This window comes from Cupriavidus sp. C3SS-1, assembly GCF_057073755.1.
Genome location: NZ_CP172700.1, coordinates 907,254 through 963,750, shown reverse-complemented (window position 1 = coordinate 963,750; position 56,497 = coordinate 907,254). Strand labels below are relative to the sequence as shown.

Here is a 56,497-nt window from a genome sequence, read left to right as displayed (position 1 = left end):
GCCGAAATGCCGCTGTGCCGCCTGGTAGCGAAACGCCTCGGCGATCTCATGCAGCGGAAACTGGCGGTCGATGACAGGCCGGATGCCCGTGGCGTTCAGCGCCCGCACCATGTCGAGCTGGTGGCGGCGGCTGCCGACAAGCAGGCCCGTGATCCGCAACTGCTTGCGCAGGATCATCCTGACGTTGAACGGCGAATCCGCGCCCGACAGGACGCCGATGATGGCCACGTGCCCGCCCGTACGTACCGCGGCGACCGACTGTTCCAGAGTCGCAGCACCACCCACTTCAATGACGTGGTCCACGCCGGCGCCGCCGGTCAGCGCACGTACCGTCTCGCCCCACGCGGGGTCGTCGCGGTAGTTGATCACATGGTCGGCGCCAAGACTGCGCAGGCGTGCAAGCTTGTCGTCCGAGCCGGAGGTCGCAATCACGCAGGCACCTGCGGCCTTGGCAAACTGGAGCGCGAAGATCGACACGCCACCGGTACCGAGGACCAGCACGGTTTCTCCGGGCTTGAGCGCGCCGTCAACGAACAGTGCGCGCCAGGCAGTCAGTCCCGCAGTCGTCAGCGTCGCAGCCTCGGCATGGCTATAGCCAGCGGGCGCATGCGTGAAAGCGGTTGCGGGCAACGTCACGATGTCCCGTGCAAAGCCGTCGATGCCATCACCGGGAACGGTGGCAAAGTCGGACAGGGAAGGCTCACCATCGAGCCATGTCGGGAAGAACGTGCTGACCACGCGGTCGCCCGTCGAGAACCCCTTCACGCCTGCGCCCACTTCCGTGATGACCCCTGCGCCATCCGACATCGGAATGCGCCGCACGTCCCCGACTCCGCGGCTGACGACGCCAAAGTCGTGATAGTTCAGCGAGCTTGCGTGAATACGCACCGTGACTTCGCCAGTTCCAGGCGGCTGCGCTGCGGCGGTTCCCAGGACCAGGCGGTCAAGCCCTCCAGGTGGATCGAGGTAAACGGCTTTCATGACGGTCAACGTTGTTTCCTCCGCAGGCTTTCACAACGGAACCTGCTTGCTCGTAACGGCTCATGAGTATGGGCGAAGATGCGGCTCGCCGTTTGACAACTCGGGACCGCCGCTTGATGCGTTGGGACACCCCAGGGGAAACCCCGACACCGAGGCTTCTGGCGCACCGGCCCGTCAACTCAGTGAAAATCACGACTCCCCACCATCAACCGCCCCAGCATCGGACTCAGATCGATCAGCTCCTGCGCCACCAGATGACGCACCTCGCCCTGCCGCTGCCAGATGCCGACCACGCCCAGCAGCGTCGCCCCAAGCACTTCCTTGCGCTGCCGCTCGATCAGGTCGGGCCAGTAGATCAGGTTGACGGTGCCGGTTTCATCCTCGATGGTGGCGAAGATGGTGCCGCTGGCCGTGGCGGGCCGCTGCCGCACGGTGACGATGCCGCAGGCGCGCACACGCCGGCCATTGCGGCAGTGGGACAGCTGCTCGGCCGTGGCGTAGTCCATGGCATCGAGCTTCGCTCGCAGCAGCGCAAGCGGATGGGACTTGAGCGACAGCCCCGTGGTGGCATAGTCGGCGGCCACCTCTTCACCGAGCCGGGGCGCCGGCAGCGACAACTGCTGCTCGATCAGCGGCGCTTCATGGAGCAAGTCCCGATGCGCCACCTGCAGCGCCGCGGCGCTGGCCTGCCAGCGGGCCTGGCGCCGGTTGCCGGCCAGTGCCGAGAGCGCGTCGGAGGCAGCGAGGACATCGATATCGTGCCGGTCCAGCCGGGCGCGCAGGGCTAGGTCTTCTACGCTGTCGAACCGGCGTTGCGCACGCGCGGCCTCGATGCGCAGCGCGGCGTCTTCGCGCATGCCCTTGACGCGGCTCATGCCCAGGCGCACCGGCGGCTTGCCGGCGCCGGTCTGGCCGGGCGCGGGTTCCAGCGTGCTGTCCCAGTTGCTGACCGTGACATCGACCGGCAATGCCACCACGCCATGACGCGCGGCATCCTGCACGAGTTGCGACGGCGAATAGAAGCCCATTGGCTGGCTGTTCAGCAGCGCGCACAGGAACGCCGACGGATGGTGGCGCTTGAGCCACGCGCTGATATAGACCAGCTTGGCGAAACTTGCCGCATGGCTTTCCGGAAAGCCGTATTCGCCAAACCCCTCGATCTGCTTGCAGATGCCCAGTGCGAAGGACATCGGGTAGCCGTGCCCGGTCAGGCCCTTGATCAGCGCCTCCTGATGACGGCCCAGGTCGCCGCGGCGGCGCCAGGCAGCCATCGAACGGCGCAGCTGGTCGGCCTCACCAGGCGTGAAACCCGCCCCGTCGATGGCCAGCTGCATCACCTGTTCCTGGAAGATCGGAATGCCCAGCGTGCGGCCCAGCACCTTCTCGATCACGTCGTCATAGTAGGCCGGCGGCTTCTTCGTGCGGCGAAACGCTTCACGCCGCTTCAGGTACGGATGAACCATGCCGCCCTGGATCGGGCCCGGACGCACGATGGCCACCTCCACCACCAGGTCGTAATAGGTGCGCGGCTGCAGGCGCGGCAGCATCGATTGCTGGGCGCGCGATTCGATCTGGAACACGCCGACGGTGTCGGCGCGGCAGATCATCTCGTAGGTGGCCTTGTCTTCCTTCGGGATATCTTCCATCCGCGCCGGCACGCCGGCGCGGGCCAGGTTTTCGTCCGGATTCGGAATCATGGCCAGCCCGCGGCGGATGGCCGACAGCATGCCCAGCGCGAGCACGTCCACCTTGAGCAGGCCCAGCGATTCCAGGTCGTCCTTGTCCCACTGGATCACGCTGCGCTCGGCCATGGCCGCGTTCTCGATCGGCACCAGCCGGGACAGCTTGTCGCGCGCCATCACGAAGCCGCCCACGTGCTGCGACAGGTGGCGCGGAAAGCCATGCAGTTGCGTCGTCAGGCTGGCCCACTGCTGCACCGCCGGCGATTCGCGATCCAGCCCATAGCGGCCGATCCGATCCAGGAAGCCCTGCCCGCTTTCCCACCACGCCTGGCCCTTGACCACCTGCTCCACCACGCTGGCATCGATGCCCAGCGCGCGCCCGACGTCGCGCAGCGCGCTGCGCGAGCGGTAGGTGATCAGCGACGCGGCCAGCGCGGTGCGGTCGCGGCCGTACTTGCCGTAGATGTACTGGATGATCTCTTCGCGCCGCTGGTGCTCGAAGTCGACGTCGATATCGGGCGGCTCGTCACGTTCGCGCGAAAGAAAGCGGCCGAACAGCAGGTTGGCCTGCTCGGGGCTGACCTCGGTGATGTAAAGGCAGTAGCAGACCAGTGAATTCGCCGCGGAGCCGCGGCCCTGGCACAGGATGCCCAGCCTGCGCGCCTCGCGCACGATGTCATGCACGGTGAGGAAGAAATGCTCATATTTCATTTCCTCGATCAGCTTCAGTTCGTTTTCGAGCTGTTCCTCCCACTCCGGCTTCAGCCCGTTGGGGAAGCGCACGCGCTTGCCGGCCTCCACTTCCTTGCGCAGGTAGCTGATCGGCGTCTCGCCTTCGGGCACCAGTTCCTGAGGGTACTCATAGCGCAGCGAATCGAGCGAGAAATCGCACAGCGCGGCAAGCTTCAGCGTCTGCGCCAGCGCCTCGCGCGGATACAGGCGCGACAGCACCTGGCGCATGCGCAGATGCTGCTCCGCATTGGGCGCGAGCGCCATGCCGCATTCGGGCAGCGGCTTGCCCAGCCGGATCGCGGTCAGCACATCGGACAGCGGCTTGCGCGAACGCACGTGCATGGTCACCGCGCCCGATGCCACCAGAGGCACGCCGGACTGCGCGGAAGCCGCCTCGATGCGGCTGCGATGGAGCGCATCGGCATGGCCTTGCAGCTGCTCCAGCGCGATCCATGCGCGCTCGCCAAAGACCTCGCGGCACCATTGCGCCTGCGCCAGCAAATGCGTCGGATCGGGGCAGTAGTCGGGCAGCAGCACGGCCAGGCAACCCGGCATGCCGCGCAGGTGCTCCAGCTTTTCGCCTGGCGCGGACAGGTCTTCCGGATGCAGCCGGTAGCTGCCCTTCTGCGCGCGCATGCGGCCCAGCGTGATCAGCTCGCACAGGTTGCCGAAGCCTTCGCGATGCTGCGCAATCAGGACCAGCCGCAGCGGCGGCCGTTCGTCCGCGCCCAATGGCGCGGTCAGGCTGAAGCGGCTGCCGATCAGCAACCGGAAGGCATTGGCGGCGGCGGCGTGTTCCTTCAGCGCGTTGAGTTCGCCGTCGTCCTGCGCGTCGCCGGCGGCCTCGCAACGTTCGACTGCTTCGTGCAGTTGCTTGCGCAGTGTCTTGATGGCGTCATGCGCACGCGCGGTGCCGGCCACCGAGCATTCGTCGGTCAGCGCGATGCCGCGGTAGCCGAGCTGGAAGGCGCGCTCGACCAGTTCGACCGGATGCGACGCGCCGCTGAGGAACGTGAAATTGGAGATGCAGTGCAGTTCCGCGTAATCGGGCAGCGTGGGCAGCCATGTGGACAGCTCGGGTACGCTCATGCGAACAACCCATGCAGGAACCAGCGGTACTCGCCGCCATCCTCCTGGCCGTCGCGTCCCGGATGGCCGGGGCGCTCGCGATAGACCCAGCAACGCAGGCCGTCGGCGCGCTCGGCGATGAAATAGTCGCGCGTGGCCAGCGCGCCGTCCCACCAGCCGGCTTCGATGCGCTCCGGCCGGGTCAGCATGGATAGCGGCCCGCCGTGGTTCGGACGGTGGTTGCGCACCGGCAGCGGCTGCGGTTGCGGCAACAGCCACAGCGGGCGCTCCGGCCATGGCGGCAGCGGCGCGTCCGCCGGCTTGCCGGCGGCCTCGTCGAGCGGGCGCCAGCGGTTGGCGCACTCGGGCCGGTGGTCGGCCAGTGGCTGCGGCTGCAGCACGTTGTCGCGGCCCAGGCGGGCCACCAGCGTGTCGAGCACGCGGCCGAGTTCGGCCGGCGTGCCGCCGGGCTCGGGGAACAGCGCGTCGCTTTGCGGCAGGTACTCGGCCATGGCTTCCACGCGCAGCGCCAGGCCTGTTACCGGGGCATGGAAATTCAGCTTGTCGAGCTTTTCGCGCAGCAGGCGCGACAGGTGCGCCGGATCGCGGCTGGGCTGGGCCAGGCCCACCATCACGGGCGTGCCCACGGTATCGGCGCCGAGCCGGTAGCGCTCATGTTCGAGCACCAGCACGCAGCGCGTCACGCCGGCCTGCTGCACCGCCAGCCAGCCGGCCAGCGCCAGCAGCAGGCGCTGCGCGCCGGCCAGCACGCCTTCGGCCGATTCGATGCGCCCCGGCAGGTCCATGCGCTGCGCGAACGCGGGCGGCGCGGCGAACCAGGTGAAGCTGGCCGTGGCGTCGCCATAGGCCTGGTCCAGCCGGGCCAGCAATTGCGGGCCCAGCCGGCGTGACAAGCCGGCGCGCGGCAGGCGCCGCACCTCGCCCAGCGTGCGGCAGCCGATGCCGTCGAGCCAGGCCGGATCCGCCAGCAGGCGCAGCGCCTCGACCGGCAAGCGATCCAGCAGGCGCCCCATGCGCGCGGCCTGCACTGCCCGCCGCGCCGGCCGCACGATGCCGCGTCGGGTGCGGCGCATGGGCTGGCGCGCGAGCCATGCCGCGCCATGGGCCGTGGCCCCGCTGCCCACCTGCGCGAACGTGCCGAGCTGCCGCACGCACGCGCGCACCGCCCGGCACAGCGCGCGGTGGCCGCCGAACAGGCGCAGGCTGGCGCTGACGTCGAGCATCAGCGTGGCCGCTTCCGGGTCTTCATCGAACGTGACGAGCGGCGTGAAATGCAGCAGCGCCAGCGCCGCCGCGTGCAGCAGCCCGGCTTCGGCGGCCGGGTTGCGCTCCAGTTGCACCACCTCGGCCGAGAGCGCCTGCACGCCGCCGCGCCGCATGCCGAAACTCACGCCCAGCGCCATGGCCGGGGCGTTGGCCAGCATCACGCGCTCGCGCTCCATCACCACCACCGGCAGGGCATGGTGCAGCGTGCCGAGGGGGGAGGAAGGCGTGGAGGAAGGCGCCGTGGCCAACTCAGGCCAGCTCGGCTGCAGCGCGTCCAGCGACAGGCGCGGCAGATGCACCGCGATCCAGTACGACATGGGCGGAACCTCCCGCAACAACAGGTGAAACATTTGGGGCCGGCGTGGCATGGCCGCCGCGGCGGGCGCCCTCCAGGCCATCCAGCCGCAAGCGCAGCGGTGCTTCGCGCACCGGGCCGCGCCGCTTGTGGAAAACGATGGACAGTTCGTTGCCCGGCAACGGCGACAGCAGCAAGCGCAGCACGGCCGGCGACGACTCGCGCAGTGCCGCGGCCGGGCGCATGGCCCACACCGCGGCGTCGCCGGCCTGTGCCAGCACTTGCAGGCGGCGCATCGCCTCGGGCCGCGCGGCCGGCAGCCACACCAGCACTGCGCCGAACGCCTGGCTGCGCAGCATCTGTTCGGCTGCCCACAGCACATCGGCCTGCTGCGCGTGCTTGCCGGCGCCAGCGGCCGGGCGCACCCAGTAGAGCTGGCGTGCCGGCAAACCCGCCGCGGCCAGCCCCAATGCATTGGGCAGGTAAGGCGGCCCCACCAGCCCGATGCGCCGCCCCGCCGCCGCCAGTGCCCGCAGCGCCGGCAGGAGCAGCCGCAACTCGCCCGACCCGCCCTGCGTGGTCAGCAACTCCGTCACCCCGCCCACCGGCCAGCCGCCGCCGGGCAGTTCCGCCGCCAGCCCGGCATAGCCGGCCGGCCACACCGGCTGGCTGCCGGCGCGGCCAAGCTGGCCGGCGCGCCACAAGCTGGGGTAACGATGCTCGAGCGCCGCCATGGCCTCCTCCCGGCTTGGCGGGGGCTGCTGGTCAGGCGAAGGGAAAGCGGGAGCCTCCGCGGCGGGGGCTGCGGGTGCGGTCATGGGGATGTTTGGGTTTCGCCTGGAGGGGCGGTGGTGATTTTTACGATAACTGTATATTTATACAGTATTCGCAGGAACGCAAGGGGCTCCGTGGAATGTGACGGGATCGGACTTTGGGGGGCGTCGGCGGGGGCTTCTGGTTATGACGGGGTCGTCGCTCTTGACGCCGGCGTAGCCGGCGAAACAGCAGTGCCTGCCAAGAGCGACGCCCCAGTCATAACCAGAGAACCTCCCCCCTTCTCACTTCTCCGGCATCGCCGAAGAATGATGACTCGTAATCAGCCACTGCGATCCGTCCCAGCGATAGGTATAGGTATATCGCGCCTTAACAACAGCCCCCGTCCGCGCAAACGTAAACGTATAAAGCCCCGCATCCACCGCCGAATTGCACCCCAGCTCGATCCGCCGGAAATCGATCCTCCCCGAAGGCCGGTCCTGCAGGAAATGCTGGAAGTAATCTTCCCGCTCCGCCACCGTCAGCCGGGGCTTGTTGGATACCGTCGCCAGCAGAATCGACCGTTCCGCATAATTGGCCGCGACCTTGCGCGGATCCCCCGTCTGCAGCGACTGGTTCCACCGGTCGAACAACGCCGCGATCTCCTGTTCCGAGGTCGCCTTGCAGCTTGCCGCAGGCGCTCCCTGCGCGTTGCCCTGCGTACCCTGATTCATGGCGCACCCTGCGAGCGCGGCCGCCAGCACTGCAATGGGAATCAGCTTCATGGCAACGTCCTCCGTTTGGTATCCGGCGCCTGACCCAGGCTCACCGCATCAAAAGTATGGAATATCCCGCCAGCAAGTGTTAGGCCTGTCCGGCGAGCACCATCGCCGCGCCGGATGCCCCGCCACCCTCAACGGTCCCCTGCGCTGTTGTATCCTCCCGGCACTGTTTCCGGAAATGGCATGTCCGACCCCAACACCCCCTCTTCGTCCAGCCCGGCCGACAAGCCGCGCCGCCTCACCATCCACGATGTCGCACGCGCGGCCGGCGTTTCCCTGACCACCGTTTCGCACGCGCTCAATGACCGTGGCGTGGTGGACCCGGAAACGCGCGCACGCGTCAAGCGCATCGCGGCCGAGCTTGGCTACCGGCCCAGCGTGCGCGCGCGGCGCCTGCAGTCGGGCCGCGCGAACTGCATCGCGCTGCTGTCGTCGATGCCGTTCGCCGTGGCCGGCGGCACGTCGCGCCTGGGCTTCATGATGGAAGTCGCGGCCATCGCCGCGGAAGCGGCCATGGCACGCGGGCTGGGCGTCGTACTGGTGCCGCCGCTGGAAGGCGCCGGCGGCTTGCTGGAAACGCTCGACATCGACGGCGCGGTGGTGATCGAGCCCGTGGCCGGCGACCCGCATATCGCACGCCTGCGCGAACGCGGCGTGAGCATCGTGTCGATCGGCCGCGAACCGCTGACCGATCATCCGGTGCCGTATGTGGACCTGCAATCGGCGCAGACGGCACGCCTGCTGCTGGAACATCTCCATGCGCATGGCCGCAGAAGAATCGGACTGATGATCGGCGAGACCGCGCGGCAGTCCTACGTGGAAACCGAACGCGTCTACCGCGAATTCACGCGCGACATGGATCTGCCGTGCGAACTGGTCAAGGCGCCCGAGGCGCTCGGCGAGGCCGCCGGCGCCGAGGCTTGCGCGCAGTTGCTGGCGCGCATGCCAGGACTGGATGCGCTGTGCGCGCCCGTGGATGCGTTCGCCGTGGGCGCCATGGGCCATCTCCATGCAATAGGCAAGCGCATTCCGGAAGACGTGCAGGTGGTGACGCGCTACGACGGCATCCGCGCGCGCACCGCACAACCACCGCTCACCGCCGTCGACCTGCACCTTGAACGCGTCGCCGCGCTGGCCGTGGAACTGCTGTTCGCGCACCTGTCGGGAAATCGCAGCCAGCATGCCATTGCCGCGCCGGCACCTGAGTTGATGGTGCGCGCGTCGTCGGCAACGGCCTAGCCGCGCAGCAGCACCACCGCGCCCGATACCAGCGCAAACACCAGCACGCCCACGCGCAGCATGCGCTGGTTGATGCGCCGGTGGACCAGGTGGCTGGCCACCATGCCCGCCGCCAGCACGGGCAGCAGTTCCATCGCATAGACCACTTGCTCCATGCCGAGACGGCCGCCGACGGCCAGCACCACGAGCGAAAGCGTCTCGCCCACCAGGAAGCACAGCGCCACCGTGGCACGCAGCGTCGCCACGGGCGCGTGCTGGTAAGCCAGCGCCAGCGGCGGCCCGCCGACACCGGTGGCGGTTTCGGTCACACCCGTGATCAGCCCGGTGGAGGCGAAGGTCAGCCGGCCCGGCGTGAACGCCGGCGCCAGCAACGACACGAGCGCGGCGGCAATGGTGCTGCCGCCCACGATCATGTTGAGCCAGGCCATCGGCATCGCCACCAGCACCCACAGCCCGCCAAACGTGCCGGCCACGCGCCCCGCACTGATCCACCCCGCGCCGCCGAGGTCGATGGCGTGACGCTCGCGCCAGGCCACGTAGGCGTTGAGCGGCAGCATGGCGAGCAGCAGCGCGCCGGGCAGCATGTCCGGCGCCGCCAGCGCCAGCACCGGCACGACGATCAGCGCGAAGCCCATGCCGGTCGCGCCCTGGATCAGCGCGCCGGAGAACACCGCGACGCAGACACTGAACAACGTCATATCCATGGTCATGCTCCCGCCTGGCCAAAACGCGGCGTTTGCGCGTGGCGCGCGCGGTGCGCATCGGCGGGCTCGTGCAGCTTGCGGATCGGCGCGCCGGCAATGGTGTCGCCGGCCATCGCGCGGATATCGCGCATCAGCGCGCGCGCGTCCCAGTCCACCGGCCAGCCGTCCCACAAGCGCAGCCTGCCGTCGACGAACACCGCGCGGATCTGGTCGCGGCTGGCCAGGCGCACCAGTTCCCACGTCAGGTCCCACGAAGGCGCCAGCTCCGGCACGTCGAGATCGACCAGCAGGAAGTCCGCGCGCTTGCCGGCGGCAATCTCCCCGGTCACGCTGCCAAGGCCCGCGACGTCGGCGGCATCGTGCGTGGCCATGTCGAGCCAGCGCCAGCCCGCCCCGCAGGAAGAATCGCCCACGCCGATGCCGAAGGCATAGCGTTGCGCGGCTTCGGCATGGTCGAGCAGCCGGAACCCGTCGCTGCGCGTGCCATCGGTGCCCAGCCCCAGCCGCACGCCGAACGTCGCCATGGTTTCGGCCGGCGCCACGGCATTGCCCTTCCACGCGCTGGCCACCGGGTTGTAGGCCACGGCGGCGCCGCTATCGGCCAGCAGGCGGATTTCATGCGGCGTGACCAGCGTGGCATGGGCCAGCAGCGCGGCCGGCCCCAGCGCGCCGACGGCCGCCAGGTGTTCGATCGGCCGGCGGCCACACGCATTGAGCGAACGCTCCACTGCCACCAGGTGCTCGTTCGCGTGCGTCTGGAAGACGCGGCCCGATTCCATGCACAGGTGATGGACGTGGTGCAGCATGGCATCGCTCGCCACTTCGGGGATCGAGATCGCGAGCGACGGCGTCACCAGCGCATGGTGATCGTAGCGGCCGAGGTGGTCGACAGCGCGGCGCAGGATGGGACCGGCATCGAGCGTTTCGGCGCCCGGCCTGTCATTGCAGACCAGGCCCAGCACGCAGCGGACCCCTGCATCGGTCACCGCCCGCGCGATGGCGTCCAGCCCCGCGTCGCTGCGCGTGCCCGCATCGACCACCGCCGTGAAGCCGCCGCGCAGCGCTTCCAGCGCCGCGAGTTTCGACGACAGGTAGAGATGTTCGGCCTTGAGGCTGCCTTCCAGGGGCACCCAGACGCGCCGGAAGATCTCCGATGGCTCGCCGAAGACGAGCGACTTGCCGAACGATTGCGTCAGGTGGTGATGGGTGTCGATCATGCCCGGCATCAGCAGCATGCGCGGCAATGCCAGCGTCTTCAGCGACGGAAACTGCGCGGCAACGTCCTCGGAACGACCCACTGCCGTGAAGCGCCCACCTTCGACCACGGCCGCATGGTCGCGCACGGCACCGTGGCGCAACAGCATCCATTCGGGTTGCAGGATATGCGGTTCGGCAAAGCTTGCCGGGTCCAGGGAAGGCGCCACGGCGCCGGGCCATGCAGGTTGGAATTCAGCTTGATAAGTCATACAGATTGACGGATACGGGTTCAGTGCGTGGCAGGTGCCACCTCGGCCACGCGCCGGGCGCCCGTGTGGAAGAACAGGAAATTGAGCAGGGCCGCGGTGAAGGCGCCCATCGCCACGCCATTACCCAGCAGGATGCGCAGGTTGGCCGGCAGTGCGCCGTAGATGCCGGGCACGAGGATCGGCAGCAGGCCCGCCGCCAGCGCCACGGCCACCACGTACATATTGGCGTGGTCGCGCAGGTCGACGCGGCGCAGCACGTCGATGCCCATCGTGCCGACGATGCAGAACACCACCAGGCCCGTGCCGCCGACCACCGCCTCGGGAATCGCGCTGATCAGCGCCGATACCGGCACCAGCAGCCCGAACGCGACCAGGATCGCACCCGACATCGCCGTGACATAGCGCGAGCGCACGCCGGTGGCGCGCACGATGCCGATGTTCTCGCCACTGGTGATGATCAGCGACGTGCCGAACACACCGCCAAGCAGCGACGTCAGCGCATCGCCGCGGATCGTGCGCGGGACGTCGCGCTCGCCGTCGACGGGCCGGCCCACGGCATCGCTGATTGCCAGCGTCTGGCCGGTCGCCTCGACCATCGAGATCACGGCGAACACCATCAACGGGATGGCTGCGATGACATCGAACTGCGGCCAGCCGAACGGGAACGGCGTGGGCAACGCCAGCAACGGCGACAGCGCCACCTGGCCGGTGTGGAAGGCGCCGAGCGCCATCGCCGACAGCGCACCGCCCACCAGCCCGAGCAGGATTGCGAGCCGTGCTAGCGTGCCGCCGAACCAGCGTGACGCGGCAACGGTGCAGGCGATGGTCACGAAGGCCAGCAACAGGTTCAGCGGGTCGACCGCCGCGCCCGCCGCCGGGTGCCCGGCGATGAGCCGGCCGGAGACCTGCGCGAGGTTGATCGCCACGAGCAGCAGCATGGTCCCCACCACCACCGGCGGGAAATAGCGCAGGCAACGCCGGAACACCGGCAACGCGCAGAAATAGAACACGCCGGTCAGGATCACCGCGCCGGCCGCGGTCTGCACGCTGGTCTGCTGGGCGATCAGGATGAACAGCACGATGGGCGCGCCACCGGGCAGCATCACGAACGGCAGGCGCGCGCCGATGCCGCGCCGCCCCAGCGACTGCAGCAGCGTGCCGAGCCCGCAGACCACGAAGGTCGCGCTCAGCAACTGCACCGACAGCGCGGGCGCAAGGCCCAATGCCTTGCTCATCAGGAAGACCGCCGCGATCGGCGAAGCGGCCATCACCAGCACGTGCTGGAGGCCGAAGACGAACAGCTGCCGCCATGGCAGGCGTTCGTCCACGGGGGCGGGGGCGGTTTTGGACATGTCGTTTTGCTCCTCGATTTGGTGGGTCAGTCGTGCACCGGTAACCGTCTCGGGCGCTGTCTTGCGTCTATGCGCAATTCGCCACTTATTTTGACGTTTTCTTAACCAAAACGTTTTGGTTAATGTAATCGATGCCGGATGGAAGCGCAAGGAACGACTTCTGGAAGGACTGCGCCTGCCGACCGATCCGGGACCTGGGCCTTCTGCACCAACGGCTCCGAATCCGCCGGACGTCGCCAGATCCCGACCATCGGGCTGGGGCCTGGATGCGAGGAAGATGCGCACACTATCGATGAATCGATCGCGCTGGAGCAGCTGGAAGGCGCTCGGGAGATCTACCGCAACCTCGTGCTGGCGATGGCGTGACCGGCCGGTCCGAGGTCATTCGCCAGATGAACACGGCCGACCCTTCGTCGGCCTTTTGAAAAGCCCCTGGCGCGGGTGGCTGCGAGATGCCGAAGGCCTGTAGCAGGAGGACGGCGCCTGCGCGGCCATTGTTCTGCGGCTGCCGGCACAGGGCATCGCCCTGTCCATCTCGATCCATTCGCGGCCTGCCGGGCCTCCGACCCGGCTAAGCGCCTAAAGCCTGGGCAAGTCCGCGATCAGCTCAAGAGCGCTGTCGTAATCGAAATTATCGACAACCGACACCAACTTGCCTGTTGCCAATTCGAGCTCACTTCCCTTCACCGTGTCAGCCAACTCCTTAACGATGCCTCCGGCACGGGAATCGCTGGCTTCGAGCAAGACCTTCAGGCTTTCCAGCAATTCGGACACCCGCCTTGCATCAAACTGCTGGCCGGAAGCTTCCGGCCCACGTGCGCCGGCCAGGCGGTCCAGCCCCGCCAGCACTGGCTGCAGTTCGGCCAGGACATTCGCCAACCGTTCCGCGATCATGGGTTCGCTGCCTGCGTCCATGCAGCTTTGCTCCAGCAGGGCCGCCGCAGCTTGTACGCGTTTGGCTCCGATGTTGCCAGCGGTTCCCTTGAGCGTGTGAGCCACCCTTGTGGCGGCAGCCGGGTCCGCCTCGGTACGCGCCGCCGAAAAGATCTTCGCGAAGTCGCGCTGGCTTTCAAGGAATCTGAGAAGCTGCTTGCGATACAGCGGTTCGTTGTCCATGGTGGTCGCGAGTCCGGCGCGTGTATCGATTCCCGGCAGGCTCGCCAACCCTGCACAGACCGTCAGTACCGGCGACGCCGGCACCGGACTCTCCGGGCCTGCGTTGGGGCTGGCCGGAGTCACCCAGCGCGCGATCGTGTCAAACATCTCGGCGATCTTGAGTGGCTTGGCGATATGGTCGTTCATCCCCGCTTCCCGGACTTTTTCGCGGTCGCCGACCATGGCGTTGGCCGTCATGGCGACGATCGGGAGATGCTTCCAGGATGGGTGTTTGCGGATTTCCCGGGTCGCCGTGTAGCCATCCATGACGGGCATCTGGCAGTCCATCAGGATGCCGTCAAAGCGGGTATCGAGCCCGAGGATCTCCAGCGCCTCCTGACCATTGTTCGCCAGCACCGCGTCGATGCCGGCATTGGCCAGCAGTTCGAGCACCAGTTCCTGGTTCATCTCGTTGTCCTCGACCAGAAGCAGTCGCGCCCCCCTCAGCTTGTCCATCGCCCCCTGGCGAATGTCCGCCTTCTCGTGTGCCCGCGTCTCGGTCACGAAGCCCCTGTCCAGTGCCTGGCCGATGGCTTCGAAGAGCGTCGACGGCGTCACCGGCTTGGCGAGAAAGTGCCGAAGCTCGACGCCACGCATTTCGGCTTCTGACAGCGCTTCCTCCCGACCATAAGCCGTGACCATGATCACCGCGGGAGAATTGGGCGGGACATCCTTCTGAAGCTTGCCGACGGTCTGGATTCCATCCATGACCGGCATCTTCCAATCCATCAGGGTGAGATCGTAGGGACAAGCATTCGCCGCAGCTTGCCTGATCATGCGCAGCGCCTGGGCACCGTCGCTGGCCACATCGGCCTCCAGGCCAAAACTGCGGACCATGGTGGACAGGATCTCCCGGGCCGAAGCGTTGTCATCCACGACCAGCAACCGCGCCCCCTTCAATTCCTCGGCCCGGAACATCCGGCGCGGCATCGGCTCGGCCTGCATCCCGAAGCGGGCAAGGAAGTGGAACGTGGAACCCCGGCCGGGTTCGCTTTCCACCCAGATGCGCCCGCCCAACATTTCCACGAGGTTCCTGGAGATGGTCAGGCCCAGACCGCTGCCGCCGTACTTTCGGGTCGTCGAGGCATCGGCTTGACTGAACGACTTGAACATCTTTGCGCACTGCTCCGGCGTCATGCCGATCCCGGTATCCCTGACCCAGAAATGCAGTTCGATATTGGCACCCTCTTGCGCCACCTTCTCGATGCCGATCACGACCTCCCCGGCTTCCGTGAATTTCACGGCGTTGTTGCCGAGGTTGGTCAGCACCTGGCCCAGGCGCAGCGGGTCGCCGATCAGCGCCGTGGGCACATCAAGTGCGGCACTGAACAGCAGTTCAAGTCCCTTGTCTTCGGCCTTCATGCCCACCAGGTTGGCCAGGTTCTCCATGACGTCTTCCAGACGAAACTCGACGCTTTCCATGGACATCTTGCCGGCTTCGATCTTGGAAAAATCCAGGATATCGTTAATGATGCCAAGCAGGTTCTCGGCGGCGCGGTTCACCTTTTCGATGTAACTGCGCTGTTTCCTGTCGAGCTTGGTTTCCAGCGCCAGTTGGGACATGCCGATAATGGCATTCATCGGCGTGCGTATTTCATGGCTCATATTGGCCAGGAAATCGCTCTTGGCCCGAGTGGCCTCTTCGGCCAGCTCCTTGGCACGCAGGATCTCGGCTTCGGCCTGCTTGCGCTCCGAGATATCCACGATCCAGCCCAGGATGCCCTCTTCGCCGTCGTACACGATCGGCAGGTACGTGACCAGCATGTCGCGGGGCTCGTCATTTCGATCGAACATCCGGGTTTCCCTGTTCTGCACAATGCCGTCGCGCTTGAGCATGTCGACCAATGCGTCGCGGTCCCCGGGGTTCACGTAGAGCTGTGGCGATGCCTCTCCGGCCTTCGCGCCAAACGTCTCGATGAACTTTGGATTGGCGAACCGGATGCACCCCTGAGTGGAGAACGCGATATTGACGGGGCTGGTATCGAGGATGTTCTGAAGCCGTTCACGCTCGTCGGCAATCGCCTTGTGCACGGCCTTGCGTTCCGTGATGTCGCGAAAGACGATAACCGTCCCGGTCAGCACAGCGTCCTTGAAAACCGGCGTGGTCGAGTATTCCGCCGGAAAAGCGACGCCATGCTTGCGCCACAGCACTGCGTCGTCAACCGTACGCGGCTTTCCGTCCCGAGACGTGAGGTACAGCGCGCAGTCTTCGCGGGGAAGAACCCTGCCATCGTGGCGGGAATGATGAACCAGGGCATGCATTTCCGCGCCGATCAGTTCTTCAACGGCGTAGCCGAGCATTTGGCCGGCCGAGTGGTTGGCGAAGGTCACGGAACCGCTCTCGTCCATGCCAACGATGCCGTCGTTCACGGATTCCAGAATCAGGCGACTCCGCTCTTCGAGGATGGCCAAGGTTTCGGCGGTGTCCTTGAGCGATTCGCGCTGCGCTTCCAGTTCCTCGGTCTGCTCCTCCAACAGTGCTGCCTGTTGCTCCATGTGCCGGGCCTGGCGTTGAGTGTCCTCGAGCAGTTGCTGCGTCCTGGCGCTGCGCTCCTGGATTTCGAGGCTCATGGCGAGGATGGGCATCAAGCCATCCAGTAGCGCTTGCCCGTCGGCGCCTATCGCTTCCAGGGTTGCCAGTTCGACTACACCCAACAGGCGCTCGGCGCTTAGCACCGGCAACACGGTGATTTCCCTGGGAACCGCCTCACCCAACGCCGAACCGATCCGGACATAGTCAGCCGGCGGGCGCGTGATGACGATCGGCTGACGCTCCATGGCACATTGGCCCACCAGTCCCTGGCCAAGGTCGAAATACTGGTCGATGTCTTTCAGCTCCCGGCAGGCATACCCTCCCAACCGGCGAAGTTGCCGCCGCTCGTCATCGTAGACATAGAAGACGCCATGCCCGACATGCAGTAGCGCCGCAATGCTCGACAGGAATTTCTGCGCCAGCTCGGTAAAGGAACGAGCTGACTGGAGTTCGGACTGGATCGCCGCCTGATGGCTCTTGAGCCAGCGCTGCACTTCCATCTGACGCGCCTCGACTTGCAGGACCGCGATGGAACGGGCGAGATCACCCATTTCGTTCGCCTGATCCGTGTAAGGAACCGAAACATTCAGGTTGCCCGACGCCAGCTGCTCGACCGTCGAACGCAAATCCTCCGTGGGTCGATGGATCGAGCGCCAGATGACCCAACCGATGCCTGCACCGAATCCCAAGCCGGCAACCAGCAGTGCCACGGTTGACCGCAGGCCATGCCGGAGGATTTCCTGCGACTGGCGCGCGGAACTCTGCGCTCCCGCTTCCTTGACTTGTCCGACCTCGGCAAGCAGATCGTCTGCGGCCGACCCGGTCTGCTGGAATTCGCGCGAAGACAGGATCGCTACCGCCGCATCCAGATTGCCGGATTTCGCCGCGATCATCACCTTGTCGGCACCCATCCGATAAGCGGAAAATGCTTCCCGGAACCTGGCCAGGCGTGCCTGATTCTCTGACCGGAAAATGCGCCCGGCTGCATCGTCCACGCTTTTGCGCATGCTCGCTTCGGCAGCCTCCATCTGCTTGATTGCCCGCTCCTGATCCACCTCGGTCGGTGCCAGCACCGCTTGCCGCAAGGCTCGCCCCAGTTCCGCGAAATGGACCCGCGCCTCCTTGAGATGGGACAGGCCGACAAACTCCTTCTCGTAGAGAACCTGGACGTTCTGATCGATTCGCAAGAGATTGGCGAGACTGAAAACCCCGATCACCCCGACTATGGCCAATAGCCCGGATAAGCCCAACGCCAGCTTGCGCCCCAAGGATTGCCGCTCGAGGGCAGCGATGAAGGTCTTCATATACTTCGCTCCGATGGCCACCGCCAGGTCGTTATCCTTCGTCTACTGGTCGGCATCCGAATCCGCGTAGCGCAGGGCAATCGCCAGGAACTCGTCCTGAATCGCCTCGAATGCATCCACGACGTCCGGATCGAAATGGCTGCCGCGTCCCGAAGCAATAATGGTCACCGCTCTTTCGTGCGGCATGGCGTCCTTATAGACCCGTTGGCTGATCAAGGCGTCGTAGACGTCAGCCACCGCCATCAGGCGCGCGGAGACAGGGATGTCGTCCCCGGCAAGACCCTCCGGATACCCGGACCCGTCCCACTTTTCGTGGTGGGAGTAGGCGATTTCCTTGGCCACGCTGAGAAACTCGACATCGGTGCCAAGCGCCCGCTCGGCGTGCTCGATGGCGTCGCGTCCAAGCGTGGTATGGGTTTTCATGATCTCGAATTCATGCGGCTCCAGGCGCCCCGGCTTCAGGAGAATATGGTCCGGAATCCCGACTTTGCCAATATCATGCAATGGAGCCGACTTGAACAGCATGTCGATATTCCGATCGGACAGGTATTGGTCGGTCAGGTATTGGAAGAAGCGCGGATGCATCTGAAGCTTCTTGGCCAATGCCTTGATGTAGTGCTGGGTGCGGCGGATATGGTTGCCGGTTTCATTGTCACGGGTCTCCGCCAGCGATGCCATCGCCAGGATGGTCACATCCTGGATTGCGATCACTTCCTGCGTCCGCTTGGCCACCAGCCGCTCCAGGTAGCCATTCTCGTCCCGCAGAAAATCTTGCGCCGCCTTGTTTTCGAGCTGCGTTTGCACGCGGGCCAGGACGATGGGCGGGCTGATGGGCTTGGTGATGTAATCCGCCCCGCCCATCTCCAGTCCCGCTTTCTCGTCCTCGACGCCGGTCATGGCGGTGAGGAAGATAATGGGAATGTTCCGGGTTCCCGGATCGGCCTTGAGTTCCCTGCAGACGTCGTAGCCGGAAAGGCCGGGCATCATGATGTCCAGCAGGATGAGATCCGGTGGGTCGTTCCCCCGCACAATCTTCAGTGCCTTGTCGCCATTGTTGGCCAGTTTGACCTTGTATTTTTCTTCAAGCAGGCCTGCCATCAGGGAAAGATTGTCGGGCGTGTCATCCACGACGAGGACCGTCTGCTTGTGGTCAAACTCGAATGCGTCTGTCATGTTATTCCTCCGGCGATGTAGAACATCCGAAAGCTTTGGCCGCGTTCATATGAGATGCCGCTTAAACCCTTGGGAATCCAGTCGAGTCCATAGTCGGGACATGGGGCGGGGGACGGTTGTCAATGCAGGGCGTTTCATTATTGGCACCACCATCCGTTTGCAGCCTTAAGTCACCCAGGCAGGATCACTGCCGCAGCCCATCTTAGTTTGCGAAATTTGCAAACTCAACGAAGCAAGCGTCAGTTGTGCGGCCGCAACGCGCCCTGCATGCGCCGCGTGGCGCCCTTCTTCGTTGGCGACGGCTCTGGCAGTGCAAAGAAAATGCCCCTCGGCGCGGGAACCACTCCGAGGGGCTGAAGGCCTATAGGCAGGAGGAGATCCAGCGCCTACATGGCTAGTGTACGGACCCCCGCGCATGGACTGCATCCCCCAAGTGGGTCAGACCGCGGCGGCGTCCTGGCGCGGCTATGCCTGGCCTGATGCACGCGCACGCCAGCCAGCGCCGGCTGCCGGCAGCATTCGCGCTCATCGACGACCTTGCCGGGGATGGTCAGCTTGCCCGGATAGTCGTAGGCGTACAACGCGTGCGCCGTGTTCGAGGCCTGGTCGAGTTCATAGATGGTGACCCGCTCCTTCTCGAATTCCCGGTAGAGCTGGCCCCAGCTCGCCGCCACGTTGGCGCCGAAGCGGAAGCGCGGAATCATCTGCAGGTAGCGGACTTCCAGCACATCGCCGGGCTTCGCGTCCTCGATGTAGATCGGCCCCGTCATGATGTGGACGCCAGGATTGCGGTCGTCATGCGGGACCTTGTTGCAGATCTCGCGGATGGCGGCATCCATCATCAGGTCGGGTGCGTCGCCGGCGTGATGGGTCACGGCCTCGGCGCGGATGAAATCGCCGCTTTTCACGGTCAGGGCGGCCGCCCGGCGGCTCATGTCCGGGCAAGAAGCCCCGGGTACCGCGCTGCATGTTTCCCGGCGCCGCACGTGGTTCCATACTAGGAACACCGCCCGCCGCACCGGTAGGCCGAGACGCCCCAAACTCTTGTGCTGGCGCGTACTAGGGTAAACCTGCGCGCATTCAACGCGTCCCGGCAGCCTTTGCCGGTGCGCAGCAACGCTGGATATCGATGGCTCGGCCCAGGCATGCAGGCAGCCCCGGCTGGCTCTTGCACAAGAGGCGCGCGGCCGGGCCGGCATACGTGAACCGCTGTCCGACCATGCACAGTTCGGCCGCGGCGCTGTCATTCAGCAGCATGTTGTCGAACGGCCTGCCGACCTCGGCATAGCCGCACGCAAGCATGGCGCGCTTGACACCTTCGCTGTCGGTATCGGCGCGGCTCCAGTAGGAATAAGCGGGAGGCGCCGACGCGTGCCGACTGACCTTGGCCGGATCGAAATCCGGGTCCGAGCCGAAGGTCTTGCCGCGCGGCGCGCTGGCGCACGCGGGCAACTCCGGGTTATCGGCACACACGATGCGCCGGTCCTGGTAAAGGAACCCTTTGTCCAGCATGCAAAGCTCCGCGCGGGCCTGGGCGTTGGTCGTCATCATGGTCTTGTCGACATACGCCGGATCCGCATAGCCGCAGCCAAGCATGGCGCTGCGCACGCCCTGCTCGCTCACGCCCGGTTTGGCCCACAGCTTGTACAGCGGCGGGGGCGGCTGGAACGGCCGCGTGGTGCAGGCCGTCAGGGCAAGAACGATGGCGGCGAACCCCGCAAGCCGGAGGGCGTTCGCATGGCGATGCAATGAGGGTTTCGACATATTGTTGGCAGCCGGAGTCCCGGCGGTCCGGTCACTCCAGGTTTGATCGGATGGCGCGACTTCGCCCTTCAGGGAGGGAAAGGATAGCGCGGACGCCGCAGGCGTCCTTTGTACCCCCTCCCCGGGCCTGCAGGCGCCCGAACGGCAGCACCCGAGGTTGTTGGCAAAATAATACAAAGCCTACGTAGCATTTGACGTAAGACCCGATTGACAAGACAATCGCGGCCGCGCTGCTGCTTCACTGCCGGTGCACCCCTGTTGATGCCGGGTTGCCCGTCGCACAGTCGCTTTGTGCCCTTTCCGCACCGGTGTCAATCATCCCCGAGGCTGACAGACACCCTTCGCTGCAATCGCTGAGACATGGTTTCGGGGGAAACCGGATCACCGCGGCGGGGCGATGAGTCTACCTCCTGTCATGACCTGCTTCGCCTGAAGATGTTGTGACGTGCAACGCGTAAAACAATACAAAATGGCGGAAGTCGGGTCCGGCAAATCATCGCGCCTCTATCTTTCGGTGCGAGTCAAGTTTGCGATTGCCTTTGGCGTGGCGGTCGGCTGGACCGCCTTCTCCGTGTGGGCGGCGCAAGACTGGCTGACATCGCTTGGGTCCCACATCGGCATGGCGGCCGCCTGGGTGATCATCGGCGGTATCGCCATTGTCCCGGGCTTCATGAATGCCTTCCTGATCGGCAGCCTGACCATGGACCGGCGTCCGATGCGCCGCCACCTGGACACCTACCCGCCGCTGACGATCCTGATCGCTGCCTATAACGAGGAAGCCTCGATCCTGGACACGATTGCCAGCATCGATCGCCAGAAGTATCCGGCACCGCTGCAGGTCATCGTCATCAACGACGGCTCCCGCGACCAGACCGCTACGCTGGTGCGCGAAGCCGAAGCCACGTATCCGTGGCTGCGCCTGCTCGACATGCCGAAGAATGGCGGCAAGGCCAAGGCGCTGAACGAAGGGCTGAAGCTGGCCACGAACCAGCTGGTCGTGACCATCGACGCGGACTCCTACCTGCATCGCCAGGCGCTGACCAGTATTGTCGAGCGCTACCACCTGGACCCGCCCGACACCCGCGCCGTAGCCGGCAAGATCCTGGTGCGCAATTCGCGCCGGAACTGGCTGACGCGCTGCCAGGAATGGGATTACTTCCAGGGCATCGCGGCCATCAAGCGCATGCAGTCGCTGTACCACGGCACACTGGTCGCGCAGGGCGCCTTCTCGATCTACAACCGCGACGCCCTCAATGAAGTTGGTGGCTGGGAGGACTGCGTGGGCGAGGATATCGTGCTGACGTGGGCCCTGCTCAAGGCCGGCTACCGCGTAGGCCACTGCGAGGACGCCTGTATTTTCACGAACGTCCCCGAGAACGTCGGCCAGTTCGTGCGCCAGCGCCAGCGCTGGGCGCGCGGCATGATGGAAGCGTTCCGCCAGCACCCCGACATCCTGCTGGTACCGCGCCTGTCGACGTTCTTCGTCTACTGGAACCTTTTGTTTCCGTGGCTGGACCTGGCGTTCACGCTGTGCTTCGTCCCCGGAATCGTGCTGGCCCTGTTCGGTTACCACTGGATCGCCGGGCCCATGACGCTCGCGCTGCTGCCGCTTGCGGTGCTGATGAGCTACCTGATGTTCTCGATCGAGAAAGAAATGTTCGATCGCCTGGGCCTGAAGGTAAGGCGCAACCGCCTTGGCCTGTGCATGTACATGCTTTTCTACAGCCTGCTGCTGCAACCCGCCAGCGTGCTGGGCTATATCGACGAGATTTTCAAGACCAGAAAGACCTGGGGTACCAAGTGAAACGCAGCGCATTCGCGATTCTGAACACGGTGCTGGCGTTGCTGTTCACCAAGGCGGCGCTGGCTGAGGAAGAAAAAGTCCTCGATCAGGGCATCGGCCCCGAATTCCTCGCCAGCTACGATAGCGAGAAGTTCTCGATCCACAAGGTGTCGCTCGAATACCTGCCGAGCATGTCGCACGCCGACAACCTGTTCGGCGTACGCGCGAGCGACTATCGCTACCAGCAGGACGACTGGACCCGCCACGGCCAGAAGATCAGCGTGCTCGGGCGCCAACTGGATCCCGCCACGCTGAACGGCTGGAACCTGGAGGGCGGTGTCTTCACGCAGGGCGGCCACACGCTGGCGACCGTCGACGGCAACTACCGGCTGTCGCTGGCCAAGCGCACCTCACTCGAGGTCTTCGTCAACCGGGACTGGGTGGAAACGCAGACCGCACTGGATCGCGGCGTCAGCTACACGTTTGCCGGCCTGGCGCTGGACCAGGGCATCGGGCCGCACGTCACGCTGGTGGGCGTGGCGGGCCAGCAGTATTTCTCCGATGGCAACCGCCGCGACCATGGCCGCGTGCGCATCATCTACCAGCCGCTGCTCGATCTGGGCCTGACACTGCAGGCGCGTTACCGGGCCTATCACAGCTCGCAGGAAGATGTCGGCCGCGCCTACTTCAACCCGGATCACTACGCCGAAGGCATGCTGGCGATCGGCTGGCGCCAGCGCTACAAGGGCTGGACCGGACTGCTGGTCGCGGGGCTGGGCCGGGAAAAGGTCGCCGATGCCACGCAGCAGCCGACACGGCTGTTTGAAGTCGGGCTGCAGAGCCCGGTCCGCGGCGCGCAGTCGCTGCGCCTGCGTGCAGGCTACAACCGCAGCGCCTCGTTCAACGGGCCGAACTACCACTACCGCTACGCCCTGGGCGAGTGGATCATTCGCTTCTGAGCAGGCTGCCCTGGCGCTCGCGCCAGGCCTCATAAAGATCCGGGCCCTTGTCGCGCGCGGGCACATAGGCCAGCTTCATCTCGCGCAATTCAGGCGGCCGCGCCAGTTCGACATAGCCGCGTTCCGCGGACAGGTCATAAGGCGCGCCGTCTTCGTTGGAATAGGCGTAGTAGACCGCCCCGACGCCGGCCAGGTACATCGCCGTCAGGCACATCGGGCACGGATGGCCGCTGGCGTACACCGTGCAACCGGTCAGGTCCGGCTTGCCGAGAGCCCGGCTGGCAGCGCGCACGGCCTGCATCTCCGCATGCGCGCTCGGGTCGCAGGTGGCGTCCACCTCGTTGACCGCTCGCGCCACCACCTCTCCATCCTTGACAACCACGGCGCCGAAGGGCCAGGTATTGCGCTCGCGCACGTTCTCCATGGCAAGGCGGATGGAGTCGATCAGATAGGTCTCCGTGTCAGACACGCGTTGTCTCCCGTCAATAGCCTGGCCCCGGCAGGTGACTGGAAAGGGGCCTGCCGACTATAGGACAGTGCGGGCCCGCGGCGTGCGCCGGGTTGTTATACGGCGTATTCGATTCGCCGCGATCAGCGCGACCTCATTGCCTGCCCCATGAACGCCTCGATCTGCGGCAGCGTCACATAGCCATTGCGCTGCGCGTCGATCTGGTCGAAGTGCTGCGCGACCCTCGGCATGCCGGCGGCGGCCTGCTCGCGCGTGAGCTTGCCGTCATGCGTGGTATTGGCACTGGCAAAGCGCGCCTGCAATTGCTGCATCGCACGCTCCATACGCGGACCGGCGGCGGGCATTGGCGCGCTTTGGGCAAACGCCCCCGCGCAAGCCATGCACAGGGCGAGCACTGCAATCATCTTCTTCATCATGTTTTCTCCGTAAAGGACGGCCGGGCCTTGCCGGCGAGTGTTGAACGTTGGCCAGTGCGGCGGCAACGGACCGAACTATAGGGGGCCATCGCGCGCCTGTCGCCATGGAAGACATGTCGCGGTATTTCACGGCTCGGCGCGTCCGCGGGCATGACACATGGCGAAATATTTGATGCATGGCGCCCGGCGCTGCCGCCCACTACATTGGCCTCACCGACGCAGCGATGCGGCTCCGCAAAGCCAGGCGTCCCCCGCCCCCAAACAGGACGATCATGCACAACCTCCACAAGATCACCCTCCTCGCCACGGCCTTCGTCGTGTCGGTCTCTCTGGTCGAGGCCTTCTTCCTGGCACGCAAGGCACGCCGGCAAGGCAAGGCCTATCCCTGGCATGAAATGGGACTGTCGCTGGTCGACATGATCGGCCGCAAGCTGATGGTCCTGCTGCCGCTGTCGCTGGCCACGCCGATCTTCGCCTTCGCCTGGGACCACCGCCTGTTCACCGTCGAGATCAACAGCGTGCTGGCCGTGCTGCTGCTCTTCATCGGCCAGGAGTTCTGCTACTACTGGTACCACCGCGCGTCGCACCGCATCCGCTTCTTCTGGGCGACGCACGCGGTGCACCACTCGCCGAACGAACTGACGCTTGGCACCGCGTATCGCCTGGGCTGGACCGGCAAGCTCACCGGCACCGCGATCTTCTTCACGCCGCTGGTTCTCCTTGGTGTGCGTCCTGAAGTCGTGCTGGCCACGCTGAGCCTGAACCTGCTGTACCAGTTCTGGCTGCACACCACCTGGATTCCCAAGCTCGGCTGGTTCGAATATGTGTTCAACACCCCGTCGGCGCACCGCGTGCACCATGCCTCGAATGTCGATTACCTCGATGCCAACTATGGCGGCGTGCTGATCGTCTTCGACCGCCTGTTCGGCACCTATGTGGAAGAGCGCGAAGACGAGCCGTGCCGCTTCGGCCTGGTCCACCCGACCACCACGCATAATCCGCTGGTCAACCAGTTCGAGCACTGGGTCAGCCTGGGCCAGGACATGAGGAAATCGGGCAGCGTGATGCACGCGATCGGTTACCTGACGATGCCGCCGGGCTGGGCACCGGATGGAAAGGGGCAGACGACGGAAGCGCTGCGCCAGCAGCAAGCCGACGAACGGCTGGTGGCGAGCGTGCGGTAACGGAAGCGGGTGGGAAAAACAGAACGGGCAGCCTGAGCTGCCCGTTCTGTTTGCGGGAACCCCCGCCCCTCAGTCCCGCGCAGCGCGCGCAAAGGCCTCGCGCGCGGTCACCCGGCCGACATAGTTCTGGATCACCTTGCTCTCCCCCACAAGTGGCGCCCCGAATCTGCCCGCCCAGGCCAGCGACGCCCCGAGATAGACGTCCGCGGCACTGAACGCCGCGCCAAGCACGAACGGCCCGGGTGTCAGGGCCTTTTCGATGGTGGCGATGACATCGTCGTAATCGCCCCAGCCAACCGCCTGCCTGGACAGCGGCGCATCCTTGCGCATCATGCGGTCCGTCAGCGCGGGCTCGAAGCAACTGCCACAGAAGAACAGCCACCGCAGGACAGTCCCGCGTGCGGAAGCCCCCGGCGGCGGCATCAGCCCGGCCTGCGGAAAGGCGTCCGCCAGCCAGGCGATGATCGCGCCGTTCTCGGTCAGAACCGTGCCGTCATCCAGCACCAGCGTCGGGATCTTTCCCATCGGATTGATGGCGAGGAATTCCGGCGACCGGCTCTCCCCTTTGGTGAAATCGATGTGCTGCAACTGGTAGTCAGCCCCGACCTCCTCCAGCATCCAGCGCGCTACCGACGCGCGGCTCTGGGGGTTGTAGTAGAGCGTCATGGTCATACCGTTCTCCTGCTGGTTGTCGGGTCAGGTGATGCAACCGCAGCAGGATAGCACCCTGCACTACGCAGGTGGATCCAGCCGCCGCAGCGCCTCGGCCAGGCGCCGGACACCCTCGACGATGGCCTCGCGCTCCAGCAACGCGTAGCCCATGACAAGACCGGCGGGCCGCGGTCGCGCGGCCTGCGGCCCCGAGCGATGGAACAGCGGACTGACGGGATGGACGCGTACCCCGAGCCGGCCGGCCTCCCTGACCAGGGCGGGCTCCGCACTCGACTGCAAGGCCGGGATCCACACGACAAGATGCAGCCCGCTGGCCAGCCCCTGCAGTGCGATCCGGCCGGACAGGTGCTCCTGCAGCGCTTCGACCAGGGCGCGTTGCCGCGCATGCTGCAGGCGCCGCATGCGCCGGACGTGGCGATCGTAGCTGCCATCCTCCAGCAGCAAGGCCAAAGCGCGCTGGACACCTGTCGCCGCGTGGCGGTCCGTCAGGCGCTTGGCCGCGGCAAAGGTCTCCACCAGCCGCTCGGGGACCACCATATAGCCCAGCCGAAGCTGGGGCGAGAGCGTCTTCGAAAACGTGCCGACGTGGATTACGCATCCGTGCGTATCGAGCGACAGGAGCGAGGCTTCCGGCCGCACCGAATAGCGGTATTCGCTGTCGTAATCGTCCTCGATGACCCACGCCCGCCGGTCGGCAGCCCACGCCAGCAACTCCCTGCGGCGCCCGATGGGCAGGAACGATCCGAGGGGAAACTGATGGGTCGGCGTCACGTAGACCATCTGGGCCCGGCGCAATGAACGGAGCTGGTCGGTCCGCAAACCATGCTCGTCCACATCGACGCATTGCAGATCCCCGCCATACGCCTCGAAGACATGGTGTGCCATGCGGTAGCCCGGATTCTCTACCGCCACGGAATCGCCGGGGTCGAGCAGCAGGCGCGCGCAGAGGTCCAGCGCCTGCTGGGAACCGTTCACGATCATCAGTTGATCGGTGGAGCACGATAGCCCGCGTGTCTTGCTGAGGTGCGCCTGCAGCGCCCTGCGCAGTTCAAGGTTGCCGCGCGGGTCCTCGTAAGCCAGCCGGGACAAGCGCTGTCGCTCGACGGCACGCAATGCCTTGAGCCATGTCAGCGTCGGGAAGTCGCGGCCGGCCAGCGGCCCGTAAAGGAAGTCGATCTCGCCCTTGGCCGCTACGCCCGTGTCTTGCAGCGCCGTGCCCGCCACCCGCACACCCCATGCGGAAAGCCGTCCGGGGTGCGGGTCCGCCCGAACAGTGCCGGCCGGGCCGTGCGGATGGCGACGAACCGGACTGCCCGGCGCAGCGCCAGCCGCCACGCGACTGACCGCGCCGCCGCGTGTTTCGATGAAGCCATCCGCCGCAAGCTGCTCATAGACGAGCGACACGGTCGCCCGCGAAAGCCCGCGCTCAGCCGCCAGCGCGCGGCTCGACGGGAGCGGTGCGCCGACGGCGTAGGTGCCGTCCGCGATACGCGCGCGGAATTCGTCGTACAGGGCACGGCCGAGGCCACCCTGGCCATGCTTGCTACTGGGCATCCTATTCCCCGGCCGGCTCAACTGGCATGGTCAAATGGTATCAAACTGGCTGTTTTCACCCAACCGGAAGCACGGCACACTGTCGATCGGCGTCGCATCGTGGCGACGCGCGTTCAAAGTGGACCAGTCCCATGTACCTGCCGAAACATTTCGCCGAGCCGCGCGCCGAAGCCCTGCATCGCATCATGCAAGAGCATCCGTTTGCCACGCTCGTCACCCAGACCGCCGCGGGACTCGATGCCAATCACCTGCCCTTCCTGTTCGAACCAGCGGAAGGCGCGTGTGGCGTGCTGCATGCGCATGTGGCACGCGCCAATCCGGTCTGGCGCGAAGTGGCCGACGGATCGCCGGTGCTTGTGATCTTCGCCGGCGCGCAAGGCTACATCACGCCCAACTGGTACCCCGGCAAGCAGCAGACGCACCGCCGTGTCCCGACGTGGAACTACGAGGTCGTGCATGCGCACGGCACGCTGCATATCCGTGACGATGACAAATTCGTCCGCGGCGTCGTGGCCCGCCTGACCCGGCAGCATGAAGCCAGCCAGCCGCAACCGTGGAAAATGGGCGACGCGCCTGCCGATTACATCGCGGAGCTACTGCGCCACATCGTGGGCATCGAGGTCCGCGTGTCGCGGCTCGAAGGCAAGCGCAAGCTGAACCAGCACCATGAGGTGCCGGATCGGGAGGGAGCGATCCAGGGGCTGGAGGCGCGAGGGAACCGTGAACTGGCCCAGGCAATGAAGGACACGGCCAAGCCGGTGCAATGAAGGCAACAGGCGCCCGGGCGCCTGATGAAGATCGTTCCTAAAGCTCCCTGAAAGCCCTCTTTCGGATTGCGAAATTTGCCGCGACGGAGAAATCACCGATCCTTTAGCCGAGGGCCGCACTCCCCGCTCCCACGGCGCGGCGGGAGACGGCGCCACCATGAAACTACGAAGACAAGACAAATGATGCAATCGCGTACCGTCGGCGATCTCAAGATCACCCGCATTCTGGAGTACGCGGGTCCGACGCACGATCCCGCCTTCCTCTTTCCCGACATCGACCGCGGCGTGCTGGATGCCAATGCGGATCTGATGGCGCCGCATCATTGGATACCGCACATGAACAAGCTGATCGTGACGATCCAGTTCTGGGTGGTGCATGCCGGCGACAGCATCATCGTGGTCGATACCGGGGTCGGCAATTTCAAGCCGCGGGCCGGCATTGCCCGCATGAACATGCTCAATACACTGGTGCGCGAGTGGATGATCGCGGCCGGAGCCCCGCCGGAAAAGGTCACGCATGTGGTCATGACGCACCTGCACGCCGATCACGTCGGCTGGAATACCACGTGGCAGGACAACCGCTGGGTCCCGACTTTCCCGAACGCGCGCTACTACATCCCGAAGGATGACTTCCTCTTCTGCGACGAAGGCCGCAACAAGGAGGCGGGCGTGGTCGATGTGTTCGGCGAGTCGTTCTTCGACAGCGTGATGCCCGTAGTCAACGAAGGCCTTGCGGAGATGATGAAGCCCGGAGAGGAAATCGCCGGCTGCCTGCAGGTCGAACCCGCCGTGGGCCACAGTCCTGGCCAGGTCGCGTTCCGCGTGCGCTCCCGCGGCGAAGAGGCAATCTTCTGCGGCGACATCCTGCACAGCCCGCTGCAAATCGTCCGCCCCGACGTGAACTCCGGCTATTGCATACGGCCGGACCTGGCACGCAGCACTCGCCTCGCGTTCTTAAACCAGGCCGCCGACACCGGCGCGCTGATTCTACCGGTGCACTTCGGCGAGCCCTATTGCGGCTTTATCAGGCGCCAGGGCAGCGGCTTCCGCTTCGAGCCCGCGACGTGGTAGCCAACCAGGCAATCAGCCTGGCATGCGCGGTTATCATCGTGGCTCAGTGAGTTTGCCGCGAGACCAGCCGCATGCCTGTTCCGTTTGATATCACCGATTTCCGCCTCTTCGTCAACGTCGCGGAGACACGCAGCCTGACGCGCGGCGCGGAACGCTCGTTCCTGTCCGTGCCGGCGGTCAGCAACCGGATCAAGAACCTTGAAGACACGCTCGGCGTGCGCCTGCTGGAGCGCTCGCCGCAGGGCGTGACGCTGACGGCTGCCGGCGAGGTCTACCTGCAGCACGCGCGCGTCGTACTGACCGAACTGGAACGCCTGACCGGCAACCTGCAGCCATTCACCGCGGGCCTGAGCGGACAACTCAAGCTGGTGGCCAATACCACCGCCATCACGGAATACCTGCCACCGGTGATCGGCGATTACCTAGCCACGCACCCGGATGTCCGCATCGAGGTACGCGAACGCCTGAGCGACGATATCGTGCGCCTGGTACGCGAAGGCGGCACCGATCTCGGCATCATCTCGGGCAACATCCCCACATCAGGCCTGCAGGCCGTACCGTTCGTCAAGAGTTCGCTGATCCTTGTCGCGCCGCTGGGCCATCGCCTGCTGGCCCAGCGCGACATCTGGTTCGAGCAGGCGCTCGACCATGCCTTTGTCGCGCTGCTCGAAGGCAGTGCCTTCCAGATGTTCTTGACGCGCGCAGCCGGCGCGCTGCACAAACCCATGACCATCCGCGTACATGTGGCGAGCCACGACGCCACATGCCGGATGGTGGCCGCCGGCGCCGGCGTGGCCATCATGCCCAAGGCCGCATTCACCCGCCTGAAGGGCGACCAGCAGATTGGTTCCTGCAACCTGCGCGATGACTGGGCCGTGCGCACCTTCCAGGTCTGCGCACGCGACCTGGACGGCTTGTCCAGCTTTGCCCGGGAGTTTGCCAATCTGCTGATCGACCGCTACGCCGCGGACGGCGAACCGGGCTAGCGCATTCGCGCACGGCGCGCTGCACCGGCTGCGTTAAGCCATCGCTAAGGACGGTTGCAGAAGTCGAAATTGTGTGCCCCCGGACAGCATGGCAACCTTGTCTCGCCAGACAACAACGAAGGCCAGACATGATCGACAAGCTTTATGGAACAGCGCGCGATGCCGTCAGCGAAGTGGCCGACGGCGCCACCATCGCGGTCGGCGGATTCGGGGGCGCCGGCATGCCCGACGACCTGATCGACGCGCTGATTGAACACGGTGCTACCGGCCTTACCGTCGTCAGCAACAATGCCGGCAACGGCGACACCGGCCTCGCCGCACTCCTCAAGGCGGGCCGCGTTCGCAGACTGGTGTGCTCGTTCCCGCGCCAGCGCGATGCCCACGTATTCGAAGCGCTGTACCGTGCCGGCGACATCGCGCTGGAGGTCGTACCGCAGGGCACGCTGGCCGAACGCCTGCGCGCCGCCGGCAGCGGCATCGGCGCCTTCTACACACCCACCGGCTATGGAACATTGCTGGCAGAGGGCAAGGAAACGCGTGAAATCAACGGGCGCGGCTACGTACTGGAATACCCCATCCATGTCGATGTCGCGCTGATCAACGCCGAGGCAGCCGATCGCTGGGGCAATCTCATCTACAACAAGACCGCGCGCAACTTCGCGCCCGTCATGGCGATGGCCGCGAACCAGACTATCGCCGCGGTAGCTCGCGTTTGCGAGCTCGGCGAACTGGATCCGGAAGCCATCATCACGCCCGGCATCTTCGTCAGCCGCGTGGTGCTGCGTGACAGCACCGCTGCAAACCCCGTGCACACGAGCTGAAGTCATGGATCAAATTGCAAAGAACCTGCTGGCCGCGCGCGTGGCGCGCGATATCCCGAACGGCTCGTACGTGAATCTCGGCATCGGCCTGCCGACGCTGGTCGCCAACCACCTGCCGCGGCATCGCGAAGTCATCCTGCACAGCGAGAACGGCGTGCTTGGCCAATGGTCGGCCGCCGAGCCCGGGCAGGAGGACTGGGAGCTGATCAATGCGGGCAAGGAGCCGATCCGGCTGGAGAAAGGCGCGGCATTTTTCCACCATGCGGACGCCTTCGGCATGATGCGCGGCGGCCATCTCGACATCTGCGTGCTCGGCGCCTTCCAGGTATCCCAGCACGGCGACCTGGCCAACTGGCACACCGGCGCCCCCGACGCGATTCCGGCGGTAGGCGGCGCCATGGACCTCGCCATCGGTGCCAGGCGCGTGTTCGTCATGATGGATCACATGACAAAGGATGGCGCCAGCAAGCTGCGCCGCCATTGCAGCTATCCGCTGACCGGCCTGGCCTGCGTCAGCCGCGTCTACACGGAACTCGGCACATTCGCCATCGGCCCGCAGGGCGTGGCGGTGATCGAAATCGTCGGCGACATGTCACCGCAGGCTCTCCAGTCGGTCACCGATGTGGAGCTCGATTTCACCACCCTGGCGACGGCCGAACTGGCCTAGCCCCGCAACGAACGGTCCGGCGGAAATCGGTCCGCACGGCGGCGCCGGTACCGCTTCGACAAAGACAAGAACCGACTTCAGGAGACAAACATGTTTGCTTGGTACAAGGCTGGATCGCCCCAGCAGAAGAAGACATTCTGGGCCTGCTATTCCGGCTGGGCGCTGGATTCCTTCGACATGCAGATGTTCAGCTTCCTGCTGCCTGCGCTGACCCTCACGTGGGGCCTGACCAAGGCGGAAGTTGGCGTGCTCGGGACCGTCGCGCTGGTCGTCACGGCGATCGGCGGCTGGGGCGCCGGCATTCTCAGCGATCGTTATGGACGCGCGCGCATCCTGGTTCTCGCCATTGTCTGGTTCACCTTCTTCGGCGTGCTCGCCGGCTTCGCCCAGTCCTACAACCAGTTGCTGGTTGCGCGTACGCTGCAAGGACTTGGCTTCGGTGGCGAATGGGCGGTCGGCGCAGCGCTCATGGCCGAAGTCATCGATCCGAAGCACCGTGGCAAGGCCATCGGCTTCGTGCAGTCGGGCTTCGCGCTGGGCTGGGCACTGGCCGTGGTGGTCGCCACGCTGCTGCTGGCGTGGCTGCCCACGGAACTGGCATGGCGCGTGGCATTCTGGAGCGGCATCATTCCTGCCCTGACCGTGCTGTTCATCCGTCGCCACGTCAAGGATTCCTCGATGTTCGAGCGCGCGCGCCAGAGCCGTGCCCCGCGCGCCTCGCTGGCTTCGGTGTTCAACCGCCGGTACGCACGTTCGCTGACGCTGTCCAGCGTGCTGGTGATCGGCCTGCAAGCTGGCTGCTACGCCATCCTGGTATGGCTGCCGTCGCTGCTGAACCAGCGTCAGGTCGCGGCAAGCTCGTTGATCGTCACCGTGTTCATCATGGCCTTCGGATCGTTCTGCGGCTTCGCAGTGACCGCGGACCTTTCCGACCGCATCGGCAGGCGTCCCACCCTGATCCTGCTTTCGGTCTGCGCCTGGATCGTCACGGCCAGCTATATGCTGCTGCCGCTGAACGCGACGCTGGCGGCCATCCTGGGCTTCCTGGTCGGCTTCTCGGCCATCGGCATGTTCGCCGCACTGGGTCCTTTCCTCAGCGAACTGTTCCCGACCCATGTACGCACCACTTGCATGGGATTCGCGTACAACGTCGGCAAGTCCGTCGGGGCCGGGTCTGTCGTCGGCGTCGGCGTGCTGTCGACCCATATCGGGCTGGCCAACGCCATGGGCGCGTTCTGCCTGGTGGCCTACGCCTTCGCGGTATTCGGCATCCTGATGCTGCCCGAGACGCGCGGCATCGCTATCGAGAACATCGGCGAAGCGGATGACAACCGCGAGTCAGGCGCGCTGGTGCGGCCCGCAACGGCTCATACCTGACGTGCCGCCGCGCGTGCCCCGGTGCCTGATACACAATAGAACCCACACACCAACCAGAGGAGCCAACACATGATTCGACTGCTATATCTGCTGGTCAAGCCAGCCGGCATGTCCGACGAAACCTTCCGCGCGGAGTGCCTGCGCCACTACGAGATGTCGCATGAAGTACCGGGCCTGCACAAGTATGAAGTCCGCTTGGTCGCCGAGCAGCCGACCGATACGCACGTGCCCTTCCTTGACATCGGCCATGTGGATGCCATCGGCGAATGCTGGTTCCGGGACAACGCCGCGTATGCCCAGTACATGGCCTCTGACATCCGCAAGGCATGGTTCGAGCACGGCAAGACCTTCATCGGTCAGCTCAAGCCCTTCCGCACCGCACCGGTGGGCGCTGACGACGCATCAAGCTGAACCCGCTCCTCCCAAACATTCGACACCAGGAGACCCCATGCTTTACTGCGTACAGATGGACGTGAAGTTGCCCCATTCCCTGCCGGCCGAACGCGCCGAAGCCATCAAGGCCGCGGAAAAGGCCCGCGCCGTCGAAATCCAGCAATCCGGCAAGTGGCCGCACCTGTGGCGCGTGACTGGCCGCTACGCCAACATCAGCATCTTTGACGTGGACAGCCACGACGAACTGCACGAACTGCTGTCGTCTCTGCCGCTGTTCCCGTATATGTCGATTCAGGTGACGCCGCTGGCTCGCCATCCTTCCGCGATCTGATATCTGCGCCCGCTAGCCGCCGCCCTTCGTCACAGCATCGAGCCGCGCCGCCGCCCGTGCCAGCCGGCGCACGCCTTCGTCGACCTGCGCTGCATCCGTGCCGGCGAATGACAGCCTGATGGCCGCGCGCGCCCGGCGCGCCGCGTAAAATCCGCTCCCCGGAACGAACAGGACTTTCTCCGCAATGGCATGCGGCAACAGCGCGGCGGCATCCTCAACACCATCCAGCGCAGCCCACAGGAACATGCCGCCGGCGGGTAGCGCGAAGCGGATCCGCTCGCCAAACGCCGCGCGCAGCGCCGCCGCCAGCCGGTCGCGCTGGTCCCGGTAGAACGCCACTTCGGTGGCCACCTGTCCCGCCAGCCGGCCCGCCTGAAGGTATTGCGCGGCGGTCAGCTGGATCCAGGGCGGCGTGCACAGGTCGGACACCTGCTTGGCAATCACCGCGCGGCGAACGATCTCCGGCGCGGCGATCATCCAGCCGATGCGCAGCCCCGGCGCAAGCGTCTTCGACAAGCTGGCCAGATGCACCACCCACGGTCGCGCATCGGGCACCTGCGCGCACAGCGCCAGCAGCGACGCCGGCGGCGGGCCATCGAAGCTCAGTGCGCCGTACGGATCGTCCTCGACCAGCACCACGCGATACCGCGCCACCAGTTCCAGCAGCCGCAGGCGACGTGCGCGGGTCAGCGTCGCCCCCGTGGGATTGGCAAAGGTCGGCACCGTGTAGATCAGGCGCGGACGCAGCGACGGATCGGCCAGCAGGGCCTCCAGCGCATCCACGTCCATGCCGTCGTGGTCGGCCGGGACACCGCGCACATCGGCGCCGGCAAGCCGCAATGCCTGCAGCGTCGCCGGATAGGTCGGCTCCTCCACGAGCACCACGCTGCCCGACTCCACCAGCGAGCGCACCAGGAAGTCGAAGCCCTGCTGCGATCCCGTGGTGACCAGCAATTCCTCCACCGCCGCGACCGCGCCGCGCTCCGCCATCAACGCCACCAGGGCGCCGCGCAGCGCCGGCGCGCCTTCGGTCGCGCCGTACTGCAGGCATTCCGCGGGCCGCTCGCGCAGCACCTGCGCCGACGCCGCGCCGATGCCCTCGGCATCGAACAGCGCGGCGGACGGGTAGCCGCCGGCGAACGAGATCATCTGCGGGTCGGACAAGTACTTGAACAGCTCGCGGATCGGCGACCCTTCGGGCTCCCGCAATGCCGGCACGAACGGATAAGCGGTCATGGCGTGTTCCCCTCAGCAGGCCGCGGCAGTCATCCTGAAGATGCCCTGCGCATTGCCTGCGTCAAAGCCCAGGTCGGTGCGCGAGACCGCCTGCGCGTCGTCGACATAACGGTCGCGGGTGATGAATTCGTAGAACGAGCCCGGCACCTCGCGCACGACCTCGGCGCCAGCGGCGTCGACGAACACGCGCCGCACGGGGTCCGCACGGAACGCCGTCTGGCGCACGCGCCCGCTCTGCGAGACCTCGACCTTTTCCTTCATCGGGCGGCCGATGCGCTTCTGCTGCTCGGCCAGCGCGAACACGTCTTCCACACGGTCGGTCGCGTGATTGAAGGCATTGCCTTCGGTCGCGATCCAGGCCATCTCCGGCGACTCGGCCAGCAGGCGCTCATAGTCATCCAGGCGCGGCGCGGCGTGCTGGCGGTCGAAACAGCGCGCCAGCGCGCCGATCAGCTCGGCGGCGTCTTCCAGCGACAGCGAACCCTCGCGCTCGAGCTCCCACAGCAGCGACTGGGCGCGCGGGGTCAACGGATCCTCCGAGGTGCCGGTGACACGGCTGACGGCCTGCCTGAAGCCCTCGCTGAAGCGCTCGGGATGCAGTTCGCTGACAAAGAATTGCGCGATCCCTTCGGGCGCGTCTTCATGCGCGTACGAGCGGCCGGTCATGCCGATGCGGTCCAGCGGATAGGTGCCGTTGAGCCGGTAGCCCAGCGGACGCAGGATGCGCGTGAATGCCGCCTCTCCAGCCGGCAGCGCGCCATTGTCCTGCCAGCGCACCGTGCGCAGCGCGCCGTGGTCGAAATACACCTTGCCGCCGGCCGTGGCCACGTCATCGGTATAAGCCTTGCCCGTCGGCACGCGTTCCAGGATGCCGGCGAACAGCACCAGGTTCAACGCGTGCGCGACTTCCGCGCGCGACGGGCGCCCCGCTTCGCCGGTGGGAAGCCCCTCCGGCGTGGCGACCAGTTGCGCCAGGCGATCCGCGGCCGAAGCGCCAAGGTGGAGGGAAAGGAGAGGAACGACGTTCTTGTCAGACATGATCGAATGCAGCGGGAAATAAAAGGGAAAAGCCGTGCGGTGTCAGTCCACCGACGCGCCCGACAGGCGAACGATGTCGCCCCACTTCTGGCGATCCTTCTTCAGCACGTCGGCAAACGCGTCCGGCGTGCTGGGCGCGGGCTCGGCGCCGAGTTCGCGCATCTTGGCCTGCACCGCGGGATCGCCAAGCGCGCGGGTCAGGTCCTGGCTGATCTTCTGCGCCACCGTGGCGGGTACGCCGCGCGGCGCGAGCAGGCCGAACCACGGGCTGGCGTCAAAGCCGGGCACGGGACCGGCGGCCGCCACGGTCGGCACATTGGGCAGCGCCGACGAGCGCGCCGGCGTGGTCACGGCCAGCGGCTTGAGCTTGCCGGAGCGGATAAAGGGCAACGATGCCGGCAGGTTGTCGAACATGACATCGACGCTGCCGCCCATCAGGTCGGAGATGGCCGGGCTGCTGCCCTTGTAGGCCACGTGGCTCATCTCGGTGCCGGTCATGCGCTGGAACAGTTCGCCGGCCAGGTGCGTCGAGGTGCCGTTGCCGGCCGACGCCATATTGACGCGCTTCGGGTTGGCCTTCAGGTAAGCAATGAACTCCGCCAGCGTCTGCACCCGGGCACGTTCGGCGAAGGCCGGCGACAGCACCACCACATTGGGAACGCGCGCCACCATCGTGACCGGCGCGAAATCCGCGGCGGCGTCATAAGGCAGCTTCTTGTACAGCGTGGGGTTGATGCCGAACTCCCCGACCGAGCCCATCAGCAGCGTATAGCCGTCCGCCGTCGACTTGGCGGCGGCCCCGGTGCCGACGATGCCGCCCGCTCCGGGACGGTTGTCGACCAGCACGGCCTGCTTCCACTGGATGGCCAGCTGCTCGCCGATCAGTCGCGCCACCATGTCGGTGGTGCCGCCCGGCGGATACGGCACGATGATGCGGACCGGCTTGGCGGGAAAATCCTCGGCGCACGCGATGCCGGGCACGGCAGTGCCCACGGCGAGGGTCGTTGCGGCGAGCGCGCTGAACAAGCGTTTCATGCTGTCTCCTGTCTACCTGATGTTGTCGTTATTGGCGGCCGCAGTCGAATACCGAATACGGTGAAACAAGGACCGAATGATTTCTCATCAACTCGACGATTTCAAGCGAGATTTCGGTATAGGATGATGATCTTTAATCATCAACTCCGCTATCACCCCCATGCGGCATCGACTTCCAAGCCTTTCCAGCCTGCGCGCCTTCGAAGCCGCCGCGCTGCATCTGAACCTGCGCCGTGCGGCAGCCGACCTGTTCATCACCGAAAGCGCGGTATCGCGCCAGATCGCGGCGCTGGAGAGCCTGCTCGGCGTGCAGCTCTTTCACCGTGCCAACCAGCGCATCACGCTGACGGCGGCCGGCGCGCTCTACAGCGGACAGGTGCGCGAGATGCTGCGCAAGCTGCAGCGCGACACGCTGGACGTCATGGCGCATGAAGGTGCGGGCGGCACGGTGGAGCTGGCATGCGTGCCCACGCTGGCGGTCGAGTGGCTGATCCCGCGGCTACCCGATTTCTACGCGCGCCATCCGGGGGTGGTGGTCAACATCAGCGCGCAGTCCGACGTGTTCCTGTTCGATGGCACGCCATACGATGCGGCGATCCACTTTGGCGAAGCGGTGTATCCGGGCGCGCACGCGGACCTGATGTTCAACGAGGAATCCGTGGCGATCTGCCATCCGGACTACTTCGGCCGCAGGAAGCGGGTCGATGCCGCGGACATTGCGCGCGCGCCGCTGCTGCACCTGGCCACGCGAAGCTTCGGCTGGAAGCAGTGGATGGACGCGGCTGGAATCGACGACGTCAATGCCATGCGCGGCGCCCGCTACGATCACCACAGCATGGTGATTGCCGCCGCGCGTGCGCGGCTGGGCATCGGACTGGTGCCGCGCTTTCTCGTCGCGGAATACCTGTCCGGCCGCCAGCTCGTGATGCCGGTTGCACGCACGCTGCGCTCGACGCACGCCTATTACCTGGTCTTGCCCGATTCGCGGCCGATGAGCGCCGCGATGCAGCATTTGCGCGCGTGGCTGCTGGAGGCCGCCGGCGCCTTTGCCGCGGCGCAGTCGGCGGCGGATGCCGGCCCCGAATCGCGTTAGCAAGGTTTGCACCCGGCATCCCTTCTTACATGCTCTGCAATCGTTGCAATGCTTCGAGGGCCACAAAGCTCCCCTGAAGCACCGCGCACACCGTGCCCTGCCAGGCTTGCACTCGGTACGAATCTTGCCGCTTCCCCGATACACGCCCATGCGAGAGCGGGCGCGATCGTGTCCGCGCGATCGTGTCCGTGTTCGCACGGGCATCTCCCCGGTAACTCAGGACACGAGCATGAGCAACTATTACGACGACGCGCGCGAACGCGGCAAGCAGTGGGACGACGACGACTGGCAACCGGAATCCGGACGCGACACCTGGCAATCGGAGCGCATGCGCAGGCAAATGACCCCCGGACAGACCAGCTATGGCGGGCCTGCCCGCCAGCAAGGCGGCGATGGCGAACGCTACCAGGAGTCGTACGGCCAGCGGTCAGGACGCCAGTCGGACAATCCCGACGACAGGTACAGCGGTTACGGCGCGCAGCGCCCCGGGTCATCCGAGCGTGATCCTTATGCGCGGCGCTATGGTGAGCGCTATGGTGAGCGCTACGGCGGCCGCGACGAAGGACGCGCCTTCCAGCGCGAAGAATACCGTGGCAGCAACCGCGAGGACGAAGACCGTCGCCAGGGCAGCGACCTGCGCGCCGGCATGAACGGCGGCTACGGCTGGGAGCGCGCCCGCGAATGGCGCGATCCGCACGCGTGGCAGCGCGATGACAGGCAGGCCGAGCGCAATTGGCGCCAAAGCGCAGAGCGCGCGCGCGAGCGAGATCGCGGCATGGGCAGCCAGGGCCCCTACTTCCGCGACCTGCGCAGCGATACGCGCTACTGGACCGCCCCGGACGACGACCGCACCGACGATCAACGCCACGGCCGCCACTACAGCCGCGAGGCGGCGCAGCAACGCGGTTGGGAAGTCGACGACGATCGCGATCGGGACGAAGACCATGGCACGCTCTACAACTTCGGGCGCCGCATCGGCGAGGCCGTGGGCGACTTGTTCGGCACCTCGGAACGGCATGAACGCCCGACCGGCCCGCGCGGCTACAAGCGCAGCGACGAACGCATCCGCGACGATGTCTGCGAACGCCTGAGCTATGCGCACCGCCTGGACGTCAGCGATGTCAGCGTCGAGGTGAAGGACGGCGTGGTGACGTTGTCCGGGAACGTGAACGACCGCAGCCAGAAGTACGACATCGAAGAACTGGTCGATGCGACCTACGGCGTCAGCGAAGTCAACAACGACATTCGCGTGCGCCGCGATGCCGGCAGCACATCGCAGCCTGGCAGCGACGCGTCGTCGGGCAGCACCTGGCGCGCCTGACACGCAATGCCTCCGCCCGGAGCCGCCATTGACTGACGCTGCTCCATGAACAAGAAAGGCCTGCACCAGGCAGGCCTTCTTGTGTCACAGTGCGCGGCTAGTGCGCTTCGACATGCCGCTTGAAGTTGTCCAGGATGCTCTGCCACCCGCTCTGCTGCTGCTCGATCGGATACTCCGATTCGGCATCGAAGCGCACGCGCACGGTAACGCCCCGCGGGGTATCGGCGAACTCGACCTGCGCGGTGCGGTCGCCAAACGCGTACTCGATCAGCCTGTGTTCCTCGATCCTGGTGTAAGTGCCGGCGAAGTCGAATCCCATGCTGCCGTCCTTCGCTTCCATCCGCGAAGAGAAGTCGCCGCCCACGCGCAGATCGACCGTGGCGGCCGTGGTATGCCAGTCCTCTGACGCGGCATTCCATTGCTTGATGTCCGCCGGCGTGGTGTAGGCATGCCAGACCTTTTCCATGGGGGCCGCGACCGTGGTTTCTACCTGGATCTTCATAGTTTTCCCTTTGTGGTCAATCCGACTCAATTCAGCATGCACCAGTGTTCGTTCCCACGACACGCGTGCAGGCAGTAATATGACCGCTCCCTCTCTCAATTGGAAGTATCGCGATGCAAGTCCTGGTGGATGCAGACGCCTGTCCGGTGGTCGTGAAAGACATGCTGTACCGGGCCGCGCAACGTGTCGAAGTCTGCGTCACGCTGGTGGCCAACCAGTATATGCGCACGCCGCCTTCCCGCTTTATCAAGGCCCTGCAGGTACCGGCGGGGTTCGATGTCGCCGATGACCGCATCATCGAGCTGGCCACCAGCGGGGATCTCGTCATTACGGCGGACATCCCGCTTGCCGCCGCCGTGCTGGACAAGGGCGCCCATGTGCTCGACCCACGGGGCAGCTGGTTCAGCCGCGAGAACATCCAGGAACGCCTGACCTTGCGCGAGGTGATGGAGCAGTTGCGCAGCGCTGGCGTCGATACCGGCGGCCCCGCACCCTATTCGCCCCAGGATGGCAAGACGTTCGCGAGCCAGCTGGACCGCTTCCTGGCACGCCATGCGCCGCGGGCCGGCACCGCCTGAAGCCTGACAGCCAGCGACGGGCCTTCAGCGTGCCGCAACCGACCGCATGCCCTTGCGATTGCGCAGCAGCGGAATGGCACCGATGGCAATGCCTCCCATGCCGACGACGTTGGTGACCCAGTCGAAGGTGGGGATGCTGTAGAGCGCGATGAAGAACAGGAAGATCCCGCTGGCCGCCGGCCAGATCACGTGGCTCAAGGCCGGCCACGGTCCACGGGCCAGCATCCCGCGGTAGTACCAGCCGCAGGCCAGCCCGGTCAGCCCGAGATAGAAGCAGATCTGGAAGCCGATGGCCGTGATCGAATCCTGCAGGATGACGTTGACCGTTGGCAGGTAAGACGACACGAACAGCAGCACCAGCCCGGTGACCCAGATAAAGAGGATGGCGATGTGCGGCGTGTGCCAGCGCGGATGCAGGCGCGCATAGCGCGGGTGCAGCGCGCCGTCGCGGCTCTTGGCAAACAGCGTGCGCGTGAACTGCAGCATCTGCGTCTCGACCGTTCCCACCGTGCTGAGCAGGACCGCGATGATCGAGACATAGCCCCAGGTCGGTCCGAACAGCTTCTGCGCGATGGCGAAAATGATGTTGGTGTTGTAGTGCTGGATCTCGGCATCGGACAGGCCGAGCAGCGTGATGACGATGAAGACCAGGAAGAACGCCATCAGGAACACCATCGACCAGAACGCGGCACGGCCGGGGATGCGGTTGGCGTCGCGCGTCTCCTCGCTGAGGTTCATGGTCACGTCCCAGCCGTAGAAAAAGAAGATGGCCACCAGCGCGCCGTTGGCAAACACCCCGGGTGTGAAGGCGAAGGGCGAGAACCAGGCCAGCGAGAACGGGTGCTGCGGCGCACGGGGGAACATGACGAGACTCGCGACGATGATCGCCAGCAGGATGATGGCCTCGATGATCGTCATCAGCACCTGCACGTAGCTGGTGAGCTTGATGCCCTTGACGACGACCGCGCTGACAAAGGTCAGCCACGCAGCCGCGATCAGCGTCACGTAATGCACGTTGTTCATCAGCGGCCGGTCAAGGATCAGCAGCGTGGCGTTGGCCGCGGGGATCATGGCCGAAACCATGAACACGCAGCACAGCACCAGCAGCGCCCAGCCCGCAAGAAAGCCGAGCGTACGCCCGAATACCATGCTCACCCATGCGTAGGACGTGCCGGCACTGGCCAGTGCGCGGTTCAGGTTGATGAACGCGTAGGCAATGCCGAACATGACGACGCCGCATACCAGGATGCTCGCCGGAGCAAGCGTGCCCGCCGTCCCGATGATCGTCGAAGTCGTGATCTCGATGCTGTAGGCCGGCGCCGTGCCGGCGATGCCCATGATCACCGATTCGACGATGCCGAGCGAATCGGCGTTGAGCCTGGCGGATTCGTCCACAGGTTTCACGACCGCACCTGCTTCAGCGCGTCCATGCGCAGGCGATAGCTTCGCAGCAGGCAAGCCTTGTCGCTGCACAGATTGCGCGAACCGCGCAGCCAGTCCCGTTGATCCGCACGCAGGCGCGCCTTGTTCGCTGAGGCGCTCAGCTTCTGCTCGTAGAGCCCCGCCAGCGCCTGGTCGGCACTGGCCAGTTCCGCATCGCCGCAAATCAGCTGGGCCGGAACGGAAATAAGCTGGCTGCAGGCAAAACTGCGCATCAGGGCAGGTTTTGACTCGCTCCGCGTTTCGAGCAGCCCGGCCTTGCACAGCCCTTGCAGCGACCTGCAAGCGACATTGCGGTGGATCCACGCCATGTCTTGCGCGCCGTATTGCTCGACGAACTGGTTGATGGCGGCGTGGCTGACCCCGCGCTGCATGGCGTTTGCCGCGATGACCTCGTTGCAGAGCGAGTCCTCCGTGACGGTCTTCCCATTGCGCCGGTAGCAACTGTGGAAGCCCAGCTTCCCCGTGCCCACGACGCTGCGGCGTTCGCCGGAAGCGAACAGGATCGACGCGCAAGCGGACGCGCACCTGGCGTTGTCCGGAACGGCGGTATAGACGCGCACCTTGTCCATGGCATCGACCATCCGGAACGCGGCTTCGACATTGCCACCGGGGCTGTTCAGGACCAGCGGCACGAGTCCTTCGCCGTCGCGGCCTGCCATGCGGGCGGCCGCGAGGAACCGGTCCGCGTCGCCGTCCTGGATCTTTCCTTCGCCGATGATCATCTTCAGGTCCAGTTGCGGCTGGTGATAGATCCTGAACTCCATCGCCATCGCTCCACCCGGAAATAGCAGCGCCGCGACACCCAGCGCCCCGAACCACGGCCGGCTTGCAAGCCAGATCCCCACGCCCTTTGCCGCCGGGTGCCCGGTGCTGCGCATAGACGTCTCCTTGCCGCGAAGCTTGAACGCATAACCATGACCGGCTGCCTTGAAAAGCCGGGCCCTACGCAGAACTTTGATCCAGATCAGAGGGAGGCGCGGGCGGAAGCACATAGTGTTCGGCATGAGGCTTCGATATGACGTGACCTCAAAGGCGTCAAAACTTAACCGATGGAGCCCGCCATGGCCACCCCGTTTTCCACCTGGCACGAAGACCATGTCCATTTCGCCCAACTGCTGGACCTCCTGGAAAGCCAGGTCATCCTGTTCAATCGGGGAGAGCGGCCGAACTACAGCCTGATGGCGTCGATTATCCATTACATGCGGCATTTCGGTGATCGTGTGCACCATCCGCGCGAGGATATCGCCTACGCCCGTCTGGTCGAGCGCGATCCCGACATGGAGATCATGGTCAACCGACTCCAGCAAGAGCATCGTGTCATCGCGAACGTCGGCGAGACGCTGGTGGACCGCCTGAACGAGGCCGAGAGCGACATGATCAGTTCGCGCGCGGCCCTTGAGGCGGCCGCGGCCATGTACCTGGTGTACTACCGCAACCATCTTTCTTCCGAGGAACGGCACGTCATGCCGCGCACGGCCCGGTTGCTGACGGCCGCGGACTGGAAAGCCGTTGACGAGGCCGTTCCGGCCAGCGCGGACCCGCTCTTTGGCGCGGATGTGCACCAGCGCTTCGTGGTCCTGCGCGCGCAGATCGAAAGCGAGGAGCGCGCGGGGTCCAGTCCGGGCTGAAACTACGAACTCCCCAGGTCCTTCGGCCAGAACGTGATCCGGATCTCGGGCGGCGCGGCACCGCTTTCGTCGCGGGGCAACGGGTCGGAAAGCGACACGGCGCGCAGCACGGCGTTGTCCCACGCGGCATTGCCGCTCGACCTGGCAAGCCTGGCGGACAGGATCGAGCCGTCGGGTGCCATGCGCACCGCCACGACGGCCGCCGGATTGCCGTCGACCTCTTCGCTGAACAGGATGTTTGGCTTGACCCGCTGCCGGACTCGCTCGGCATAGCCGGACGATGCCTTTCCGGACCTGCCGGTACCGTTGTTCGGTTCGGCGCCCCCGGCCTGCGCGCGCAGGCGCGACAGTTCGCTGGCGCGTTCGGCGTTGCTGGCCTGGCGCTGCGCTTCCATTGCATTGTGCTGTGCTTCGCGTTGCGCGGCCTTGCGGGCGGCCTCGGCGCGGGCCTGCGCTTCGTGCTGCGCCTTCTGTTCATCACGCGCCGCACGCTCCTTGCGCGCTTTCTCCTGCAGCGAGATATCGGCGCTTTGCTGTTCCACCGGCTTCGCGGCCGGAGCCGGCTTGACCGGGGGCTCCGCGGGCATGTTCGGGACCGCCTCGGGGACCGCGTCCCACAGTTCGGCGGATACCCCTTCCGGCACCGCGTTGTGCCAATGCACGCCGTAGTACAGCAGTGCGCCAAGCAGCACGTGCATGAACAATGCCGCCAGGAAACAAGGCAGGGAGCCCCGTTCCTGGACGGGCTGGAAGGGAAGGACGCCGCTCTGCATGGATCACCTGCCTCGCCGCTTTTTCGCTGTCGGATTGGCAACCATCTCGTACGATGCGACGTGCACCCCAGGCGGGTCAAGCTTCGCTACACTCGACGAAGCAGGACAGGCCCGAAGGGCCGCACTTCTTGACACATGTCCATTCTATGAAGTGCGGCGCAGGAGCGGAAAGATTCCGGACGGCCGCGCCAAAATCAGGCGGGCAGCATGCCCGCCGGTAATGCGCGACGGACCCGATGTGCCTAGGAAGGATCCTTCGTGCGCGTACGAGAAACGGCGGCCATGATGCCAAGGCCGAGGATGACCAGGCAGGCAATGCCGATGTACACGGGCGCCAGGCCCGCGATCGACAGCCCCCAGGCGATTCCGCCAACCAGTACCAACAGTCCGATCAGGAAGAGCGCGAATGACATAACTATCTCCGGCAGTGAATCGGCTAAAGTCAATGTAGTTGCCGGTGCCCCGACGCAGCATCGGCGGGAGGCGCAAAGGTGCGTAGGCGGGTTCTGACTCCAGACGTGCCGCAACCACCACGACGCAAGTCGGGGCGGGACCGTGCTTCCCCTGGCATGCCCTATGCTGGTTCGCCCACTGTTAGCGGCCGGAGCCCCGGCAAATCATCGCCAGAAGGCTCCCCGCCTTGTCAAAACGATACGGTCATGTCTACGCGCGGCGGCAATCTGTGGAAGCGGTTCCTGGACATCGCCAAGCCATACTGGCTGTCCCGGGAGAAATGGAAGGCATGGGCACTGTTGTCGGTGCTGGTGTGCCTGCTGCTTGGGCAAACCTGGACCAATGTGCGATTCAACGAGCAGACCGGCGAGTTCGCCTCGGCGCTCGCCGCCGGCGATGCGGACCGCTTCTGGTATGCCATCCAGGTCTTCATCTACGTGCTGGTCGCCGCCGTCCCGGTCTACGCGTTTTATTACTACACGCGCAACCGCCTGTTCATGCACTGGCGTTCCTGGATGACGCACCAATACCTGGACAAATATTTCGGTGGCTGCGCGTTCTACACGCTTAATGCCAGCACCGCCATCGACAACCCGGACCAGCGCATCTCGGAGGACATCAGCACCTTCACGCAGCAGTCCTTGTACTTCCTGCTGCTGATGCTGGGCTCGGTGCTGCAGCTGGTGGCGTTCAGCGAGGTGCTGTGGTCGATCTCGCGCGAGCTGGTGGTGTTCCTGGTGCTCTATGCGGTCTGCGGCACGGTGGTCTCGGTGATGTGCTTTGGCAAGGTACTGATCGGCCTGAACTTCTACCAGCTCAAGCGCGAGGCCGACTTCCGCTTCAGCCTGATCCGGGTGCGCGAGCATGCGGAGTCGATTACCTTCCATCGCGGCGAGCAGCATGAATCCGATCACGTGCGCGGCCGGTTCCAGCATGTGTTCGCCAACTACAACCGGCTGAACCGCTGGCAGCTGAACCTCTACCTGTTCCAGTACGCCTATGCGTTCCTGACGCTGATGCTGCCCAGCGTCATCGTCGCCAACCGCGTGCTGGACGGCGAACTCGAAGTCGGCAGCGCAATCCAGGCCGCGGGCGCCTTCACGGCCGTGCTGGCCGCGCTGACAGTGATCGTCGACAACTTCGAGAGCCTGAGCCGTTTCGTGGCGGGCCTGGACCGGCTGGCCACGTTTGCGTCGTCACTGGCGCACACGCGCGTGCTGCGGCGCAAACCGGGCAGCCAGATCGAGCGCCGCCGGGGCGACACCTTGTCGGTCGAACACCTGACCCTGCATACGCCCGATTACGGCCGTACCCTGCTGAAAGACCTGACCGTGACGGTAGGCGCGGGGCAGAGCCTGCTGATCGTCGGGCCCAGCGGCGGCGGCAAGAGTTCGCTGATGCGGGCCGTCAACGGCCTGTGGAATTGCGGCAGCGGCCGCATCGTACATCCCGGGCCCGGGCAGATGCTGATCCTGCCCCAGCATCCGTACATGGCGGTCGGCAACCTGCGCTGCCAGTTGCTGTACCCGCGCCACGAGGAGCGCCACATCGCGGACAGCGAGCTGTTGAAGCTGCTCGAGATGGTCAACCTGCCCGACCTGGCCGGGCGCGTTGGCGGACTGGATGCGGAACTCGACTGGAGCAAGGTCCTGTCGCTCGGCGAGCAGCAACGCCTGGCGTTCGCGCGCCTGCTGCTGGCGCGTCCGCGCTACGCGCTGCTCGATGAAGCCACCAGCGCGCTGGACGTCGACAACGAAGCCCGGCTCTACAGCCATCTCGCCAGCGGTCCCACCACGATCGTCAGCATCAGCCACCGCCCCACCCTGCTCAAGTATCACGTCCAGGTGCTGGAACTGCGCGGCAATGGCGACTGGCAGCTGCAGCCCGCGCACGACTACCGCTTCGCCTGGTAGGTCCGCCCGCGCAGGTGGCATTGGCCGCGCGCGTGGCGCATCCGTCACCGCCAGCACACATTGGGGTTTTCCGGCACAATGCGCACTCGCGCTGCGCCGGAGCGCGCTGGCAGCACGAGGCAGGACACAGATCCCGCCCGCCAGCGGGCAGCGACTGGACCAACAAGATCTCGCGCTCCCCCATGACGGCTCCTCACGGCTCCTCCGATTCCCTTTCCGCGCCCTCGTCCGGCAACACCCTCTCAGCCTCTCGAAGCCGCCGTGCCCTGCTCGCGCTCGGCGTGGGCAGCTTCGGCATCGGCACCGGCGAATTCGTGATCATGGGCCTGTTGCCCGACGCCGCGCGCGATCTTGCCATCTCGATCCCGCAGGCCGGCCACCTGATCAGCGCCTATGCGCTGGGCGTCGTGATCGGCGCCCCGCTGCTGGCCGTGCTGGGCGCGCGCTGGCCGCGGCGCAACCTGCTGATCGCGCTGATGGCGGCCTTTGCCATCGGCAATTTCGCCAGCGCGGCCGCGCCCGCCTATGCCTCCATGCTGATGGCGCGGCTGCTGACCGGTTTTCCGCATGGCACCTACTTCGGCGTGGCGGCGCTGGTCGCGGCCGGACTGGTGCCCCGCGAGCGCCGTGCCCAGGCGGTGGGCCAGGTCATGCTCGGGCTGACCGTCGCGACGCTGGTGGGCGTGCCGATTGCCGCGGCCGTCGGCGCCTGGCTCGGTTGGCGTGCCGCCTTCGTGATCGTGGGCACCATCGGCGTGCTCACCGTGTGGCTGGTGTGGCGCTGGGTGCCATTCGTCCCGGCTGACCGGTCCGCCAGCCCGCTGCGCGAACTCACGGCGCTGCGGCGCAAGCAGGTATGGCTGACGCTGGGCATCGGCGCCATCGGCTTCGGCGGCATGTTCGCCGTCTTCAGCTACATCAAGCCCACCATGCTCGAAGTGGCCCAGCTGCCGCCGGGCGCCATTCCGGTGGTCCTTGCGCTATTCGGCTCGGGCATGGTGGCCGGCAATCTTGCCGGCGCCTGGCTGGCGGACAAGGCCCTGACGCCGGCCATCGGCGGTGTGCTGGTGTGGTCCGCGCTGGTGCTGGGCGCGTTCACGCTGACCGCGCCGTATCCGTGGCTGGCATCGGCCAATGTGCTGCTGATCGGCACGGTCGTGGCGCTCGGACCGGCGCTGCAGATCCGCCTGATGGACGTGGCCGGCGACGCGCAGACGCTGGCCGCCGCGCTCAACCACTCGGCCTTCAACCTGGCCAATGCGCTGGGTGCGTGGCTAGGCGGCGTGAGCATCGCCGCGGGCCTGGGCTGGACTTCCACCGGCTGGGTCGGCGCGCTGCTGGCAGTGGGCGGGCTGGCCGTGTTTGCGTGGTCGGTGCTGGCCATGCAGCGCGGCGGCATGACGGTGCCGCAGGCGTCCTGATCGTGCCATCGCGCGCCCCGGACATCCTGACGTCCTTCTTCTGGCGTGGCGACGCCCTCGGAAGCCGGAGCGTGAGCGATATCGTGCTGTCCGGCACCCTCGACATACCGGCGCCGCCGCCGCGGCTGCTAGGGGATTGGGCACGGGAAATCTCGCGCCACCTGACGCTGGACGCGGGCGATGTCGAAGTCATGCCGCTTGCCCGCGCGCGGGCACGCTGGCCCGAATACGCGCACTGCGTGCAGGCGGTGTCCGACTGGACGGAGCAGCTTGGGCTGCCCGGCGTACTGGTCGCCAGCGACGTTGCCCTGATGGTTTGCCGCGGCGCCAGGTATCACCATGACGGCGAGCAGTATGGCGGCGCGGCCTTCTGCAATCTCTTCCTGAGCGAGGACAAGGGGCAGGACGTACATTTCCCGTCACTGGACCTGCGCATCCCGCTGCGCCGCGGCACGGCGCTGGTCTTCGACACCTGCCAGCCGCATGGCGTGATCCGGCGCGGCAGCACGGGCTTTGACGAGGCCGACTTCCCGGACGGGCAGGACTGCACCCAGTTGTTCCTGACGTGGGAGCTTCCCGTCGAGGACCTCCGCGTTGCGCGCGCGCTCGACATCGCCTTCGATATCGCCCCGTCGACGGCGGCAACAGTGCGCGAAGAGCAAGTCTGGCTCCATGGCGAACGCGTCGGCGTCCGCCCGGAGTGCGGTCAGTGGCGCCCGGCGGACTAGGCAAGCCGGACATTCAACAAAAGCCTTGCGGCCCTGGCAGGAGGCCGGCCCTCCCGCTCAGAACTGGATCGACGCGTGCCCGATGCCATCGAACTCGACCGTCACCAGGTCGCCGGCCGCGGCGGGCAGGATCCCCACCCATGTTCCGGTCGTGACCACCGTCCCGGCCTCCACACGCTCCCCATGGCGCGTAGCGTGGCGCAGCCAGGCCGCGAGCCCGTAGGCCGGATCGCCCAGCGCATGGGTGCCTTTGCGCTCGAAGCTTTGCGCGCCGATCCGGACATGGCAGTGTTGCGCGGACCAGTCGATCGGGGCGTAAGGACGCCACGTGCCGAGTACGAGCGCGCCATGCGCCTGCAGGTCGGCAAGCTTCAGCAATGACGGCGCATCGGTGTATTGCTGCCAGCGCGAATCCACGACTTCGATGGACACCGCCATGCCGTCCACGAAGCTGGCCGCGCTGTCGCTGTCGAATGCGGCGGCGTCTTCCGCGCTGACCGGGCGGCCGAGACGCAGGGCGATCTCGGCCTCGATGCCGCGCCAGTTGAAATGCCGGTTGCCCGCGTTGGCGGGGCTGGTCCAGACGCCGTCGGCGGGCAGTTGCGCATGCGTCAACCGCGCCTCCCGCGAAGGCCCGCCTGACTTCCAGTAACCGGGGCCGTCGGCATGCCAGCCCAGCGATGCGGCCACTGCCGACTGCACGGCATAGGCGTCCTCCGGGCTAGCCAGCGCCGTGGCGAAGGCCTGGGCGTCGGCGCAGCGCTGTTCGCGCCGCGCCTGGATCAGGGTCTGGGCGACTGCATCGATCTGGGTTGCGTTCATGCCAGGGAGTACTCCTTGATGGAAAGGGATTAAGGAAGGGATTAAGGAAAACGGCCGCTCAGTCGCGGCCCAGCGCGCGCAGGATGGCGCCGCACGCCGCCGGAACGGGCCCGATCACCGGAATGGCGAACTGCTCGCCCAGCGCCTGCGCCGCGCGGCCGAGCGGTCCGCCGCCGATGACCACGGCGCGTGCGCCGTCGAGCTCCACGCAGGCCTGCACGGCGGCCGCCAGCGCGGCTTCCAGTGCCGCGGGGTCCTGGCCGAGCCGCCAGGGATCGCCCGGCGTCAGGCGCACGCCGCTAAAGGCCGCTTCCAGCCCCAACTGCCGGACCTTGCCTTCGATCGACGCGGCCAGCGCCGGCGTGGTCGTGGCGATGCCGAAGCGGCCATGCTGCGCCGCCTCCCGCATGGCCGCCTCGCCGATGCCAACCACCGGCACCGCCAGCCGGCGCCGCAGCAACGCGGCGCCGGGATCGCCAAAGGCAGCCACGATGACACCACAGGCGTCGCCTGCGTCCAGCGTGCCAACCACGTCCGCGGCCGTGTGCAGGTCGGCTTCGCCCACGATCATGGGCACCCCGCTTGGCGCGGTCAGGCCACGGACTTCGGCCCGTCCGTCGAGACTCGCACGCGCAATCTCCAGCATCATCTGCGTGGTCGCCTGCGACGTATTCGGGTTGATCAGCAGGATATGGGGCATTTCATCGAGGGGTTCAGGATTGGCCGGCGCTGGCGGTACGCGTGTCGACGGCCAGCCGCGGCTCGTCTTCGGCCTCGGGCTCGCCCATCGGCCGGCCAAACGTCTCCGGCGCGAACTGTACGCTCACGGCGAACACCGCGTACATAGCGGCCAGCATGCTGAACATGCCGCCCACGCCGTAGGTTTCAAACACGCGCCCGCTCACCAGCGGCGTCAGCGCGCCAGCCAGTGTACCGAGCGCCAGGATCAGCGAGGTGCCGAAGGCGCGGACGTCGGTCGGATACTGCTCCGGCGCAAAGATCCAGATCGAGGTATTCAGCAGCACCACGCAGAACGTGAAGCAGGCCCCGAACAACAGCACCAGCCCTACGTTGAACGTCAGGAAGCCGAAGCTGAGACCCGCAGCGCACGCCAGCCCGGCGCCCATGGTCAGCACGCGCTTGCGTGGAAAGTGATAGCCGCAATACGAAGCCGCCAGCGCGCCGAACAGGCTGCCGCTTTGCATCACCATCGTGAACAGCAAACTCTTGGAGATGGTGTAGCCCTGCGACATCAGGATGGTGGGCATCAGCGTCAGCACGGAGATCTGCGCGCCATAGGTCATCGACACCGCGATACCGAGCGCGATCGTGCGCCGGCCCAACCGGCCCTGGAACACGTCGCGCAGCCGCACACGCGCCCGGGGCGAGTCGTCCCGGACGGCTTCCTTGATGTATTGCGTCGGCTCGCCGCGCAGCTTTCCCAGCCGCCCGGAGGCAAGGCCGGAGAGCACGACGTTCGCCTCATCGACACGCCCCTTGGACAGCAGGAAGCGCGGCGTCTCCGGGATGAAGCGGCGGTAGAACACGACGAAGATGGCCGGCGCCACCAGGCAGCCAAACAGCCAGCGCCAGCTGTCCGGTCCCGGGAACAGCGCGAACACAGCCAGACCGAAGGCAGGCGCCAGCATATTGCCCAGCCCGCCGCTGCCCACGCTGACCATGCCGACCGCGGTGCCACGGAAGCGCGTGGAGCACAACTCGGCAAGGATCGTCACGGCGACCGAGATTTCACCACCGAGCCCGATGCCGACAATGAACCGGCCCGCCGCCAGCACCGTGTAGTTCGGCGCCAGCGCGCAGATGATCGCGCCCAGCGTGAACAGCAGCAGGTTCACGTTCAGCATCGTGCGACGGCCGTAGCTGTCCGCGATATAGCCGGACGCCACGCGCCCCAGCGCGGCCGCGCTGAAGGTCAGCGTATTGAGAAAGCCGATATGCGCGACCGATATGCCCCATTGCTCGCGCAGGATGGGGCCGACCAGGCCCACGGCGTTCTGCTCGAAGACATCGAACATCACGCCCAGCATGATCAGGAAGATGATTTTCTTGTGTGCGGCGGTAACGCCGATGCCATCCATTGCCCGGTCGAGTTCGTGCTGCTGGGGGGAACGCGACGATTGAACATTCACTTCTGCGCCCATGTTGTCTCCTCCTCGAATTGAGGTCAGTCACGGTGTATCCGCAAACCTGTTGCCGGCATCGTTGGCCGGTCTTGGCAGAGCAGCAAAGAAAGTGCGCCTGCGGCGCCGCGGTATCCGCGTTATGTCAGCGCCGGCACGCAGTCAGGTGGCCGTCGTGCGCCGATGGCCTGCTCGGCCGCATAGGCTAGTCGCAAAAGCACGCTTTCGGAGAACGGCCGGCCGAAGAACTCCAGCCCGACCGGAACGCCATGCGGCGCATTGGCGTCCGGCTCGGAAAAGCCCCCCGGTATGACGATGGCCGGGAAGCCCGTGGCCGAGGCCAGCACGCCATTGCGCTCGGCCTGGGCCTCGCCCACGGGCGCGACCAGGCGGCGCTGGTGCGGAAACGCCAGCGCATCGAGACGGTGCATCGCCATCAATCCGAGGATGCGATCGCGCAAGGCTTGCTGGCGCTGCAGACGCTCGCGGTACTCGCTCTCGTTGCCTGCCAGCGCCACGGCGTTCTTCAGCGTGCCGGCGACGCCGGGATGCACGGTCCCGCAAGCGATCATGTCTGCCGTCGAGCGGACCGGCACGGCGGACGGCACTTTGGCGAGGTAGGCGTCCAGATCGGCCCGCATTTCGTACAGGTGCACCAGCGTGTCGGCCAGCAGCGTGTCGGGATGGATCGGCTCGTCGATCTCGACCAGTTCGGCGCCGCGGGCCTCTATGGTGGCCAGCGCGGGTTGCATGACGGCATTGACCGCGCCATGCTCCGCCCCATCGCCAAAGAAAGAGCGCAGCACGCCGATGCGTGCGCCTTTGAGGCCATCGCGGTCAAGCCCATCGGTGTAGCTTCGCGGGAGATGCGCAGTCGCCTGGCTGGTCACCGGGTCGGCCGGATCGTGGCCGGCAATGACGTCGAGCAGCAGCGCGGCATCGGCCACGGTGCGCGTGAGCGGACCGATGGTGTCCTGCGTCAGCCCGCACGGGACCAGTCCGCTGCGGCTGACCAACCCCATGGTCGGGCGCAGGCCGACAAGGTTGTTCGCCGACGCCGGCGAGCGGACCGAGTTGATGCCATCCGTGCCGATGCCCAGCAGCCCGAAGCTGGCCGCGATGGCGGCGCCTGTGCCGCCGCTGGAGCCACCGGGCGTGCGCGTCAGGTCATAGGGGTTCAGGGTCTGCCCGCCCAGCGTGCTGACGGTCTCGCCGCCCGAGGCCAGCTCGTGCAGGTTGGTCTTGGCCAGCACGATGGCGCCGGCCTCGCGCAGGCGGCGCACGATAAAGGCATCCTCCCGCGCCACGTTGCCCTGCAGGCAACGGGCGCCCGCCGTCGTCTCGACGCCGGCGCATTCGATGTTGTCCTTGATCAGCACGGGGATGCCATGCAAAGGCGCAAGCGGCGCCGACGGGCTTGCCGCGGCCTGCGCATCGAGCTGCTCGGCTTCCGCCAGCGCCTGCGGATTGAGCTGCAGCACGCTGTGGATGCGCGGGCCGCGTTTGTCATAGGCCGTAATCCGGTCCAGATAGCCCTGCACCAGCTGGCGCGCGGTGAGCCGGCCTTCGCGCATGGCGGCATGCACGCCGGACACGGTGGCCTCCATGACGCTGGTGCCGGATTCGAGGTTGGATTCCATGTTTGCTTTCCTTGCACCCGACGCGCAGGCGCCGGGTGGTTGAGTCGTTGGGGAGCGGCATGCCGCCCCCCTGATGCGCTACCGGTTGACCAGCTTTGCCGGCAAGGTCCAGATAAGAAATGCGCCGAGAATAAGCATGCCCGCGATCATGTAGTACGCGCTGCTGCTGCTCTGGGTCAGGTCACGGAGATACCCGATCATGTAGCCGCTGGTAAAGCCGGCCAGGTTGCCGATCGAGTTGCTCATGGCGATCGCCGTGGCCGCTGCCGCGCCGCTGAGGAACGCCGTGGGCAGTGACCAGAACAGCGGCGAACAGGTCAGGATGCCGGCCGCGGCAATCGACAGGAACACCAGCGAGAGCGCCGTGCTGTGCATGATCCAGGGCAGCGCCAGGAAACCGATGGCGCCCATCATGCACGGCACGATCAGGTGCCAGCGCCGTTCGCGGTGCTTGTCGGCGCTCTTGGCGAAGAAGTACATGGTGATGATCGCCGCAATATACGGGATCGCGCTGAGCAGCCCGATCTGTATCGGGTCGGAGACGCCTGTCGACTTGATGAACGTCGGCAGCCACAGCGTGATGCCGTACTGGCCGGTGACGTAGCAGAAGCAGATCAGGCTGATCAGCCAGACACGCGGGTCGGTGAAGACATTGCCTACGCGCGCCACGGGGCCCGCCGCCTTGTTGTCCTCCGCCTTGGCCCGTTCGAGCACCTGCTTCTCGTCGTCACTGAGCCATTTGGCCTTGGCGATGGAGCTGTCCAGGTACCAGAAGCACGTCAGGCCGAGCAGCACCGCGGGCACGGCTTCGATGAAGAACATCCACTGCCACCCCGCCCAGCCCGCGATGCCGCCCATGCTGCCCATCAGGAAGCCGGACAGCGGGTTGCCGATGATGCCCGACAGCGACGAGCCCATGCAGTAGATTGCCATGATCTTGGCGCGGCGGTGCGAAGGGTACCAGCACGTCAGGTAGTACACGATGCCGGGCGTAAAGCCCGCTTCCGCCAGGCCCAGCAGGAAACGCAGGGTATAGAAGGCGGTCGGTGTCTCCACGAACACGAAGCATGCCGACAGCAAACCCCAGGTGACCATGATGCGGCCGATCCAGACCTTGGCGCCGAAGCGGTGTAGCGCCAGGTTGCTGGGGATTTCGAAGAGAAAATATCCGATGAAGAAAATGCCGGCGCCAAGGCCGTAGACGGTTTCGCTGAAGCCAAGGTCCTGCGACATCTGGAGCTTGGCAAAGCCGACGTTGACTCGGTCGAGATAGGCAATCAGGAAGCAAAGCATGAGGAACGGCACGAGGCGCCAGCTTACCTTGCGATAAACGGCGTCTTCGTACGAACTCACCTTTGCCCCGGCCTGCAGGGTAGTTTCCACAGCGTCTCCTTTTGCATTGTCAGGTACGTCAGTGCTGCTGCGCCGATCCTGATTCGATCAGTGCTGTGTGGAACAAGCCTGTACCGCCGGAGCCGGCGACCGCGCGCGTGCCGACCTGCTGGCGACCGGCTCGCTGCAAGGCCCTCCCCGGCCTTGCGATGCGAACCGGTGCGCGCCGCGGCCTCCTGCCCCGGCGGCCCGCGTCAGGCGGCGGCCCTCAGAGGCAAGGGGCACGCGTGGGCGGCGAGATAGTCCATGGCCGCGGCAACGCCGCTGGCGGCCAGCGGAACGCCCGACAGCTTCAACCCCATCTCGCAGCCGGACAGCGTGGCCATGAGCGTGAGATCGTTGCAGTCGCCGAGATGGCCGATGCGGAACATGCGGCCCTTCATCTTGCCCAGCGCCGCGCCGAGCGACATGTTGAAGCGGTCATAGATGATCCGGCGCACGGCGTCCGCGTCGATGCCGTCGGGCATCATCACGCCGGTCAGTACCGGGCTGTAGACCGACGGGTCCGCGCACTGGATCTCCAGCCCCCACGCGCGCACCGCGCGCCGGCAGGCTTCCGCCAGGCGCTGGTGGCGCGCGAAGACGTTGTCGAGTCCCTCTTCCAGGATCATGTCCAGCGCTTCCGACAGGCCATAGAGCAGGTTCGTGCTCGGCGTGTACGGCCAGTAGCCGGTCTGGTTCATGGCGATGATTTCTTCCCAGTCCCAGAAGCTGCGCGGCAGGCGCGCCGTCTTGGCGACTTCGATGGCCTTGGGCGACACGGCGTTGAAGCTGATGCCCGGCGGCAGCATCAGACCCTTCTGCGAGCCCGAGACCGTCACGTCCACGCCCCACTCGTCATGGCGATAGTCGGCCGAGGCCAGCCCTGAGATCGTGTCGACCATCAGCAGGGCCGGATGCCCCGCCGCGTCGATGGCCTTGCGCACGGCGGCGATATCGGACGTGACGCCGGTCGAGGTCTCGTTGTGCACCACGCACACGGCCTTGATGGCATGACCGCTGTCCTGGCGCAGGCGCGCCTCGATCATGTCTGCCTGCACGCCGCGTCGCCAGCCCTCGATGCCCGGCAGAGCGAGGAATTCCGGGCGCAGGCCGAGCTTCTCGGCCATCTTCTTCCAGAGCGTCGCGAAGTGGCCGGTCTCGAACATGAGCACGGTATCGCCCGGGCTCAGCGTATTGGACAGCGCGGCTTCCCAGGCGCCCGTCCCGGAAGCCGGATAGATCACGACCGGCTGCTCCGTCTTGAAGATCTGGCGGATGCCGGCCAGCACCTTCATCCCCAGCGCCCCGAACTCGGGACCGCGGTGGTCAATGGTCGGGTAGCTGATGGCGCGCAGGATGCGGTCCGGCACCGGGCTCGGTCCGGGGATCTGCAGGAAATGACGGCCAGCGGGATGGAAGTCCAGTTTCAGCATTTACTCCTCCTGTTGAATTTTGCATTCAAAATACTTTAGCAGGCGGAGCCGATAAAGAAAGGGGGCGGCAACAACAAAAATGCGCAGTGTTTACCCCGATCCATCAAGGACTTGCGTCTTGTCGGCAGTGTGCTAGGCGTCTGATAGAATCGCGAGGAAACCGACCCTCGTTGGACTTTGCATGCAAGATCCCATTTCTTCCGGC

50 protein-coding genes and 1 pseudogene (2 of these 51 only partly in view) are annotated in these 56,497 nt (G+C 66.0%); 21 read left to right on the top strand and 30 right to left on the bottom strand.

Annotated features, from left to right (window positions below; genetic code table 11):
• The 5 genes from ACIGJC_RS20390 to ACIGJC_RS20370 all read right to left on the bottom strand — a co-directional run.
• Positions 1 to 981, bottom strand: partial view of a zinc-dependent alcohol dehydrogenase family protein gene (locus ACIGJC_RS20390; protein WP_483713955.1) — the 5' portion only. The gene continues 21 nt to the left of window position 1, outside the view; only the first 981 of its 1,002 coding nucleotides appear in the window; its start codon is at positions 979 to 981; its stop codon lies beyond the left edge, outside the window.
• 179 nt (positions 982 to 1,160) lie between these two features.
• Complete coding sequence (locus ACIGJC_RS20385; protein WP_483713954.1) at positions 1,161 to 4,484, bottom strand: error-prone DNA polymerase; 3,324 nt, start codon at positions 4,482 to 4,484, stop codon at positions 1,161 to 1,163.
• Positions 4,481 to 6,067, bottom strand: coding sequence for a Y-family DNA polymerase (locus tag ACIGJC_RS20380; protein ID WP_483713953.1), 1,587 nt, complete (start codon positions 6,065 to 6,067; stop codon positions 4,481 to 4,483). The genes ACIGJC_RS20385 and ACIGJC_RS20380 overlap by 4 nt, the downstream gene beginning before the upstream one ends.
• On the bottom strand, positions 6,000 to 6,863 hold the full coding sequence (gene imuA / locus ACIGJC_RS20375) for a translesion DNA synthesis-associated protein ImuA (RefSeq protein WP_483713952.1): 864 nt from the start codon (positions 6,861 to 6,863) through the stop codon (positions 6,000 to 6,002). The genes ACIGJC_RS20380 and imuA overlap by 68 nt, the downstream gene beginning before the upstream one ends.
• Positions 6,864 to 7,103: 240 nt before the next feature.
• Positions 7,104 to 7,583 carry an SgcJ/EcaC family oxidoreductase gene (locus ACIGJC_RS20370; protein WP_483713951.1) on the bottom strand — a complete coding sequence of 160 codons (480 nt, stop codon included), beginning with the start codon at positions 7,581 to 7,583 and terminating at the stop codon, positions 7,104 to 7,106.
• 180 nt (positions 7,584 to 7,763) lie between these two features.
• On the opposite strand from ACIGJC_RS20370, the gene ACIGJC_RS20365 reads away from it, so the two are divergent.
• Positions 7,764 to 8,819: a LacI family DNA-binding transcriptional regulator gene (locus tag ACIGJC_RS20365; RefSeq protein WP_483713950.1), complete on the top strand. Its 1,056-nt coding sequence runs from the start codon at positions 7,764 to 7,766 to the stop codon at positions 8,817 to 8,819.
• Here the strand turns inward: ACIGJC_RS20365 and ACIGJC_RS20360 are convergent.
• From ACIGJC_RS20360 to ACIGJC_RS20350, 3 genes are read right to left on the bottom strand one after another with little or no spacing between them, the layout of a single operon-like run.
• Complete coding sequence (locus tag ACIGJC_RS20360; protein WP_483713949.1) at positions 8,816 to 9,523, bottom strand: sulfite exporter TauE/SafE family protein; 708 nt, start codon at positions 9,521 to 9,523, stop codon at positions 8,816 to 8,818. The genes ACIGJC_RS20365 and ACIGJC_RS20360 overlap by 4 nt on opposite strands.
• A 2-nt stretch (positions 9,524 to 9,525) precedes the next feature.
• The gene (locus tag ACIGJC_RS20355) at positions 9,526 to 10,989 is read right to left on the bottom strand and encodes an amidohydrolase family protein (RefSeq protein ID WP_483713948.1); all 1,464 of its coding nucleotides are present in this window, start codon (positions 10,987 to 10,989) and stop codon (positions 9,526 to 9,528) included.
• A 20-nt stretch (positions 10,990 to 11,009) separates the two neighbouring features.
• On the bottom strand, positions 11,010 to 12,341 hold the full coding sequence (locus tag ACIGJC_RS20350) for a uracil-xanthine permease family protein (protein ID WP_483713947.1): 1,332 nt from the start codon (positions 12,339 to 12,341) through the stop codon (positions 11,010 to 11,012).
• Between the two features lie 138 nt (positions 12,342 to 12,479).
• Here ACIGJC_RS20350 and ACIGJC_RS20345 point away from each other — a divergent pair, with 138 nt between their 5' ends.
• Positions 12,480 to 12,707: a hypothetical protein gene (locus ACIGJC_RS20345; RefSeq protein ID WP_483713946.1), complete on the top strand. Its 228-nt coding sequence runs from the start codon at positions 12,480 to 12,482 to the stop codon at positions 12,705 to 12,707.
• A 213-nt stretch (positions 12,708 to 12,920) separates the two neighbouring features.
• On the opposite strand, the gene ACIGJC_RS20340 is transcribed toward ACIGJC_RS20345, so the two are convergent.
• The 4 genes and pseudogenes from ACIGJC_RS20340 to ACIGJC_RS20325 all read right to left on the bottom strand — a co-directional run bounded on the left by ACIGJC_RS20340 (position 12,921) and on the right by ACIGJC_RS20325 (position 20,270).
• Positions 12,921 to 17,333, bottom strand: a complete 4,413-nt coding sequence (locus ACIGJC_RS20340; RefSeq protein WP_483713945.1) for a response regulator — start codon at positions 17,331 to 17,333, stop codon at positions 12,921 to 12,923.
• Positions 17,334 to 17,375: 42 nt separating this feature from the next.
• A complete protein-coding gene (locus ACIGJC_RS20335; RefSeq protein WP_483713944.1) occupies positions 17,376 to 18,506 on the bottom strand; it encodes a response regulator in 1,131 nt (376 codons plus the stop codon).
• Positions 18,507 to 18,973: 467 nt separating this feature from the next.
• Positions 18,974 to 19,441 (bottom strand): annotated as a pseudogene (locus tag ACIGJC_RS20330) (acetamidase/formamidase family protein); the annotation flags it as partial.
• A gap of 145 nt (positions 19,442 to 19,586) precedes the next feature.
• A complete protein-coding gene (locus ACIGJC_RS20325; RefSeq protein ID WP_483713943.1) occupies positions 19,587 to 20,270 on the bottom strand; it encodes a hypothetical protein in 684 nt (227 codons plus the stop codon).
• A 469-nt stretch (positions 20,271 to 20,739) separates the two neighbouring features.
• Here ACIGJC_RS20325 and ACIGJC_RS20320 point away from each other — a divergent pair, with 469 nt between their 5' ends.
• A complete protein-coding gene (locus ACIGJC_RS20320) occupies positions 20,740 to 22,074 on the top strand; it encodes a glycosyltransferase family 2 protein (protein WP_483713942.1) in 1,335 nt (444 codons plus the stop codon).
• On the top strand, positions 22,071 to 23,012 hold the full coding sequence (locus ACIGJC_RS20315) for a hypothetical protein (RefSeq protein ID WP_483713941.1): 942 nt from the start codon (positions 22,071 to 22,073) through the stop codon (positions 23,010 to 23,012). Before ACIGJC_RS20320 ends, ACIGJC_RS20315 begins: the two co-directional genes overlap by 4 nt.
• Here ACIGJC_RS20315 and ACIGJC_RS20310 read toward each other — a convergent pair.
• Positions 22,999 to 23,481, bottom strand: a complete 483-nt coding sequence (locus ACIGJC_RS20310) for a nucleoside deaminase (RefSeq protein WP_483713940.1) — start codon at positions 23,479 to 23,481, stop codon at positions 22,999 to 23,001. The genes ACIGJC_RS20315 and ACIGJC_RS20310 overlap by 14 nt on opposite strands.
• A 122-nt stretch (positions 23,482 to 23,603) precedes the next feature.
• Positions 23,604 to 23,894 carry an EF-hand domain-containing protein gene (locus ACIGJC_RS20305; RefSeq protein WP_483714485.1) on the bottom strand — a complete coding sequence of 97 codons (291 nt, stop codon included), beginning with the start codon at positions 23,892 to 23,894 and terminating at the stop codon, positions 23,604 to 23,606.
• 275 nt (positions 23,895 to 24,169) lie between these two features.
• Between ACIGJC_RS20305 and ACIGJC_RS20300 the strand changes: the two genes are divergently transcribed.
• The gene (locus ACIGJC_RS20300) at positions 24,170 to 25,081 is read left to right on the top strand and encodes a sterol desaturase family protein (protein ID WP_483713939.1); all 912 of its coding nucleotides are present in this window, start codon (positions 24,170 to 24,172) and stop codon (positions 25,079 to 25,081) included.
• A gap of 69 nt (positions 25,082 to 25,150) precedes the next feature.
• Here ACIGJC_RS20300 and ACIGJC_RS20295 read toward each other — a convergent pair whose 3' ends face one another.
• Together ACIGJC_RS20295 and pdxR are read right to left on the bottom strand one after the other, a co-directional pair.
• The gene (locus ACIGJC_RS20295; protein ID WP_483713938.1) at positions 25,151 to 25,753 is read right to left on the bottom strand and encodes a glutathione S-transferase family protein; all 603 of its coding nucleotides are present in this window, start codon (positions 25,751 to 25,753) and stop codon (positions 25,151 to 25,153) included.
• 60 nt (positions 25,754 to 25,813) lie between these two features.
• Positions 25,814 to 27,307: a MocR-like pyridoxine biosynthesis transcription factor PdxR gene (gene pdxR, locus ACIGJC_RS20290; protein WP_483713937.1), complete on the bottom strand. Its 1,494-nt coding sequence runs from the start codon at positions 27,305 to 27,307 to the stop codon at positions 25,814 to 25,816.
• A gap of 131 nt (positions 27,308 to 27,438) precedes the next feature.
• Here pdxR and ACIGJC_RS20285 point away from each other — a divergent pair, with 131 nt between their 5' ends.
• The 8 genes from ACIGJC_RS20285 (at position 27,439) to catC (ending at position 33,720) form a co-directional block, all read left to right on the top strand.
• Positions 27,439 to 28,074 (top strand): FMN-binding negative transcriptional regulator, encoded by a 636-nt coding sequence (locus ACIGJC_RS20285; RefSeq protein ID WP_483713936.1) that lies wholly within the window; start codon positions 27,439 to 27,441, stop codon positions 28,072 to 28,074.
• 180 nt (positions 28,075 to 28,254) lie between these two features.
• On the top strand, positions 28,255 to 29,145 hold the full coding sequence (locus ACIGJC_RS20280) for an MBL fold metallo-hydrolase (protein ID WP_483713935.1): 891 nt from the start codon (positions 28,255 to 28,257) through the stop codon (positions 29,143 to 29,145).
• A gap of 71 nt (positions 29,146 to 29,216) precedes the next feature.
• On the top strand, positions 29,217 to 30,131 hold the full coding sequence (locus ACIGJC_RS20275; RefSeq protein WP_483713934.1) for a LysR substrate-binding domain-containing protein: 915 nt from the start codon (positions 29,217 to 29,219) through the stop codon (positions 30,129 to 30,131).
• Between the two features lie 128 nt (positions 30,132 to 30,259).
• A complete protein-coding gene (locus tag ACIGJC_RS20270; RefSeq protein WP_483713933.1) occupies positions 30,260 to 30,952 on the top strand; it encodes a 3-oxoacid CoA-transferase subunit A in 693 nt (230 codons plus the stop codon).
• 4 nt (positions 30,953 to 30,956) lie between these two features.
• Positions 30,957 to 31,619, top strand: a complete 663-nt coding sequence (locus ACIGJC_RS20265; protein ID WP_483713932.1) for a 3-oxoacid CoA-transferase subunit B — start codon at positions 30,957 to 30,959, stop codon at positions 31,617 to 31,619.
• A 90-nt stretch (positions 31,620 to 31,709) separates the two neighbouring features.
• Positions 31,710 to 32,996, top strand: coding sequence for an MFS transporter (locus ACIGJC_RS20260; protein WP_483713931.1), 1,287 nt, complete (start codon positions 31,710 to 31,712; stop codon positions 32,994 to 32,996).
• Positions 32,997 to 33,065: 69 nt separating this feature from the next.
• Positions 33,066 to 33,407, top strand: a complete 342-nt coding sequence (mmlI, locus tag ACIGJC_RS20255; RefSeq protein WP_483713930.1) for a 4-carboxymethyl-4-methylbutenolide mutase MmlI — start codon at positions 33,066 to 33,068, stop codon at positions 33,405 to 33,407.
• A gap of 37 nt (positions 33,408 to 33,444) precedes the next feature.
• Positions 33,445 to 33,720 carry a muconolactone Delta-isomerase gene (catC, locus tag ACIGJC_RS20250; protein ID WP_483713929.1) on the top strand — a complete coding sequence of 92 codons (276 nt, stop codon included), beginning with the start codon at positions 33,445 to 33,447 and terminating at the stop codon, positions 33,718 to 33,720.
• Between the two features lie 12 nt (positions 33,721 to 33,732).
• On the opposite strand, the gene ACIGJC_RS20245 is transcribed toward catC, so the two are convergent.
• The 3 genes from ACIGJC_RS20245 to ACIGJC_RS20235 are packed head-to-tail and all read right to left on the bottom strand — an operon-like array spanning position 33,733 to position 37,029.
• Complete coding sequence (locus ACIGJC_RS20245; RefSeq protein ID WP_483713928.1) at positions 33,733 to 34,956, bottom strand: aminotransferase-like domain-containing protein; 1,224 nt, start codon at positions 34,954 to 34,956, stop codon at positions 33,733 to 33,735.
• 12 nt (positions 34,957 to 34,968) lie between these two features.
• Entirely contained in the window at positions 34,969 to 35,994 is a 1,026-nt protein-coding gene (locus ACIGJC_RS20240) for a 2-oxoadipate dioxygenase/decarboxylase family protein (protein WP_483713927.1), read from the bottom strand.
• Positions 35,995 to 36,036: 42 nt separating this feature from the next.
• Complete coding sequence (locus ACIGJC_RS20235) at positions 36,037 to 37,029, bottom strand: Bug family tripartite tricarboxylate transporter substrate binding protein (RefSeq protein ID WP_483713926.1); 993 nt, start codon at positions 37,027 to 37,029, stop codon at positions 36,037 to 36,039.
• A gap of 160 nt (positions 37,030 to 37,189) precedes the next feature.
• On the opposite strand from ACIGJC_RS20235, the gene ACIGJC_RS20230 reads away from it, so the two are divergent.
• Positions 37,190 to 38,122 (top strand): LysR substrate-binding domain-containing protein, encoded by a 933-nt coding sequence (locus ACIGJC_RS20230; protein WP_483713925.1) that lies wholly within the window; start codon positions 37,190 to 37,192, stop codon positions 38,120 to 38,122.
• 229 nt (positions 38,123 to 38,351) lie between these two features.
• Positions 38,352 to 39,443: a BON domain-containing protein gene (locus ACIGJC_RS20225; RefSeq protein WP_483713924.1), complete on the top strand. Its 1,092-nt coding sequence runs from the start codon at positions 38,352 to 38,354 to the stop codon at positions 39,441 to 39,443.
• Between the two features lie 97 nt (positions 39,444 to 39,540).
• On the opposite strand, the gene ACIGJC_RS20220 is transcribed toward ACIGJC_RS20225, so the two are convergent.
• Positions 39,541 to 39,945, bottom strand: coding sequence for an SRPBCC family protein (locus ACIGJC_RS20220; RefSeq protein ID WP_483713923.1), 405 nt, complete (start codon positions 39,943 to 39,945; stop codon positions 39,541 to 39,543).
• A 113-nt stretch (positions 39,946 to 40,058) separates the two neighbouring features.
• On the opposite strand from ACIGJC_RS20220, the gene ACIGJC_RS20215 reads away from it, so the two are divergent.
• Positions 40,059 to 40,523 (top strand): YaiI/YqxD family protein, encoded by a 465-nt coding sequence (locus ACIGJC_RS20215; RefSeq protein ID WP_483713922.1) that lies wholly within the window; start codon positions 40,059 to 40,061, stop codon positions 40,521 to 40,523.
• A 24-nt stretch (positions 40,524 to 40,547) separates the two neighbouring features.
• Here the strand turns inward: ACIGJC_RS20215 and ACIGJC_RS20210 are convergent, their stop codons facing one another.
• Together ACIGJC_RS20210 and ACIGJC_RS20205 are read right to left on the bottom strand one after the other, a co-directional pair.
• Entirely contained in the window at positions 40,548 to 41,918 is a 1,371-nt protein-coding gene (locus ACIGJC_RS20210) for an APC family permease (protein WP_483714484.1), read from the bottom strand.
• Positions 41,919 to 41,923: 5 nt separating this feature from the next.
• Positions 41,924 to 43,069 carry a hypothetical protein gene (locus ACIGJC_RS20205; protein WP_483713921.1) on the bottom strand — a complete coding sequence of 382 codons (1,146 nt, stop codon included), beginning with the start codon at positions 43,067 to 43,069 and terminating at the stop codon, positions 41,924 to 41,926.
• Here ACIGJC_RS20205 and ACIGJC_RS20200 point away from each other — a divergent pair.
• Positions 43,028 to 43,594 (top strand): hemerythrin domain-containing protein, encoded by a 567-nt coding sequence (locus ACIGJC_RS20200; RefSeq protein ID WP_483713920.1) that lies wholly within the window; start codon positions 43,028 to 43,030, stop codon positions 43,592 to 43,594. The genes ACIGJC_RS20205 and ACIGJC_RS20200 overlap by 42 nt on opposite strands.
• Before the next feature lie 2 nt (positions 43,595 to 43,596).
• Here the strand turns inward: ACIGJC_RS20200 and tolA are convergent, their stop codons facing one another.
• Together tolA and ACIGJC_RS20190 are read right to left on the bottom strand one after the other, a co-directional pair.
• Entirely contained in the window at positions 43,597 to 44,367 is a 771-nt protein-coding gene (tolA, locus tag ACIGJC_RS20195; RefSeq protein WP_483713919.1) for a cell envelope integrity protein TolA, read from the bottom strand.
• A 242-nt stretch (positions 44,368 to 44,609) separates the two neighbouring features.
• Complete coding sequence (locus tag ACIGJC_RS20190; RefSeq protein WP_211949625.1) at positions 44,610 to 44,780, bottom strand: hypothetical protein; 171 nt, start codon at positions 44,778 to 44,780, stop codon at positions 44,610 to 44,612.
• A 246-nt stretch (positions 44,781 to 45,026) separates the two neighbouring features.
• Between ACIGJC_RS20190 and ACIGJC_RS20185 the strand changes: the two genes are divergently transcribed.
• The 3 genes from ACIGJC_RS20185 (at position 45,027) to ACIGJC_RS20175 (ending at position 48,882) form a co-directional block, all read left to right on the top strand.
• Entirely contained in the window at positions 45,027 to 46,733 is a 1,707-nt protein-coding gene (locus tag ACIGJC_RS20185; protein ID WP_483713918.1) for an ABC transporter ATP-binding protein/permease, read from the top strand.
• Between the two features lie 182 nt (positions 46,734 to 46,915).
• The gene (locus tag ACIGJC_RS20180; RefSeq protein ID WP_483713917.1) at positions 46,916 to 48,154 is read left to right on the top strand and encodes an MFS transporter; all 1,239 of its coding nucleotides are present in this window, start codon (positions 46,916 to 46,918) and stop codon (positions 48,152 to 48,154) included.
• Between the two features lie 2 nt (positions 48,155 to 48,156).
• The gene (locus tag ACIGJC_RS20175; RefSeq protein WP_483713916.1) at positions 48,157 to 48,882 is read left to right on the top strand and encodes a hypothetical protein; all 726 of its coding nucleotides are present in this window, start codon (positions 48,157 to 48,159) and stop codon (positions 48,880 to 48,882) included.
• Positions 48,883 to 48,939: 57 nt separating this feature from the next.
• Here ACIGJC_RS20175 and ACIGJC_RS20170 read toward each other — a convergent pair whose 3' ends face one another.
• The 6 genes from ACIGJC_RS20170 to ACIGJC_RS20145 all read right to left on the bottom strand — a co-directional run bounded on the left by ACIGJC_RS20170 (position 48,940) and on the right by ACIGJC_RS20145 (position 56,292).
• Complete coding sequence (locus ACIGJC_RS20170; RefSeq protein WP_483713915.1) at positions 48,940 to 49,704, bottom strand: fumarylacetoacetate hydrolase family protein; 765 nt, start codon at positions 49,702 to 49,704, stop codon at positions 48,940 to 48,942.
• A gap of 58 nt (positions 49,705 to 49,762) precedes the next feature.
• On the bottom strand, positions 49,763 to 50,404 hold the full coding sequence (locus ACIGJC_RS20165; protein ID WP_483713914.1) for an aspartate/glutamate racemase family protein: 642 nt from the start codon (positions 50,402 to 50,404) through the stop codon (positions 49,763 to 49,765).
• A gap of 13 nt (positions 50,405 to 50,417) precedes the next feature.
• Positions 50,418 to 51,866 (bottom strand): MFS transporter, encoded by a 1,449-nt coding sequence (locus tag ACIGJC_RS20160; protein WP_483713913.1) that lies wholly within the window; start codon positions 51,864 to 51,866, stop codon positions 50,418 to 50,420.
• Between the two features lie 119 nt (positions 51,867 to 51,985).
• Positions 51,986 to 53,485, bottom strand: a complete 1,500-nt coding sequence (locus ACIGJC_RS20155) for an amidase family protein (protein ID WP_483713912.1) — start codon at positions 53,483 to 53,485, stop codon at positions 51,986 to 51,988.
• A gap of 78 nt (positions 53,486 to 53,563) precedes the next feature.
• The gene (locus tag ACIGJC_RS20150; RefSeq protein ID WP_483713911.1) at positions 53,564 to 54,868 is read right to left on the bottom strand and encodes an MFS transporter; all 1,305 of its coding nucleotides are present in this window, start codon (positions 54,866 to 54,868) and stop codon (positions 53,564 to 53,566) included.
• Between the two features lie 203 nt (positions 54,869 to 55,071).
• A complete protein-coding gene (locus ACIGJC_RS20145; RefSeq protein ID WP_483713910.1) occupies positions 55,072 to 56,292 on the bottom strand; it encodes a pyridoxal-phosphate-dependent aminotransferase family protein in 1,221 nt (406 codons plus the stop codon).
• A gap of 181 nt (positions 56,293 to 56,473) precedes the next feature.
• On the opposite strand from ACIGJC_RS20145, the gene ACIGJC_RS20140 reads away from it, so the two are divergent.
• A protein-coding gene (locus ACIGJC_RS20140) for a GntR family transcriptional regulator (protein WP_483713909.1) crosses the window boundary here: on the top strand, positions 56,474 to 56,497 show its 5' end (the start). It continues 714 nt past the right edge of the window; 24 of the gene's 738 nt are visible here — the first part of the coding sequence; it begins with the start codon at positions 56,474 to 56,476; its stop codon lies beyond the right edge, outside the window.

Bases quoted from the DNA above. Each gene is read 5' to 3' on its own strand.
- catC (WP_483713929.1), top strand. From the start codon at position 33,445: ATGCTTTACTGCGTACAGATGGACGTGAAGTTGCCCCATTCCCTGCCG.
- ACIGJC_RS20340 (WP_483713945.1), bottom strand. From the start codon at position 17,333: ATGAAGACCTTCATCGCTGCCCTCGAGCGGCAATCCTTGGGGCGCAAG.
- ACIGJC_RS20185 (WP_483713918.1), top strand. From the start codon at position 45,027: ATGTCTACGCGCGGCGGCAATCTGTGGAAGCGGTTCCTGGACATCGCC.
- ACIGJC_RS20265 (WP_483713932.1), top strand. From the start codon at position 30,957: ATGGATCAAATTGCAAAGAACCTGCTGGCCGCGCGCGTGGCGCGCGAT.
- ACIGJC_RS20350 (WP_483713947.1), bottom strand. From the start codon at position 12,341: ATGTCCAAAACCGCCCCCGCCCCCGTGGACGAACGCCTGCCATGGCGG.
- mmlI (WP_483713930.1), top strand. From the start codon at position 33,066: ATGATTCGACTGCTATATCTGCTGGTCAAGCCAGCCGGCATGTCCGAC.
- ACIGJC_RS20215 (WP_483713922.1), top strand. From the start codon at position 40,059: ATGCAAGTCCTGGTGGATGCAGACGCCTGTCCGGTGGTCGTGAAAGAC.
- ACIGJC_RS20270 (WP_483713933.1), top strand. From the start codon at position 30,260: ATGATCGACAAGCTTTATGGAACAGCGCGCGATGCCGTCAGCGAAGTG.
- ACIGJC_RS20385 (WP_483713954.1), bottom strand. From the start codon at position 4,484: ATGAGCGTACCCGAGCTGTCCACATGGCTGCCCACGCTGCCCGATTAC.
- ACIGJC_RS20180 (WP_483713917.1), top strand. From the start codon at position 46,916: ATGACGGCTCCTCACGGCTCCTCCGATTCCCTTTCCGCGCCCTCGTCC.
- ACIGJC_RS20300 (WP_483713939.1), top strand. From the start codon at position 24,170: ATGCACAACCTCCACAAGATCACCCTCCTCGCCACGGCCTTCGTCGTG.
- tolA (WP_483713919.1), bottom strand. From the start codon at position 44,367: ATGCAGAGCGGCGTCCTTCCCTTCCAGCCCGTCCAGGAACGGGGCTCC.
- ACIGJC_RS20355 (WP_483713948.1), bottom strand. From the start codon at position 10,989: ATGACTTATCAAGCTGAATTCCAACCTGCATGGCCCGGCGCCGTGGCG.
- pdxR (WP_483713937.1), bottom strand. From the start codon at position 27,307: ATGCCCAGTAGCAAGCATGGCCAGGGTGGCCTCGGCCGTGCCCTGTAC.
- ACIGJC_RS20235 (WP_483713926.1), bottom strand. From the start codon at position 37,029: ATGAAACGCTTGTTCAGCGCGCTCGCCGCAACGACCCTCGCCGTGGGC.
- ACIGJC_RS20275 (WP_483713934.1), top strand. From the start codon at position 29,217: ATGCCTGTTCCGTTTGATATCACCGATTTCCGCCTCTTCGTCAACGTC.
- ACIGJC_RS20360 (WP_483713949.1), bottom strand. From the start codon at position 9,523: ATGGATATGACGTTGTTCAGTGTCTGCGTCGCGGTGTTCTCCGGCGCG.
- ACIGJC_RS20145 (WP_483713910.1), bottom strand. From the start codon at position 56,292: ATGCTGAAACTGGACTTCCATCCCGCTGGCCGTCATTTCCTGCAGATC.
- ACIGJC_RS20230 (WP_483713925.1), top strand. From the start codon at position 37,190: ATGCGGCATCGACTTCCAAGCCTTTCCAGCCTGCGCGCCTTCGAAGCC.
- imuA (WP_483713952.1), bottom strand. From the start codon at position 6,863: ATGACCGCACCCGCAGCCCCCGCCGCGGAGGCTCCCGCTTTCCCTTCG.
- ACIGJC_RS20155 (WP_483713912.1), bottom strand. From the start codon at position 53,485: ATGGAATCCAACCTCGAATCCGGCACCAGCGTCATGGAGGCCACCGTG.
- ACIGJC_RS20225 (WP_483713924.1), top strand. From the start codon at position 38,352: ATGAGCAACTATTACGACGACGCGCGCGAACGCGGCAAGCAGTGGGAC.
- ACIGJC_RS20295 (WP_483713938.1), bottom strand. From the start codon at position 25,753: ATGACCATGACGCTCTACTACAACCCCCAGAGCCGCGCGTCGGTAGCG.
- ACIGJC_RS20305 (WP_483714485.1), bottom strand. From the start codon at position 23,894: ATGAAGAAGATGATTGCAGTGCTCGCCCTGTGCATGGCTTGCGCGGGG.
- ACIGJC_RS20325 (WP_483713943.1), bottom strand. From the start codon at position 20,270: ATGTCGAAACCCTCATTGCATCGCCATGCGAACGCCCTCCGGCTTGCG.
- ACIGJC_RS20260 (WP_483713931.1), top strand. From the start codon at position 31,710: ATGTTTGCTTGGTACAAGGCTGGATCGCCCCAGCAGAAGAAGACATTC.
- ACIGJC_RS20285 (WP_483713936.1), top strand. From the start codon at position 27,439: ATGTACCTGCCGAAACATTTCGCCGAGCCGCGCGCCGAAGCCCTGCAT.
- ACIGJC_RS20220 (WP_483713923.1), bottom strand. From the start codon at position 39,945: ATGAAGATCCAGGTAGAAACCACGGTCGCGGCCCCCATGGAAAAGGTC.
- ACIGJC_RS20245 (WP_483713928.1), bottom strand. From the start codon at position 34,956: ATGACCGCTTATCCGTTCGTGCCGGCATTGCGGGAGCCCGAAGGGTCG.
- ACIGJC_RS20240 (WP_483713927.1), bottom strand. From the start codon at position 35,994: ATGTCTGACAAGAACGTCGTTCCTCTCCTTTCCCTCCACCTTGGCGCT.
- ACIGJC_RS20365 (WP_483713950.1), top strand. From the start codon at position 7,764: ATGTCCGACCCCAACACCCCCTCTTCGTCCAGCCCGGCCGACAAGCCG.
- ACIGJC_RS20320 (WP_483713942.1), top strand. From the start codon at position 20,740: ATGGCGGAAGTCGGGTCCGGCAAATCATCGCGCCTCTATCTTTCGGTG.
- ACIGJC_RS20345 (WP_483713946.1), top strand. From the start codon at position 12,480: ATGGAAGCGCAAGGAACGACTTCTGGAAGGACTGCGCCTGCCGACCGA.
- ACIGJC_RS20160 (WP_483713913.1), bottom strand. From the start codon at position 51,866: ATGGGCGCAGAAGTGAATGTTCAATCGTCGCGTTCCCCCCAGCAGCAC.
- ACIGJC_RS20205 (WP_483713921.1), bottom strand. From the start codon at position 43,069: ATGGACATGGTCTTCGTGCCAGGTGGAAAACGGGGTGGCCATGGCGGG.
- ACIGJC_RS20170 (WP_483713915.1), bottom strand. From the start codon at position 49,704: ATGAACGCAACCCAGATCGATGCAGTCGCCCAGACCCTGATCCAGGCG.
- ACIGJC_RS20280 (WP_483713935.1), top strand. From the start codon at position 28,255: ATGATGCAATCGCGTACCGTCGGCGATCTCAAGATCACCCGCATTCTG.
- ACIGJC_RS20165 (WP_483713914.1), bottom strand. From the start codon at position 50,404: ATGCCCCATATCCTGCTGATCAACCCGAATACGTCGCAGGCGACCACG.
- ACIGJC_RS20380 (WP_483713953.1), bottom strand. From the start codon at position 6,067: ATGTCGTACTGGATCGCGGTGCATCTGCCGCGCCTGTCGCTGGACGCG.
- ACIGJC_RS20190 (WP_211949625.1), bottom strand. From the start codon at position 44,780: ATGTCATTCGCGCTCTTCCTGATCGGACTGTTGGTACTGGTTGGCGGA.
- ACIGJC_RS20200 (WP_483713920.1), top strand. From the start codon at position 43,028: ATGGCCACCCCGTTTTCCACCTGGCACGAAGACCATGTCCATTTCGCC.
- ACIGJC_RS20335 (WP_483713944.1), bottom strand. From the start codon at position 18,506: ATGACAGACGCATTCGAGTTTGACCACAAGCAGACGGTCCTCGTCGTG.
- ACIGJC_RS20370 (WP_483713951.1), bottom strand. From the start codon at position 7,583: ATGAAGCTGATTCCCATTGCAGTGCTGGCGGCCGCGCTCGCAGGGTGC.